Source organism: Rhodococcus sp. NPDC127527 (assembly GCF_042672245.1).
GTDB lineage: Bacteria > Actinomycetota > Actinomycetes > Mycobacteriales > Mycobacteriaceae > Rhodococcus_G.
The window spans coordinates 111,863-156,769 of the sequence record NZ_JBHXVP010000013.1 but is presented as its reverse complement, the minus strand read 5'-3'; the positions used below and the strand labels follow the sequence as shown (position 1 = coordinate 156,769).

At 69.5% G+C, this 44,907-nt stretch carries 42 protein-coding genes and 1 pseudogene (1 of these 43 running past the window's edge); 28 read left to right on the top strand and 15 right to left on the bottom strand.

Going from position 1 to position 44,907, the window contains the following annotated elements; translation table 11 throughout:
* The 3 genes and pseudogenes from ACFVH2_RS20590 to ACFVH2_RS20580 form a co-directional block, all read left to right on the top strand.
* A pseudogene (locus tag ACFVH2_RS20590) lies at positions 1-189 on the top strand (hydroxylase); the annotation flags it as partial.
* A 17-nt stretch (positions 190-206) separates the two neighbouring features.
* A complete protein-coding gene (gene bphC / locus ACFVH2_RS20585) occupies positions 207-1,127 on the top strand; it encodes a biphenyl-2,3-diol 1,2-dioxygenase (protein ID WP_378425013.1) in 921 nt (306 codons plus the stop codon).
* Positions 1,128-1,270: 143 nt separating this feature from the next.
* Positions 1,271-2,002: a flavodoxin family protein gene (locus ACFVH2_RS20580; protein WP_378425015.1), complete on the top strand. Its 732-nt coding sequence runs from the start codon at positions 1,271-1,273 to the stop codon at positions 2,000-2,002.
* A 24-nt stretch (positions 2,003-2,026) separates the two neighbouring features.
* Here the strand turns inward: ACFVH2_RS20580 and ACFVH2_RS20575 are convergent, their stop codons facing one another.
* Positions 2,027-3,184, bottom strand: a complete 1,158-nt coding sequence (locus tag ACFVH2_RS20575; protein WP_378425017.1) for an alpha/beta hydrolase — start codon at positions 3,182-3,184, stop codon at positions 2,027-2,029.
* A gap of 194 nt (positions 3,185-3,378) precedes the next feature.
* On the opposite strand from ACFVH2_RS20575, the gene ACFVH2_RS20570 reads away from it, so the two are divergent.
* Complete coding sequence (locus tag ACFVH2_RS20570) at positions 3,379-3,765, top strand: VOC family protein (RefSeq protein ID WP_378425019.1); 387 nt, start codon at positions 3,379-3,381, stop codon at positions 3,763-3,765.
* Positions 3,766-3,817: 52 nt separating this feature from the next.
* Here the strand turns inward: ACFVH2_RS20570 and ACFVH2_RS20565 are convergent, their stop codons facing one another.
* Positions 3,818-4,609: an SDR family NAD(P)-dependent oxidoreductase gene (locus ACFVH2_RS20565; protein ID WP_378425020.1), complete on the bottom strand. Its 792-nt coding sequence runs from the start codon at positions 4,607-4,609 to the stop codon at positions 3,818-3,820.
* Positions 4,610-4,858: 249 nt separating this feature from the next.
* Positions 4,859-6,019 (bottom strand): Rieske 2Fe-2S domain-containing protein, encoded by a 1,161-nt coding sequence (locus ACFVH2_RS20560; RefSeq protein WP_378425022.1) that lies wholly within the window; start codon positions 6,017-6,019, stop codon positions 4,859-4,861.
* Between the two features lie 176 nt (positions 6,020-6,195).
* Here ACFVH2_RS20560 and hsaA point away from each other — a divergent pair, with 176 nt between their 5' ends.
* Positions 6,196-7,362, top strand: coding sequence for a 3-hydroxy-9,10-secoandrosta-1,3,5(10)-triene-9,17-dione monooxygenase oxygenase subunit (gene hsaA / locus ACFVH2_RS20555; protein ID WP_378425024.1), 1,167 nt, complete (start codon positions 6,196-6,198; stop codon positions 7,360-7,362).
* 22 nt (positions 7,363-7,384) lie between these two features.
* Here the strand turns inward: hsaA and ACFVH2_RS20550 are convergent, their stop codons facing one another.
* Positions 7,385-9,367 carry an acyl-CoA dehydrogenase family protein gene (locus ACFVH2_RS20550; protein WP_378425026.1) on the bottom strand — a complete coding sequence of 661 codons (1,983 nt, stop codon included), beginning with the start codon at positions 9,365-9,367 and terminating at the stop codon, positions 7,385-7,387.
* Between the two features lie 139 nt (positions 9,368-9,506).
* Here ACFVH2_RS20550 and ACFVH2_RS20545 point away from each other — a divergent pair, with 139 nt between their 5' ends.
* Positions 9,507-10,700, top strand: a complete 1,194-nt coding sequence (locus tag ACFVH2_RS20545) for a homogentisate 1,2-dioxygenase (RefSeq protein ID WP_378425027.1) — start codon at positions 9,507-9,509, stop codon at positions 10,698-10,700.
* A gap of 34 nt (positions 10,701-10,734) precedes the next feature.
* Positions 10,735-11,910, top strand: coding sequence for a fumarylacetoacetase (gene fahA / locus ACFVH2_RS20540; RefSeq protein WP_378425029.1), 1,176 nt, complete (start codon positions 10,735-10,737; stop codon positions 11,908-11,910).
* A gap of 59 nt (positions 11,911-11,969) precedes the next feature.
* Here the strand turns inward: fahA and ACFVH2_RS20535 are convergent, their stop codons facing one another.
* On the bottom strand, positions 11,970-13,328 hold the full coding sequence (locus tag ACFVH2_RS20535) for a DUF1214 domain-containing protein (RefSeq protein WP_378425031.1): 1,359 nt from the start codon (positions 13,326-13,328) through the stop codon (positions 11,970-11,972).
* 250 nt (positions 13,329-13,578) lie between these two features.
* On the opposite strand from ACFVH2_RS20535, the gene ACFVH2_RS20530 reads away from it, so the two are divergent.
* The 7 genes from ACFVH2_RS20530 (at position 13,579) to ACFVH2_RS20500 (ending at position 21,378) form a co-directional block, all read left to right on the top strand.
* Positions 13,579-14,196: a TetR family transcriptional regulator gene (locus ACFVH2_RS20530; RefSeq protein ID WP_378425032.1), complete on the top strand. Its 618-nt coding sequence runs from the start codon at positions 13,579-13,581 to the stop codon at positions 14,194-14,196.
* A gap of 131 nt (positions 14,197-14,327) precedes the next feature.
* A complete protein-coding gene (locus tag ACFVH2_RS20525) occupies positions 14,328-15,491 on the top strand; it encodes a steroid 3-ketoacyl-CoA thiolase (RefSeq protein ID WP_378425034.1) in 1,164 nt (387 codons plus the stop codon).
* Between the two features lie 94 nt (positions 15,492-15,585).
* Positions 15,586-17,772, top strand: a complete 2,187-nt coding sequence (locus ACFVH2_RS20520; protein ID WP_378425036.1) for an acyl-CoA dehydrogenase — start codon at positions 15,586-15,588, stop codon at positions 17,770-17,772.
* An 8-nt stretch (positions 17,773-17,780) separates the two neighbouring features.
* Positions 17,781-18,989 (top strand): lipid-transfer protein, encoded by a 1,209-nt coding sequence (locus ACFVH2_RS20515; RefSeq protein ID WP_378425037.1) that lies wholly within the window; start codon positions 17,781-17,783, stop codon positions 18,987-18,989.
* Between the two features lie 3 nt (positions 18,990-18,992).
* Positions 18,993-19,862: a MaoC/PaaZ C-terminal domain-containing protein gene (locus ACFVH2_RS20510; RefSeq protein WP_378425039.1), complete on the top strand. Its 870-nt coding sequence runs from the start codon at positions 18,993-18,995 to the stop codon at positions 19,860-19,862.
* On the top strand, positions 19,859-20,509 hold the full coding sequence (locus ACFVH2_RS20505; protein WP_378425041.1) for a PaaI family thioesterase: 651 nt from the start codon (positions 19,859-19,861) through the stop codon (positions 20,507-20,509). The genes ACFVH2_RS20510 and ACFVH2_RS20505 overlap by 4 nt, the downstream gene beginning before the upstream one ends.
* A gap of 80 nt (positions 20,510-20,589) precedes the next feature.
* Complete coding sequence (locus tag ACFVH2_RS20500) at positions 20,590-21,378, top strand: SDR family NAD(P)-dependent oxidoreductase (protein ID WP_378425043.1); 789 nt, start codon at positions 20,590-20,592, stop codon at positions 21,376-21,378.
* Positions 21,379-21,391: 13 nt separating this feature from the next.
* On the opposite strand, the gene ACFVH2_RS20495 is transcribed toward ACFVH2_RS20500, so the two are convergent.
* The 3 genes from ACFVH2_RS20495 to ACFVH2_RS20485 form a co-directional block, all read right to left on the bottom strand.
* On the bottom strand, positions 21,392-22,588 hold the full coding sequence (locus ACFVH2_RS20495; RefSeq protein WP_378425044.1) for a serine hydrolase domain-containing protein: 1,197 nt from the start codon (positions 22,586-22,588) through the stop codon (positions 21,392-21,394).
* 279 nt (positions 22,589-22,867) lie between these two features.
* Entirely contained in the window at positions 22,868-23,248 is a 381-nt protein-coding gene (locus ACFVH2_RS20490; RefSeq protein ID WP_378425046.1) for an SHOCT domain-containing protein, read from the bottom strand.
* Between the two features lie 98 nt (positions 23,249-23,346).
* The gene (locus tag ACFVH2_RS20485; protein ID WP_378425276.1) at positions 23,347-26,148 is read right to left on the bottom strand and encodes an FAD-binding and (Fe-S)-binding domain-containing protein; all 2,802 of its coding nucleotides are present in this window, start codon (positions 26,146-26,148) and stop codon (positions 23,347-23,349) included.
* A gap of 333 nt (positions 26,149-26,481) precedes the next feature.
* Between ACFVH2_RS20485 and ACFVH2_RS20480 the strand changes: the two genes are divergently transcribed.
* Positions 26,482-26,940 carry a hypothetical protein gene (locus tag ACFVH2_RS20480; protein WP_378425047.1) on the top strand — a complete coding sequence of 153 codons (459 nt, stop codon included), beginning with the start codon at positions 26,482-26,484 and terminating at the stop codon, positions 26,938-26,940.
* 22 nt (positions 26,941-26,962) lie between these two features.
* On the opposite strand, the gene ACFVH2_RS20475 is transcribed toward ACFVH2_RS20480, so the two are convergent.
* From ACFVH2_RS20475 to ACFVH2_RS20465, 3 genes are all read right to left on the bottom strand, one after another.
* Complete coding sequence (locus ACFVH2_RS20475; RefSeq protein WP_378425049.1) at positions 26,963-27,505, bottom strand: nuclear transport factor 2 family protein; 543 nt, start codon at positions 27,503-27,505, stop codon at positions 26,963-26,965.
* Between the two features lie 134 nt (positions 27,506-27,639).
* On the bottom strand, positions 27,640-28,128 hold the full coding sequence (locus ACFVH2_RS20470; protein ID WP_378425051.1) for a nuclear transport factor 2 family protein: 489 nt from the start codon (positions 28,126-28,128) through the stop codon (positions 27,640-27,642).
* Positions 28,129-28,138: 10 nt separating this feature from the next.
* Positions 28,139-29,800 (bottom strand): class I adenylate-forming enzyme family protein, encoded by a 1,662-nt coding sequence (locus tag ACFVH2_RS20465; RefSeq protein ID WP_378425053.1) that lies wholly within the window; start codon positions 29,798-29,800, stop codon positions 28,139-28,141.
* Positions 29,801-30,039: 239 nt separating this feature from the next.
* Between ACFVH2_RS20465 and ACFVH2_RS20460 the strand changes: the two genes are divergently transcribed.
* From ACFVH2_RS20460 to ACFVH2_RS20450, 3 genes are read left to right on the top strand one after another with little or no spacing between them, the layout of a single operon-like run.
* Positions 30,040-31,683, top strand: coding sequence for an AMP-binding protein (locus ACFVH2_RS20460; protein ID WP_378425277.1), 1,644 nt, complete (start codon positions 30,040-30,042; stop codon positions 31,681-31,683).
* A 28-nt stretch (positions 31,684-31,711) separates the two neighbouring features.
* The gene (locus tag ACFVH2_RS20455; protein ID WP_378425055.1) at positions 31,712-32,512 is read left to right on the top strand and encodes an SDR family oxidoreductase; all 801 of its coding nucleotides are present in this window, start codon (positions 31,712-31,714) and stop codon (positions 32,510-32,512) included.
* A 20-nt stretch (positions 32,513-32,532) separates the two neighbouring features.
* Entirely contained in the window at positions 32,533-33,414 is an 882-nt protein-coding gene (locus ACFVH2_RS20450) for an LLM class F420-dependent oxidoreductase (protein ID WP_378425279.1), read from the top strand.
* A 15-nt stretch (positions 33,415-33,429) separates the two neighbouring features.
* Here the strand turns inward: ACFVH2_RS20450 and ACFVH2_RS20445 are convergent, their stop codons facing one another.
* The gene (locus ACFVH2_RS20445; RefSeq protein ID WP_378425057.1) at positions 33,430-33,846 is read right to left on the bottom strand and encodes a DUF1992 domain-containing protein; all 417 of its coding nucleotides are present in this window, start codon (positions 33,844-33,846) and stop codon (positions 33,430-33,432) included.
* Between the two features lie 74 nt (positions 33,847-33,920).
* Positions 33,921-35,321 (bottom strand): MFS transporter, encoded by a 1,401-nt coding sequence (locus ACFVH2_RS20440; RefSeq protein WP_378425059.1) that lies wholly within the window; start codon positions 35,319-35,321, stop codon positions 33,921-33,923.
* A 56-nt stretch (positions 35,322-35,377) separates the two neighbouring features.
* Here ACFVH2_RS20440 and ACFVH2_RS20435 point away from each other — a divergent pair, with 56 nt between their 5' ends.
* Positions 35,378-35,923 carry a winged helix-turn-helix transcriptional regulator gene (locus ACFVH2_RS20435; protein ID WP_378425060.1) on the top strand — a complete coding sequence of 182 codons (546 nt, stop codon included), beginning with the start codon at positions 35,378-35,380 and terminating at the stop codon, positions 35,921-35,923.
* A gap of 14 nt (positions 35,924-35,937) precedes the next feature.
* Here the strand turns inward: ACFVH2_RS20435 and ACFVH2_RS20430 are convergent, their stop codons facing one another.
* Positions 35,938-36,498: a helix-turn-helix domain-containing protein gene (locus ACFVH2_RS20430; RefSeq protein ID WP_378425062.1), complete on the bottom strand. Its 561-nt coding sequence runs from the start codon at positions 36,496-36,498 to the stop codon at positions 35,938-35,940.
* A gap of 68 nt (positions 36,499-36,566) precedes the next feature.
* Here ACFVH2_RS20430 and ACFVH2_RS20425 point away from each other — a divergent pair, with 68 nt between their 5' ends.
* Together ACFVH2_RS20425 and ACFVH2_RS20420 are read left to right on the top strand one after the other, a co-directional pair.
* The gene (locus tag ACFVH2_RS20425; protein ID WP_378425065.1) at positions 36,567-37,277 is read left to right on the top strand and encodes an AzlC family ABC transporter permease; all 711 of its coding nucleotides are present in this window, start codon (positions 36,567-36,569) and stop codon (positions 37,275-37,277) included.
* The gene (locus tag ACFVH2_RS20420; RefSeq protein ID WP_378425067.1) at positions 37,274-37,597 is read left to right on the top strand and encodes an AzlD domain-containing protein; all 324 of its coding nucleotides are present in this window, start codon (positions 37,274-37,276) and stop codon (positions 37,595-37,597) included. Before ACFVH2_RS20425 ends, ACFVH2_RS20420 begins: the two co-directional genes overlap by 4 nt.
* A 23-nt stretch (positions 37,598-37,620) precedes the next feature.
* Here ACFVH2_RS20420 and ACFVH2_RS20415 read toward each other — a convergent pair whose 3' ends face one another.
* A complete protein-coding gene (locus ACFVH2_RS20415; RefSeq protein WP_378425069.1) occupies positions 37,621-38,058 on the bottom strand; it encodes a nuclear transport factor 2 family protein in 438 nt (145 codons plus the stop codon).
* A 130-nt stretch (positions 38,059-38,188) separates the two neighbouring features.
* Between ACFVH2_RS20415 and ACFVH2_RS20410 the strand changes: the two genes are divergently transcribed.
* The 7 genes in view from ACFVH2_RS20410 to ACFVH2_RS20380 are tightly spaced (at most 42 nt apart) and all read left to right on the top strand, a layout consistent with a single transcriptional unit that may run on beyond the window.
* Positions 38,189-39,703, top strand: coding sequence for an MFS transporter (locus tag ACFVH2_RS20410; RefSeq protein ID WP_378425071.1), 1,515 nt, complete (start codon positions 38,189-38,191; stop codon positions 39,701-39,703).
* A gap of 42 nt (positions 39,704-39,745) precedes the next feature.
* Complete coding sequence (locus tag ACFVH2_RS20405) at positions 39,746-40,912, top strand: acyl-CoA dehydrogenase family protein (protein ID WP_378425074.1); 1,167 nt, start codon at positions 39,746-39,748, stop codon at positions 40,910-40,912.
* Entirely contained in the window at positions 40,909-41,847 is a 939-nt protein-coding gene (locus ACFVH2_RS20400; RefSeq protein ID WP_378425076.1) for a bifunctional MaoC family dehydratase N-terminal/OB-fold nucleic acid binding domain-containing protein, read from the top strand. Before ACFVH2_RS20405 ends, ACFVH2_RS20400 begins: the two co-directional genes overlap by 4 nt.
* Positions 41,847-42,959, top strand: coding sequence for an acyl-CoA dehydrogenase family protein (locus tag ACFVH2_RS20395; protein WP_378425078.1), 1,113 nt, complete (start codon positions 41,847-41,849; stop codon positions 42,957-42,959). The genes ACFVH2_RS20400 and ACFVH2_RS20395 overlap by 1 nt, the downstream gene beginning before the upstream one ends.
* Positions 42,956-43,402, top strand: coding sequence for a MaoC family dehydratase (locus ACFVH2_RS20390; protein WP_378425080.1), 447 nt, complete (start codon positions 42,956-42,958; stop codon positions 43,400-43,402). Before ACFVH2_RS20395 ends, ACFVH2_RS20390 begins: the two co-directional genes overlap by 4 nt.
* Entirely contained in the window at positions 43,402-44,580 is a 1,179-nt protein-coding gene (locus tag ACFVH2_RS20385; protein WP_378425082.1) for a lipid-transfer protein, read from the top strand. The genes ACFVH2_RS20390 and ACFVH2_RS20385 overlap by 1 nt, the downstream gene beginning before the upstream one ends.
* 27 nt (positions 44,581-44,607) lie before the next feature.
* Positions 44,608-44,907, top strand: the start of a protein-coding gene (locus ACFVH2_RS20380) for a MaoC/PaaZ C-terminal domain-containing protein (protein WP_378425084.1). Its footprint extends 513 nt past the window's final position; only the first 300 of its 813 coding nucleotides appear in the window; its start codon is at positions 44,608-44,610; its stop codon lies off the right edge, out of view.

Below are 44,907 nucleotides of genomic sequence, written 5' to 3'. Positions count from 1 at the left end.
GCGGTGGACGAGATCTTCGCCCGGTCCGGTGGCGGGGCCCTGCACTACAAGTTCCCGATGCAGCGTTTCTTCCGCGACGCGCACGCCGGCATCGCGCATGCCATCCACGTGCCCGGGTCGATCTTCCACTCGTCGGCACTGACGCAGCTCGGTGGTGAGCCGCAGGGCATCCACCGCTCGATGATCTAAAGGGGTTGATGGAGAACATGTCTGACATCCGGTCACTCGGATACCTCGAGGTCCAGACGCAGGACGTCGCGCGCTGGCGCGAGCTGGTGGTCGACGGTCTCGGAATGGCGGTCGGCTCCGGTCCGGAGGCGGACGGCCTGTACCTGCGGATCGACGAGCGACGCTCGCGGCTGAAGGTCCTGCCGGGTCCGGTGGACAAGGTGCTGGCCGTCGGCTGGGAGGTGCGTGACCAGTTCGGGCTGCGGGCCGTGCGCGAGCAGCTCGAGAAGGCAGGCGTCGAGGTCCGTGAGCTCTCTCCGGAGGAGGCGGACCACCGCAGCGTCGAGCGGGCGATCACGTTCGTCGATCCCGCCGGCACGACCGTCGAGGTGTTCTTCGGGCCGGTGCTCGACCACAGTCCGGTGGTGACCCCGCACGGCGGTCGATTCGTCACCGGTGGATCGGGTCTCGGGCACGTGGTGCTGCCGACACCGTTCTTCCAGGAGACCTACGACTTCTACACCGAGGTGCTCGGATTCCTGCCCCGCGGTGCGATCCGACTCGGCGGACCGGACGCGCCGGGCCCCGCCCGCCGAGTGCGGTTCCTCGGCGTCAACCAGCGGCACCACAGCCTGGCGATCTGCCCGGCGCCGCCCACCGAGGCACCCGGCATGGTGCACCTGATGATGGAGGTCGACACCCTCGACGCCGTCGGTCAGGCGCTCGACCGGGTGAACAAGCTCGGGTTCTCGATCTCCTCGACCCTGGGCCGGCACACGAACGACAAGATGGTCTCGTTCTACGTCCGCGCACCCGGCGGCTGGGACCTCGAGTTCGGCACCGACGGCATGCTCGTCGACGAGAGCCACTTCACCGCGGAGGAGATCACCGCGGACAGCTACTGGGGCCACGACTGGTCCGGCAGCGAGCCGCTCGCGGCCTTCACCCCGAAGGCGTAGCCCCGCCGGGATCGAGCACACTGCCGAACGCGGCGGTCGCACACGATGCGGCCGCCGCGTTTCGCATTTTCGGCGAGGCCTACTCACGTGGGGCCCGCTCGCATATCGTGGACTGTCAGGATCCACCTTTCGGGAGGAGTCTGATGCCCAGTCCGTCGATGCCGGACGAGGAGCCACGTTTCGACGGGCTGCTCGCGGTGTATGTGAACTGCACGCTCAAACGCTCGCCGGAACGCAGCAATACGCAGGGGCTGATCGACCGCAGCGTCGGGCTGATGCGCGAGGCCGGGGTGGCGGTCGACCAGATCCGCGCCGTCGATCACGACATCGCGACCGGGGTGTACCCGGACATGACCGAGCACGGTTGGCCGACCGACGAGTGGCCGAGACTGTTCGAGCGCATCCTCGCGGCCGACATCCTGGTGCTGGCGGGCCCGATCTGGCTCGGTGACAACAGTTCCGTGATGAAACGGGTGATCGAGCGGCTCTACGGTTGCTCGTCGATCCTCAACGACAAGGGGCAGTACGCCTTCTACGGGCGGGTCGGGGGATGCCTGATCACCGGCAACGAAGACGGCGTCAAGCACTGCGCGATGAACGTGCTCTACAGCCTGCAACACCTGGGGTACACCATCCCGCCGCAGGCCGACGCCGGCTGGATCGGCGAGGCGGGCCCGGGCCCGTCCTATCTGGACGAGGGGTCCGGCGGGCCGGAGAACGACTTCACCAACCGCAACACCACCTTCATGACCTACAACCTCATGCACGTGGCGTCGATGATCAAGCGCGCCGGGGGAATTCCGGCATTCGCCAACCAGCGATCGCTGTGGGACGCGGGGTGTCGCCCCGACTTCGCGAATCCCGACTACCGGTAGCCCACCGACCGACGGTCCGGTGCGTCAGGCGAGCCCGAGCGAGCGCTCCAACGTCGGCCAGGCGTTGGGCAGCTGGTCCACCCAGTACGCCCAGGCGTGGGTGCCTCTCGACTCGAAATCGAAGGTCGCGGGGATGCCCAGGTCCCCGAGCCTGGACTGGAATCGTTGGGTGCAGGCGTTCGCGGCCGCCTCGATGGATCCACCGACCAGCACCCGCTCGGCGTAGCCGGACATGCCCGGTGTCTCGTAGCGGCCGGGAAGCCCCGACGCCACCGAGACGTAGATGTCCTTGCCGCGCAGCGCTTCCGCGTTGCGCACCGAGTCGTGTGCCGCCCAGCCGGGCCCGCCGACCGCACCCCAGAGGTTCCCCGGGTCGCCGCCCCTCGACGACACCGTCGACTGCACGCTGATGCGCCCGAGGTCGTCCGTCGTCGAGTAGCAACCGCTGAACACGGCGATGCCCCGGAACATCTCGGGGTGCCGGTGCGCGAGCATCATCGCCCCCTGCGCTCCCATGGACGCGCCCAACAGCGACTTGACGCCGTTGGTCTTCAGGCGGGCGTCCAGCAGGGGCGGCAGCTCCCGGGTGACGAACGTTTCCCACTTGTGCAGGCCGACATTCGGATCGATCCGGTCCCAGTCGGTGTACATGCCGGACACGCCGCCGTTGACCATCACGACGTTGACGTTCTTGTCCGCGAAGAACTTCGGTACGCCGCCGATGGTCACCCAGCCACTGGTGTCCTCGCGCGCATCGACACCCTCGAGCGCGTAGATCGACGGCCTGGGCACGGAGTTGTCCCGGGGCAGGGCGACCTCCACGCCGACGATGCGGCGCAACGCGGGCGAGGCCACCGTGAAGCGGACGAGCTGCTCGGACTTGCGTTCCTCTCCGACGATCGCCGCGGTGGTGATGTCGTCGCGGAGTGGGGGCAGCGGCGGATGCGTGTTCTGGAGCGGACCCGGGATGGTCGATCCGGCGCTGACGCTGCCGCCGTCGGAACTGGCGCCTCCGCTGCCGGTGACCAGACTCCCGCTTGCACTGCCGGAGCTGCCGGCGTCGGGTGCAGCCGTCGCCGCGCCGCCGGTCGGCAGGGTGATGAGCGAGGCGAGCGCAAGGCCGACGACGCCGACCCGGAAGCCGCGCGGCCGCGCCGGCCGTCGCGAACAGGCATCGTGCATCGATCGGTCCCCCAATTTAGTGAACGGAGCGAACCGAAAATACACCGGAACCGGACATCGGGGTGGGTAACGGGCACGGCGGCGGGAGGCAGCCTCTTGCGGACCCGGCCGCGAAACGGTAGTTCTGGGAACAGCGTCGCGTGCCGGTGACGGGCTGCGTCAGGCATGGAGGCGTCGAACCGCAAGGGGTTTCCTTGACCATCTCGTTCAACCACACCATCGTCGCTGCGAGGGACAAGCAGCATTCGGCGTACTTCTTCACCCGGCTTTTCGGACTCCCGGACCCGATCCCGGCCGGCCACTTCCTCGCCGTCCAGCTCGACAACGGAGTCACCCTGGACTTCGCCGAGCCCCCACCGCACCTCGAGGTCCAACCGCAGCATTACGCGTTCCTGGTCTCCGAGGACGACTTCGACAGCATCTACGGGCGGATCCGCGACATCGGCATGGAGCACTGGGCCGATCCGCGCCAGTCGGCGCACGGCATCAACACCAACGACGGGGGCCGGGGAACCTACTTCCTCGACCCTGCCGGGCACTATCTCGAGATCATCACCCGGCCGTACGGCTCGGGTCGATAGCGGCGCGGCCGTGGTCGTAGCCCGACTCGGTTGCGACCACGGCCGTACGCACCTACGCGCGGCCCATGAGCTTCCGGAGTCCGTCCGCGGCGGCCTGGACCAGCTTGTCCCGCGGGAACCCGGCACGCTTGACGACGGCGGGGTAGTTGCCGCCCGCCACCCACACCGGACCCTCCGCGAGATGCTCGAGGCCCTCGCGTGCGACGTCCTCCGGCTCCGCGACCAGCATGCCCGGAACGTCGAAGTTCAGTCCGGCGCGGGCCATCGCGGGGGTGCGGGTGACGCCGAGCACCAGCTCGAGCACGTGGACGCCGAACGGCTTCAGCTCGAGCCACAGTCCCTCGGCGAACACGCGGCTGAAGGCCTTCGACGCCGAGTAGATGCTCTGCTGCTCGGCGCCCATGTAGCCGGACATCGAGCCGAGCAGCATGATGCCGCCCCGGCCGCGCTCCCTCATCTTCGCGCCGAAGTGGTGCGACAGGTGCAGCTGCGAGGTGACGTTCAGGTCGATCACGCCCTGCACCTTCTCCAGGTCGCTCGTCACGAACTCGTGCCCGTAGGAGTTGGCGCCGGCGTTGAAGATGAGCAGGCCGACCTCGACGTCGGCGGTGACCCGGCGGATCCGGTCGAGGGCGTCGGGCGCGAGCAGGTCGAGCGAGAGGGTCCGGACCTCGACGCCGCGGGCACGGACCTTCTCGGCGGTCTCCTCGAGCGGTCCGGGCTTGCGTGCGATCAGCACGAGGTTCAGTCCGGCGGCGGCAAGCTCGTCCGCGAAGGCGGCTCCGACGCCCTCGGATCCGCCCGCGATGACGGCCCAGGGTCCGTACTGGTCCTTGTCGATCATTGTTCTCCTTGACGGGTCTGTTGGTTGTCGGGGACGTCGAGACGCCCCTCGATCACGGCCTGGTTGATCGAATCCTGCAGCACGCCACAGACTCTCACCTTCACGGTACGGGCCCGGGAAGGTCTGCCCTCCCGGAACTCGGCACACGAGGTCTCGGAGTCGGACGTCCACTGGATCGAGGTGTGGTGATAGCTGTTCTTCTCCACCAGGACCCGGTTCCCGCACCGGGCGCAGTCGATGGGCTGCACGTCAGACCGGCTGTGCGGCAGCGGCGGCGGCTTTCGAGGCGATGTTCGCGTCGACCTCCCGGCGCCACGCCTCGTTGGCCTTGGTGGTGTCCATCTCGAACTCGAACCGTTCGGTCATCGCCGGGTCGATGTCCGCGACGTCCACGTAGAACTGCTCGTACCAGCGGCGGAGCTGGTAGACCGGCCCGTCCTCCTCGCAGAGCAGCGGGTTCTCGATCCTGGTCTTGTTCCGCCAGATCGCCACGTCCTGCTCGAAACCGGTGGCGATGAAGTGGGTCATCCCCTTGGCCATGGACTCCGCCTCGCCCGCGGGCAGCTGGTCGGTCTTCTTGACCATCACGCCGTACATCAGCACGAACTTGTCGGGAGAGATCGGGTAGTGGCAGTTGATCAGGATCGACTCGACGTCGAAGGTGTCGTAGCGGTAGATCAGCTCGTCGATCATGAAGGACGGGCCGTGGTACGCGGCGGTGGAGTGGCTGCCCAGAAGTTTCGGCTGGGTCGGGTCGTTCGACGGGGGCCGCACGTCCTCACGGGCCAGACCCTCGAAGTACTGGATGGCGGTGTGGCCCTCGAAGATGTTCTTGAACCGGGTCGGGAAGGAGAAGTGCACGTAGAAGAAGTGCGCCATGTCGACCACGTTGTCCACGATCTCGCGGCAGTTGGTGTCGATGACGATGGAGTTCCAGACCCAGTCGGTCCACTCCGTGCCCGGCTCGTGCATCAGCGGAATCGTGACGTCGGCCGGCGGGGGGTTGCCCTCGGGGTCGTTCCACACGAACAGCAGGCCGTCCTGCTCCATGGTCGTCCAGGCGCGGGTACGGGCCAGCGGGGGGACGCGCCGCGCGTACGGGATCGCGGTGCACTTGCCCTTGCCGCCCCAGCGCCAGTCGTGGAACGGGCACGCGACCGAGTCGCCCTTGACGGTGCCCTGGCTCAGATCGCCGCCCATGTGCCGGCAGTACGAGTCGAGGGTGTTCAGCCGGCCCTCGCTGTCCTCGAACACCACCAGCTTCGTGCCGAACGCCTCGATGCCGTGGGGCTTGCCGTCGCGGAAGTCCTCGGCGAGGCCGAGGCAGTGCCACCCCCGCGCGAACCTCTCCGGTGCGGCGCCGGCATCGATCACGCGAACTTCTTCGGCTGCGGACTGCGTGCTGGTCACGGTTCATCCATCCCTTCGAACGATGCCACCCGCGGCGGCGACGGCTCTGATGATCAGTTCTCCCGAAGCTAGTGAGCCCGATTCGCCCGCAACCTCGTCGATCTCACTGGCCGGGACCGGCTGACCAGCCACATCCGTCGTCGACCGGCCACCGCGCCGCAACTAGCATCGGACGCATGGAGAACCAGGATCTCGAGCGGGTGTTGGAGCTGCTCCCCGTCGTTGCGAAGCGGGCACGGGACACCGAGGAGGCCCGCCGGGTACCCCGGGAGACGATCCGGGCGTTGACCGACGCCGGTGTCTTCCGGATGCTCCAGCCCGCGCGCTACGGCGGCACCGAATCGGACCCGGTCCGCTTCTACGAGGCCGTGCGGGCGATCTCCGGGGCCTGCGGGTCCACCGGGTGGGTCACGTCGGTGCTGGGCGTACACCCCTGGCACGTCGCCCTCTTCGACGATCGTGCACAGGCGGAGGTGTGGGGCCCCGATCCCGACACGCTGATCAGTTCGTCGTACGCGCCCGTCGGGACGATGACCCGCGTCCAGGGTGGATACGAGGTCTCGGGGGCGTGGCGGTACTCGTCCGGCGTCGACCACGCCGGATGGGCTCTGCTCGGCGGCATGCTCGTGGCCGACGACGGGAAACGGCTCGACACCACCACCATGCTCGTGCCCCGTTCGGACTTCGAGATCCGCGACGTCTGGGACTCCGTCGGCCTGCGCGGCACCGGAAGCAACGAGATCGCCGTCGAACGCGCCTTCGTGCCCGACCACCGAGTCATGCGCAACTTCGAGTTCTCGCAGCTGCGCGGCCCGGGTCAGGCCGTGAACACCGGTCCGCTGTACCGGATTCCGTTCGCGACGGTGTTCACGTTCGCGATCGCGGCGCCGGTGCTCGGCGTCGTGTCCGGCTGCTACGAGACGTACCTGGCCACCATGCGGGACCGCGTCCGGCTGAGTCTGGGCGGCGGCAGATTCGCCGACGACCAGTTCGCGCAGGTGACGGTCGGGCGGGCGTCGTCGGAGATCGACGCGTCCATCCTGCAGATGGATCGCAACCTGCGCGCCCTCATGACCGCGGCGGCGTCGGGCCGGGAGATTCCGATGCAGCTTCGTTTGCGGGCGCGCCGCGATCAGGTACTCGGGACCGAACGCGCGCTCGACGCCATCGACAAGCTGTTCAAGACCGCGGGCGGCCAGTCCCTCGAGCGCGGCAACCCGATCGAGCGGGCCTGGCGGGACGCGCACGCCGGTGGGGTGCACGTCGCCAACGAGACCGAGCGAGCCCTCGCCCTGTACGGGCGCGGGGCATTCGGCCTGCCGGTCGAGGACAACATGGTCTGACGAGGCGCCGGTTCGGCGGGCGTCAGGTCGGCGGGCCCACCTCCGTGGCGTCTGCGGTCGGCGCGGGTGCGAACCTGCGCGCCACGTTCTCCTCCGTGGATGCACCCGGCGACCACTGCGCGATCCACGGCCCGGTGCCCTCGCTCGGGTCGATCACCCCGGCCTCGAGCCAGGTGTACCGACCGTCGAGCACCGCCTCGGTGAGGGTGTGGTCGACCTCGTCCGAGTTGTCCCACAGTGCCGCGAAAAGCCGGTCGATCCGCAGCCGCGACTGGACACAGAAGGCATCGGCCAGCTCGCCCGCGGCGGCGCCCGTGCCCGCAGGCGCGTCTCCGGAGGCCTCCTCTGCGCGCTGCATCTCCGCGCGCACGCAACTGGCCGACATCGCGAACAGCTCGGCGCCGATGTCCACGATCCGGCCGAGGAACACCTGGTGCTTCTCCATGCCGGCCTGCCAGCGGGCCATGCCGTAGAACGTGGACCGGGCGAGCTTGCGGGAGTTGCGTTCGACGAAACGCAGATGTGTTGCGAGCGGACCGAACTCGTCGAACGAGTGCGGGAGCTGCCCCTTGCCGGCGACGAGGTGCGGCAGCCACTTGGCGTAGAAGCCGCTGGCGCCGAGGGCGGCCTTCGCCTTGTGCTGCAGGTCCGACTTGGGGTCGGCCAGGTCGCCGGCCGCGGCCAGGTGCGCGTCGACCGCCTCGCGGGCCACGAGCAGTCGCATGATCTCGCTGGACCCCTCGAAGATCCGGTTGATCCGCAGGTCCCGCAGCAGCTGCTCGACCGGCACCGCCCGTTCACCGCGCGCGGCGAGGGACGCGGCGGTCTCGTAGCCGCGGCCGCCGCGGATCTGGACCAGCTCGTCCGCGATCTGGCAGGCCATCTCGCTGGCCCACAGCTTCGCGAGCGCCGCCTCGATGCGAATGTCGTTGCGGCCCTCGTCGGCCATCTGCCCCGACAGTTCCAGCACCGACTCCAACGCGAACGTCGTCGCGGCGACGAACGAGATCTTCGCGGCGACCGCGCCGTGATGTCCGACCGGCCTGCCCCACTGGACGCGCTCGGCGGACCACTCGCGGGCGATCTTCAGCGCCCACTTGCCCGCGGCCGTGCACATCGCGGGAATCGCGAGACGTCCGGCATTGAGGGTGGTCAGGGCGATCTTGAGACCGTCGCCCTCGCGGCCGATCAGGTTCTCGGCCGGCACCCGGACCCGATGCATCCGAGTGACGCCGTTCTCGATTCCGCGCAGGCCCATGAAGCTGTTGCGGCGTTCGACGGTGATACCGGGGGAGTCCGCCTCCACCACGAAGGCGGAGATCCCGCCGTGGTGCCCCTCGCTGCGTGGCACGCGCGCCATCACCACCAGCAGTTCGGCGACGACGCCGTTGGTGGTCCACAGCTTGACGCCGTCGAGTTGGTAGGCGGCGCCGTCCTCGACGGGTACCGCGGTCGAGGCCATTCGCGCCGGGTCCGAACCGACGTCCGGCTCGGTGAGCAGAAACGCCGAGATGGCGCCCTTGGCGCAGCGCGGCAGGAACTTCTCCTTCTGGTCGGGCGTGCCCGCCAGCTTGAGGGGTTCCGGTACCCCGATCGACTGGTGCGCGGACAGCAGCGCGCCGACACTCGGATGCACCGACGACACCAGCATCAGCGCGCGGTTGTACGTGACCTGGGACAGCCCCAGCCCGCCGTACTGCGTCGGCACCTTGAGTCCGAAGCAGCCGAGTTCGGTCAATCCCGCGACGTACTCGTCCGGGATGCGGGAGTCCCGCTCGATCACCGCGCCGTCCAGGCTCGCGCAGTACCGCTCCAGCTTCGCCAGGAACGCGGCGGTTCTGTCCGCCTCGTCCGGCGCAGGCCGGGGGAAGGGGTGGACCAGGTCGAGCCGGAATCGGCCGAGGAAGAGCTCCTTGGCGAAGGAGGGCTTGTCCCAGCCGCTCTCGCGGGCCTCTTCGGCGACCGCTCGCGCCTGTTCCTCCGTGACCTGGGCCGGTGCAACCATGATCCGCCTCCTGGAAGGACGATCGAAGAACCTACTGGCGAGTATTCCCCTCGGTGGGGGTTTCCGAAACCCCGCCGGGCTTCCCGACACGCCGCGAACCGGCGTTCAATGAGGGCAGCACCGACACCGGAGGTGGGTGATGACCTTCTATCGGCGAGTGGGCAGCGTCCCGCCGAAACGGCACACGCAGCACCGCGACGAGGACGGCCGGCTCTACTACGAGGAGCTGATGGGCGAGGAGGGGTTCAGTTCCGACTCGTCGCTGCTCTACCACCGGCACATTCCGACCGCGATCGTGGACGCGGCGGAGTGGGACCTGCCGGACCAGACGCTCGCCCCAAACCATCCGCTGGTTCCGCGGCACCTGCGCCTGCACGACCTCCCGCACGACGACGTCCGGACGGATGCGGTCACCGGTCGCAGGCTGCTGCTCGGCAACGCCGACGTGCGACTGTCCTATGTGGTCGCCGCGGAGGAATCGCCGCTGTACCGCAACGCGATCGGAGACGAGCTGGTCTATCTCGAGTCGGGTGAGGCCCGGATCGAAACCGTCTTCGGCCCGCTCGAGGCGAGGGCGGGGGACTACGTGCTGATCCCGCGGTCCACCACCCACCTGTGGATCCCGGCCGGTTCGGAACCGTTGCGCGCATTCGTGATCGAGGCCACCGGACACATCGCTCCGCCGAAACGGTACCTGTCCCGGTACGGGCAGTTGCTCGAGCATGCCCCCTACTGCGAGCGAGATCTGCACGGCCCCGACGACCTCCTCGCGGCCGCCGAACCCGAGGTGGAGGTCCTGGTGCGGCACCGCACCGACGCCGGGGTCGTCGGCACCCGAATGGTGTACCAGCAGCACCCCTTCGACGTCGTCGGCTGGGACGGCTGCCTGTATCCGTACACCTTCAACATCGCCGACTTCGAGCCGATCACCGGTCGCGTGCATCAGCCGCCACCGGCACACCAGGTGTTCGAGGGCGCCGGCTTCGTGGTCTGCAACTTCGTTCCACGCAAGGTGGACTACCACCCGTTGTCGATCCCGGTCCCGTACTACCACTCCAACGTCGACTCGGACGAGGTCATCTTCTACGTCGCCGGCGACTACGAGGCCCGCAAGGGATCCGGTATCGGCCCCGGTTCGGTGTCGGTCCACCCCGGCGGCTGCGCGCACGGCCCCCAGCCGGGCGCCTACGAGCGCAGCATCGGTGTCGAGTTCTTCGACGAACTCGCCGTCATGGTCGACACCTTCCGGCCGCTCGGCCTCGGCGAAGGCGCGCTGGCCTGCGAGGATCGCGGTTACGCCTGGACCTGGTCGGGCAGGGGGCCGGCGCGGTGAACGGTGTGCCGCCGTTGCGCCTCGGGAGGCGACCGTGACGACCCTGCCGATCGCGGCGGACTCCCTGTTCGGTGTCGGCAACCTCCCCTACGGCGTGTTCTCCACTGCCGGAAGGGATCCGCGGGTCGGCGTGCGGGTCGGTGAGTACGTTCTCGACCTCACCCGACTACTCGGTGACGACGTCTTCGCGCAGCCGACCCTGAATGCCTTCATGACCCTGGGCAGGCGGCGGTGGTCGGCGGTGCGGGCGCAGATCGCCGGGCTGGTTGGCGGCGAGGTTGCCGACGACGCCGTGTTCCCGGTCGACGACGTGACGATGCACCTGCCCATCGCGGTGGCGGACTATGTCGACTTCTATGCCTCCGAACACCACGCCACCAATCTCGGCCGGTTGTTCCGCCCCGATTCCGAGCCGCTGACCCCGAACTGGAAGCACCTCCCGGTCGGCTACCACGGCAGGTCGAGCACCGTGGTCGTCTCCGGGACCGACATCGTGCGTCCGTGTGGTCAGCGCAAGGTCGCCGCGGATGCCGCGCCGACCTTCGGCCCGACGTGCCGCCTCGACATCGAGGCCGAGCTGGGCTTCGTCGTGGGGGTCGGGTCGCCGATGGGCACCTCGATCGGCACGGACGACTTCGCGGAGCACTGCTTCGGTGTGGTGATCCTCAACGACTGGTCGGCCCGGGACATCCAGGCATGGGAGTACGTGCCGTTGGGTCCGAATCTGGGCAAGAGCTTCGCGACGTCGATCTCGCCGTGGGTGGTGCCGTTGGTCGCCCTCGAGGCCGCGCGCATCGACACCCCGGTGCAGGACCCGACGCCGCTGCCGTACTTGCGGGGCGGCGAGAAGTGGGGCCTGGACGTCGATCTCGAGATCGAGTGGAACGGGCACGTGGTGTCCCGTCCGTCGTACAGTCGGATGTACTGGTCGCCGGCTCAGATGCTGGCGCACGTCACGGTCAACGGCGCCGCCGCGCGCACGGGCGACCTGTTCGGTTCCGGCACCGTGTCGGGCCCGGAGAAGTCTCAGCGCGGCGCGTTCGTCGAATTGACCTGGGGTGGTGCCGAACCAGTCGTGGTCGGGCGCGATCAGCGCACGTTCCTGGAGGACGGTGACGAGGTCGCCATCTCGGCGACCGCGCCGGGGCCGAACGGAACCCGCATCGGGTTCGGCGAGGTCCGCGCCCGCATCCTGCCCGCGACACGGTGAGACCTGCGGTGAACCGTATCGCCGCCACCGAGGTCAACGCGTTCCGATCACCAGTTGGTTCAACCCCTCACCACTGCCGGAGGCTCCCAGGTCCCGTCGAGAATCACCTGTTCAGGCCAGTAGGCGCGCAGGAAGAGCGTGAAGTCGGCGTCGGGGGCCGGCAGCCAGTTCGTCAGCAGTTTCGGGTCGGTGGGTGCCGGTCCGCCGACCGTCAGGGTCAGCGATCCGTCGTCGCCGTAGATGAGGTTGTGGTTCTTCGTGCCGAGTGAGTACCGGTCGAGGTCGTTGGGGTGGAAGAAGTGGTGCCGGTTGTACACGGTCAGCGACCAGAACCCGCGAACCGGTGGGACCTGTCCGGCCGCGAAGCTCACCGTGTAGGTGTTCGACCCGTGCAGGCGGGCGCCGGTGTCGTCGAGATCCTGGTAGTAGTAGACAGTTTCGTTCGGCGTGTTGACGAAGATGTTCGACTTGCCGATCGCGGTGCGCGAGAGGTAGTCGGTCCCGAACGCGGCGCCGTTGCGCTGGGTGGTCCAGTTGTGTACGACGGGGATGCCGATGTTGCGGAACTCGAACAGCTCACGCACGACGGCGTCGGTGTCGATCGCCGACCGACGGAGCGCGTCTGCGATCGCCGGGTCCCGGTCGGCGGCGTCGAGGACTGAGCGGAACCAGCCGTACAGCGCCTCCTCGCCCGGCGGTGGCGGTACCTCGTCGAGCACCTCCCCGAACACTTCGAAGAACGCCTCCGGGTCGACCCACTGGGTTTCCGTCTGACCGCTGGTGGCATCGCCGCCGCCGAACGACGCGACGTTCGACCAGTCCCGGATCTTGACCCCGCCGTCGAACTCCGACAGCGGGTACATGCTGATCCGGCTGACCAGCGGCGCGATCGCCGCGCGATCCTCCGCGGTGTCGTCCATGAACACCCGCGGGATCACCACCCCGACGCGGGTGCCGTAGCGGAACACGCCGGTGATGCCGTCCGGAACTGCGCCGTCCCACGACGTGTGCGCCAGCAGGTAGAACCCCGGTGCCGTCCCGTACATCTGGCCGAGCTCGACGAACGAGTCGGTGCGCTGGTCGACGACCTGATACACCCAGAACCGGTCGCCGAAGTCCGGAACCTGGATGATCGAGGGTCCGCGCGCGGCATCCAGAACGCCGAAGCCGTAGGCGACGTCCTGGTTCGGACACGCGACGACCCGTTCCTCCGGCCGGATGTAATCGTGCAGCATTCCGATGGTCCCCGGCGGCCCGGCGGGAACGATGCCGGCCAGCAGGCCCGGTTCCGGTAGTTGCTCCATCAGGGTCCGCCGGTTGTGCATGTTCACCAGCGCCCAACCAAACAGATACGCCGCGCTGCCCACCGCCCGCGCATACTCGACCGTCATCTTCGAACCGCTCAGACCACCAGACATCCCCGCTCCACCTTCACCATCGCGCGCGATCGAACACAGGACGAACACCAGCGACGCTAGGAGCAACCGAGCCCGATCGATTCACCCACCACAGGTGAACACCGCCAACGAGAAGCCGCGTCCAGCACCGAAGGCGATGGTGGGGGTCGACGATTCCCTCTCACTGACCGGAACTGGTCTCCGGCGGACCTCTGCAGATGCCAGAATTTAGGGTCAGTTCGATCGAAGTAAACGAAGTGGGGGACCGAAGATGCCGAGACTTGCCGAGGTACGCGACGCGGCCGAGCCGAGTTCGGTGGAACAGCGGGCGCGCTACGGCCGGATCTTGAAGGTCGCCGCACACCTGGGCGCGGAGAAGGAACTCGAGCGGGTCCAGATGCAGGAAGTCGCGAAGCTCGCGGGCGTCGCCATCGGAACCCTGTACCGCTACTTCCCGTCGAAGTCGCACCTGTTCGTCGCGGTCATGGTCAGCCAGATCGAGCGCATGGGTGACCAGCTGTCCCGGCGGTCGCGTGCGTCGATGTCGCCGGCGGACGCCGTGTACGACGCATTGCTGCAGGCAACCAGGGCGCTTCTGCGTACGCCGCTGCTGGCGAACTCGATGATCCAGTCCTCCGCGACCTCCAACGCAGCGACGATCCCCGACGTCGCGAAGATCGACCAGCAGTTCGACAAGCTGCTGCTGGACGCGGCCGGCATCGAGGAGCCGACGATCGGCGACGTCACCGTGCTGCGGCTGGTGGTGGTGTTGTGGTTCGGACTGATCCAGTCCGCGCTCAACAGCCGCGCGTCGGTCCCGGAGGTCGAGTCCGACCTGCGCATCGCCTGCGATCTGCTGCTCGGAGACCTGTCGGGCACGCCGGTCTGACCGAGGCTGCCCTCGGCAGTCTGCTCCACCTTCCTGATCTCGCTGCTCCCGCTGGGTGGGACCGTCGGCACCCCGCGCCCTCGAGAAAAATAGAATACATTTCAGAAACTGTTGTCGTCAGGGGAGTGAGCATGAGCAACGTCGTCATCGTCGAGGCCGCACGGACGCCCATCGGCCGTCGCCGCGGCCAGCTGGCCGGGGTGCACCCCGCGGTCTTGCTCGGCGCCGCGCAGAAGGCCGTCCTCGACCGCACCGGGCTGCCCGCCGACCGGGTCGGCCAGCTGGTCGGCGGCGCCGTCACCCAGGCCGGCGAGCAGTCCAACAACGTCACCCGTCAGGCCTGGCTGCACGCCGGCCTGCCGTACTCGACCGCCGCGACGACCATCGACTGCGCGTGCGGTTCCTCGCAGCAGGCCGTGCACATGGTCGCCGGGCTGATCGCGTCCGGGCAGATCGACGCCGGCATCGGCTGCGGCGTCGAGGTGATGAGCAGGGTGTTCCTCGGTCAGGCCAACGCGCCCGGCACCGGAAACCCGTACCCCGACGACTGGACCATCGACATGGGCGACCAGTTCACCTCCGCCGAGCGGATCGCCGCCAGGCGCGGCATCAAGCGCGGCGACGTCGACGCCCTCGGCCTCGAGTCGCAGCGCCGGGCCGCGCAGGCCTGGGCCGAGGGACGCTTCGATCGCGAGATCGTCCCGGTCCAGGCTCCGGTCGTCACGAAGGAGGGCGAGCCCACCGGGGAGGTCGCGACCGTGACCCGCGACGGAGGCCTGCGCGAGACCACCGTCGAGGGCCTGGCGGGCCTGAAGCCGGTCGTCGAGGGCGGCATCCACACCGCGGGCAACTCCTCGCAGGTCAGCGACGGCGCCGCCGCGGTGCTCCTGACGAGCGAGGAGAAGGCACGGGAGGCCGGCCTGCGTCCACGCGCCCGCATCCTCGCGTCCACCCTGGTCGGATCCGACCCGTACTACCACCTCGACGGCCCGATCGAGTCCACCCGGGCCGTGCTCGACCGCACCGGCATGTCGCTGTCGGACATCGACATCGTCGAGATCAACGAGGCGTTCGCCTCGGTCGTGCTGTCGTGGGCGCAGGTGCACGAGGCGGACATGAGCAAGGTCAACGTCAACGGTGGCGCGATCGCGCTCGGCCACCCGGTCGGGTCCACCGGCGCCCGGCTGATCACCAGCGCGCTGCACGAGCTCGAGCGCTCCGACCGCTCGACCGCGCTGATCACCATGTGCGCCGGTGGCGCGCTCTCGACCGCCACGATCATCGAGCGGATTTAGGCGCCTCCGGCGCCCGTGCGCGGTTAGCGAGTCCCGACGCTCACCAACCGCGCACGGGCGCGTAGCGCCTCCCTTCTACTTCTGAGGATCCTTCATGACAATCGGATTGAGTGACGAGGACCGCGAGCTCCGCGACTCCGTGCGCGGCTGGGCCGCCCGGCACGCCACCCCGGCCGCGATCCGCGCGGCCGTTGAGTCCAAGGCCGAGGTGCGCCCGACCTACTGGGGCTCGCTCGCCGAGCTCGGGATGCTGGGCCTGCACCTTCCCGAGGAGGTCGGAGGCGCCGGCTACGGCATCGTCGAGCTGGCCATCGTCGCCGAGGAGCTCGGACGTTCGATGGTTCCCGGACCGTTCCTGCCGACCGCCGTCGTCTCGACCGTCCTCCGCGCGGCCGGTCGCACCGGTGAGCTCGTGGGGCTCGCCGACGGCACCGTGCTCGGCGCGGTCGCGTTGCAGCCGGGTGATCTGAAGATCGTCCGCGGCGGCGGCAAGGTCACGCTCTCGGGCACGTCCAGCCACGTCCTCGGCGGCCAGGTGGGCGACGTGTTCGTGCTCGCGGCGGACGACGCCGGTGCGCTCGCGTTCGTCGTGGTGGAGCGCGATCGCCTCGACGTCACCGCGTTGCCGAGCCACGACGTGGTCCGCCGCAATGCCGAGGTGACCGCCGACGGGCTCGAGCTGGCGGACGGCGATGTGCTGGAGCTGGATCCGCAGCGCGTCCTCGACATCGCCGCGACGCTGTTCGCGGCCGAGGCCGCCGGTCTCGCGGACTGGGCCACCACCACCGCGGCGGACTACGCGCGGGTGCGTCAGCAGTTCGGCCGGGTCATCGGCCAGTTCCAGGGCGTCAAGCACAAGGCCGCCCGCATGTTCAGCCTCACCGAGCAGGCGCGCGTCACCGCGTGGGACGCGGCCCGTGCGATGGGCGCCGACGTGACCGCGGACGAGGCCTCCCTCGCGGCCGCGGTGGCCGGGTCGGTGGCACTCGAATCGGCGTTCCAGGCGACCAAGGACTGCATCCAGGTTCTCGGCGGCATCGGTTTCACCTGGGAGCACGACGCCCATCTCTACCTGCGCCGCGCCCAGTCGCTGCGGATCCTGCTCGGCTCCACCTCGTCCTGGAAGCGTCGGGTCGCCAGCCTCACGCTCGGGGGCGCCCGCCGTGTCCTGAGCATCGACCTGCCGCCGGAGGCGGAGCGGATCCGCGCCGATGTGCGCGCCGAACTGGCCCCTGCCGCGTCGATGACGGTCGCTGAGCGGAACGCGTACCTGGCCGAAAAGGGTTACACCTCACCGCATCTGCCCGCACCGTGGGGCAAGGGCGCGGATGCCGTCACCCAGCTGGTCATCGCCGAGGAACTGCGGGCGTCGAAGATCGAGCCGCACGACATGATCATCGGCAACTGGGTGGTCCCCACCCTCATCGCGCACGGCAACGCCGAGCAGATCGAACGGTTCGTCCCGCAGTCGTTGCGCGGCGACTTCGTCTGGTGCCAGCTGTTCTCCGAGCCCGGTGCCGGCTCCGACCTCGCGGGCCTGTCCACCAAGGCCACCAAGGTCGAGGGCGGCTGGAAGCTGAACGGCCAGAAGGTGTGGACCTCGATGGCGCGGGAGGCGGACTGGGGCATCTGCCTGGCTCGGACCGACGGCGACGCGCCCAAGCACAAGGGCCTGTCGTACTTCCTGATCGACATCGCGAACAGTGGCCTCGACATCCGTCCGCTGCGCGAGATCACCGGCGAGGCGCTGTTCAACGAGGTGTTCCTCGACGACGTCTTCGTGCCGGACGAGTGCCTGGTCGGCGAGCCCGGTGACGGCTGGAAGCTGGCCCGCACCACGCTCGCCAACGAGCGCGTCTCGCTCTCGCACGACTCGTCCCTCGGCTCCGGCGGCGAAGCCCTGCTCGACCTGGCCTCCGAGATCCCGGGCGGTCTGGACGACGAGCAGCTCACGGTTCTGGGAAAGGTGTTGTGCGACGCGCAGTCCGGGGGCCTGATGGGCCTGCGCACGACGCTGCGTTCGCTCACCGGTGCGCAGCCCGGCGCCGAGTCCTCGATCGCCAAGCTCCTCGGAGTCGAGCACATCCAGCAGGTGTGGGAGGTGGCCATGGACTGGGCAGGTCCGCGCGCACTGCTCGGTGAGCAGGACCGCCGGTCGGCCACGCAAATGTTCCTGAACTCGCAGTGCATGTCGATTGCAGGTGGTACCACCAATGTGCAGTTGAACATCATCGGCGAGCGGATCCTCGGTCTGCCGCGCGATCCTGAACCCGGAAAGTGACCTCTCACATGAGCAATCGCACCTTCGTCGTCGGCGTGGGCATGACCAAGTTCGAGAAGATCGAGTCCCGCGACTGGGAGTACCCCGACATGGTGTCCGAGGCGGTGAGCGCCGCCCTCGCCGACGCCGGGATCTCCTACGACCAGGTGCAGCGCGCCGCGGTCGGATACGTCTTCCAGCCGTCCGCGGCCGGCCAGCGTGCACTGTACGAGACCGGCTTGACCGGCATCCCGATCGTCAACGTCAACAACAACTGCGCCACCGGGTCGTCGGCGCTGATGATGGCCCGCGAGTGGGTGCAGGGCGGCATCGTCGACGTCGCACTGGCGGTCGGCTTCGAGAAGATGACCAAGACGGCCCTCACCGGCACCGGTGAGATGCCCAAGGTCTCCACGCTCGACGACCACCTGAAGGTCATGACGGCCAAGCACGACTGGGGCCGCGGCCCCATGACGGCGCAGCTGTTCGGCAACGCCGCGCTCGAGCACATGGACCGTTACGGCACCACCGCCGAGCAGATCGCGGCCGTCGCGGTCAAGAACCACAAGCACTCGGTGAACAACCCGTACGCGCAGTTCCGCGACGAGTACACGCTGGCGCAGGTGTTGGACGACAAGATGATCCACGCCCCGCTCACCCGGTCGCAGTGCTCGCCCACCTCGGACGGTGCGGGCGCCGCGGTGGTCGTCAGCGAGCGCTTCGTGCGCGAGCACGGCCTCGAGGACCAGGCGATCGAGATCGTCGCGCAGGCGCTCACCACGGACACCGAGGAGGCGTTCGCGGACAAGTCGATGATCGACGTCGTCGGTGCCCCGATGACGCGGGCCGCGGCCGAGCGGGTGTTCGCCGAGTCCGGCCTCACCATCGAGGACGTCGACGTGATCGAGTTGCACGACTGCTTCGCGATCAACGAGATCATCACGTACGAGGGCCTGGGCCTGTGCGAACCGGGCGGGGGCGGCAAGCTCGTCGAGTCCGGCGCCACCACGTACGGCGGTCAGTGGGTCGTCAACCCGTCCGGGGGCCTGATCTCGAAGGGCCACCCGCTCGGTGCCACCGGTCTGGCGCAGTGCGCCGAGCTGACCTGGCAGCTGCGCGGCCAGGCCGACGCCCGCCAGGTCGACGGAGCCCGGGTCGGCCTCCAGCACAATCTCGGTCTGGGTGGCGCATGCGTCGTCACGCTCTACCAGGCCGGCACCCTTTCCCAGGAGTCGTAACCGATGATCGATGTCAATGCCGCGCTGTCGGCCGAACCGACCGTGCGCGAGGCCAATTGGACCGAGCGTGACGTCCTGCTGTACCACCTGGGCCTCGGGGCGGGGGTGAACTCGCTGGATCCGGCCGAGCTCGGCTGGGTGTACGAGAAGGGCCTGCGGGTGCTGCCGACGTTCGCGATGGTCGCGGGCCAGGGGGTGTCGGCGGGCGCCCTGAAGCCGGCGGCAATGAACATGCCCGGCATTGACATCGATCTGCGGAGGATTCTGCACGGTGGGCAGTCGCTGACCCTGCACGCGCCCATCCCGTCGACGGGTTCGGCGCGGATCTCCTCGCGCGTCGCCGACGTGTGGGACAAGGGCAAGGCCGCGGTCATCGTGCTCGAGCAGTCCGCGACGGACTTCGACGGAAATCCGTTGTGGACCACCGGCATGCAGATCTGGGCGCGGGGCGAGGGCGGCTTCGGCGGCGACGCCGGACCGGAAGCTTCCAGCTCCGTTCCCGGGCGGGAAGCCGACCGGGTCCTGGTCTCGCCGACCGGGACGCAGCAGGCGCTCGTGTACCGCCTCAGCGGCGACATGAACCCGCTGCACGCGGACCCCTCGTTCGCGCAGGCGGCCGGGTTCGATCGGCCGATCCTGCACGGCCTGGCGTCGTACGGAGTGGTGTGCAAGGCCGTCGTCGACGGCATGCTCGGCGGTGACCCGACGCGGGTACGCAGCTATTCGGTGCGGTTCTCGGGGTCGATCCACCCGGGTGAGACGATCGAGACCTCCGTCTGGCAGGACGGGGACCGGTTGACGCTGCGCGCGACGTGTCCCGAGCGTGACGGTCAGCCGGTGTTGACCCACGCGAGCATGGAGGTTCGCTCTTGAAACTCGGTGACCACCCGACTGCCCACACCCATCCGCACCGCACGGTGTTGACGTCCGCGCCGCAGGACGCGCCGGTGGACCGCGCAACCGCCGCGGCCCGCCGGGTGATCGACGCGATGCTGCGGACCGATCGCGGCAACGCGAACCTCGACCGTGTGGCCGAGGAACTGAACAGCATCGCCGACCATCTCGAGGAGCACGCGCCCGAGGTGGCCGAGCGGATGATCGACATGTGGAGCGGTGAGGGCGTCACCCGACACGACCCGATCACCGGTCCGGAGAATGCGATTGCGCCGCCGCTCGTCCTCGAGGGGCTCGAGGACGGCTCGGTCCAGGGCGTGGTCACCCTGACCCTGCCGTACCAGGGGCCGCCCGGGTGCGTGCACGGCGGCGTCTCGTCGCTGCTCCTCGATCACGTGCTCGGGGTCGCGAACGCGTGGGGTGGCAAGGCCGGCATGACCGCACAGCTCAACGTTCGGTACCACAAGCCGACCCCGCTGTTCGAACCGTTGACGATCACCGGCAAGCAGATGTCGGTGGAGGGCCGCAAGATTCACACCGTAGGCGACATCAGGAACGCCGCCGGAGAGGTCTGCGTGTCGGTGGAGGGGCTGTTCATCGACGCGGCGGTGCCACGGCCGCGGTAGGCGGCTCCGCCGCCCGTGAGTCCTTTCGGCCCGCTGGGGGCCGAAAGGACTCACGGCACCAACGAAGGAGCGTGTGTTTCATGGGCAAGCTGGACGGCCGAGTCGCGATCGTCACCGGTGCCGGGATGGGGATCGGACGAGGTATTGCCGGTGCTCTCGCGCGTGAGGGCGCGAACGTTCTCGTCGCCGAGATCGACGAGGCCGCCGGGGTCGAGACCGCGGGGTGGCTGACCGAGACCTGGGGCGTGCGCGCGACGTTCGTGCGCACGGACGTCACCGATCGGGTGCAGGTCGAGGCGATGGTGGACGCCGCCGTCGCTGAGTTCGACCGATTGGACATTCTCGTCAACAATGCTTGGCGCACAGTGGGTTTCGCTCGACTCGAGAAGACCGACCCGGACGCCATGACGGCGGGCTTCGACATGGCCGTGATGGCGGCGTTCTGGGCCATGCAGCGGGCCTTTCCGGAGTTGGCGAGGCGAGGTACCGGTCGTGTGGTCAACCTGGCGAGCCTCAACGGCGTCAACGCCCACATGTACTCGGTCGCGTACAACGCGGCCAAGGAAGCGCTGCGTGCGTTGACCCGCACCGCGGCACGTGAGTGGGCTCCGAAACAGGTGTGCTGCAACGTGATCTGTCCCGGTGCGCAGAGCGCCGCTTACCAGCGGGTGGCGGAGGCCAACCCGCAGATGGCGGCGTCGATGGCCTCGGCGAACCCGATGGGGCGCGTCGGTGATCCACTCGACGACATCGGACCCGTCGCCGCATTCCTGGCGAGCGACGATGCTCGTTACCTGACCGGCAACACCCTGTTCGTCGATGGCGGTGGACACATCAACGGCGTGCAGTGGGCGCCGGAAGTGGACTGAGCCGGAAGGTGGTTCAGCCCGGGATCGGACTGTCCGGCGCCAGGGCCTTGCTCAGTGTCGACAGGATCGCCGCTCCGGCGTCCTCGACGTTGCCCTCGTTGTCGAACCCCGCCGGCTGATAGCTGGTGACGACCGCGATCGCGAGCTTGCTCGAGGGCAGATACCCGACGATCGCCCCGCTGCCGGCGTACATCTTGTTCCCGGTGATCCACGGACCCTGCAGCAGGACCGCCAGTCCGAACGAGTGCTCGGTCGTGTTCGCGGCGCACGCGGCGCAGCCGGGTGCCGGGTGGCCGAAGCCGACCAGGTTCGGGTCGACCTGCGCGCGATGCGATTCCGGGGAGAGCAGCGTGCCCTCCCCGACCGCCTGGATCGAGGCGGTGAGGTCGGCGACGTCGGTCGTCTGGGAGGCGCCCTCGGGGGTGGTCCAGGACGGATTCCAGAAGGTCGACTCCTCGTAGAACGGCTTGTCCGGTGGGACGCCGAGCGTGGTGCGGCGTTCGGAGCTGAACGTGTGCAGCACCGGTTCGGGAATCTGCGGGGTGTCGGAGCCCTGGGTGTGCTTCAGTCCCATCGGCCCGAAGATGTACTCGGTCATCAACTCGCCGAGCGGCTTGCCGCCGACCTTCGTCAGGACCTTGCCGAGGATCGCGTAGTTGGTGTGGGCGTACGCCCAGTTGGTGCCGGGCGGGAAGGTCGGCGGGGCCGACGTGCCGATGGTGATCAGTTCGTCGGTCGTCCACTGGCGGAACGGGTTCAGGTAGATGCCGTCGGTGACCGCAGGTTGGTACACGTAGTCGGCGTACCCGGAGGTGGAGTTGGCGAGCATCTCGATCGTCACGTCGCTCGCCCGGGGGAGGTCCGGCAGGTACTTCGAGAGCGGGTCGTCCATGGCGATCTTCTTCTGGTCGACGAACTCGAGCAACATCGTCGTGAGGTAGGTGTACGCGACGAAACCATTGCGTACCTGCATATCCGTCGTTGCGGGGACGCCGGTCATCGATTCGCCCAGCGCGCCGGTGTAGGTGTCCCGCCCGTCGGTGGTCACCCGCACGATCAGCGACTTCAGGTTGTACTTCGCCATCGCGTCGCGGGCAATGGTCTCGATCTGTTGGTGCTCAGGCCCCGCGGCGGTCGACGAACCAACCGCATCGCTGGTGGTCGCCGCCGAACACGCGGCGACGGTCGTGGCGAGAGCGGTGGCGAGCACGACCGGGAGCGACTGGCGGCGACGCCGGCGGTGGCGAGTTGGGCCGCGCAAGCCTGCCCTGCGTCCGATCAGCACGATCCGTCCTCCATACCCGGCGAGCCGCAGTGGAGTGATCACTCTCGATCGACGCTAACAGCGCCGACGGCGGGCCGGACCCGAACTGGGGTCCGACCCGCCGCGGTAGGTCCGAGAGAGTCGGTCGCGATCGGCGCGACCAACGCCCACGACGGCGCAAGTTATGTTCCGGCTACTGCACCGCCGAACCGTGGCACAGCCCGATCAGGCCAGCGCCTTCGCCTTGAGCTGGTCGAACTCGGCCTGGGAGATCGTGCCGGCGTCCAGCAATGCCTTCGCGTCCGCGATCTGGCCGGCACCGGACTGTCCCGCCACCTCGCGGATGTAGGTGTCGGCGGCGCGCTTCGCTTCGAGGTTGGATGCGCGGTTGCGTTCGGCGATCCCGCGGCCACGGGTGAGCAGGTAGACGAATGCCGTCACGTACGGCAACAGGATCAGGCCGATGATCCACAGGATGCGGGCGACGGCCGACATCGCGTGGTCGCGGAACAGGTCGGTGAGGATCTGGAAGAGGATCAGCAGGTATGCGACGAATGCGAAGACGACGAGCGTGTACCACAACAGATCCCAGATCGAATCCAACACGGAGGCTTCCCCTTGCTCTCGGCGTCCCGGGTTCGGGACGTGTCCTCAGACAATAGCCAGCAATCCCGCTCGTACGTCGATCGGCGGCCCTGGCGCGACTATCCGTTCGCGAGCAGTTGCGCCAGATGCACGCTGTCGCGGCCCGCGAGCTGTGCCGCCTGGGTGCGACAGGAGAAGCCGTCGGCCAGCAGGACCGCCCCCGGGGGAGCCTGCGCGAGCCCGGGCAGCAGCCCGGTTTCGGCGACCGCCACCGAGATCTCGTAGTGGCCGCGCTCCATGCCGAAATTACCTGCGAGACCGCAGCATCCGGCGAGTTGACGTACTCGTGCGCCGGCACGCTCGAGCAGGGCCCGATCCGCCGCGAAGCCCATCACCGCGTGCTGATGGCAGTGCGGCTGGACCACCAGATCCACCCCGTCCAGCCGGGGTGGAGACCACGGAGTGCCGTCGGGGCCGACTGTCGCGGTGAGGAATTCGGCCAGGGTGTGGGTGGAGGTGGCGGTGAGGGTGGACCGCGGATCGTCGGGCAGTAGCTCGAGCAGATCCGAACGCAGGACCGCCGTGCACGACGGTTCGAGTCCCACGATCGGCCGGCCGGCCTCCAGGTGTGGTTGCAACTGATCGAGAGTGGCGGTGAGTTGTTTTCGGGCGCCATCCAATTGGCCGGTGCTGATCCAGGTCAGACCGCAGCAGGCGCGTCGCTCGGTCACCAGAACCCGGTATCCGGCCCTCTCGAGGACGGTCACGGCCGCACGGGCCACCTCGGGTGAGAAGGCGTCGGTGAAGGTGTCGATCCACAGCAGCACCTCGGACCTTCCGGACGCGGCGGTTGCCGGGCGTTGCCGCCACCACCGCCGGAACCCCTGCGTCGCAACGGCGGGAACGTCACGTCGGGGGTCCAGTCCGGCCAGGCGCAGGCCGGACCGACGGAGCGGGCCGAAGGCGCTCGCGGCGTTGGTGAACCGGGGTGCGAGCTCGGCCAGCCGCACCCACCGGGGCAGCCGGCCGAGCGTGTAGTGGCTCGGCGGGCGGATGCGCCCGCGATACCTCCGGTACAGCGCCTCCGACTTGTAGGTCGCCACGTCGACCCCGGCCGGGCAGTCCGAGGCGCAGGCCTTGCAGGACAGGCACAGGTCCAGCGACTCGGCCAGTTCCGACGAGCGGAACCCGTCGGTGATCAGCGAACCGTTGACCACCTCCTGGAGCACCCGGGCGCGGCCGCGGGTGACGTCCTTCTCGTCCCGGGTCGCCAGATAGGACGGACACATGAAGCCGCCCGCGGCCGAGGTGTCGGCGCGGCACTTGCCGATGCCGACGCACCGGTGCACGGCCACCGAGAGGTCGCCGCCGTCGCGGCTGAGCGCGTGACCGCCCGCCTGTGGGACCGGGCGCGCGGCGGGAACCCGCAGGTTCGCGTCCAGCGGAGCCGGATCGACGACGATTCCGGGGTTGAGGGTGCCGTCCGGGTCGAAGAGCGCCTTGAAGCCGGCGAAACACGACAGTGCGTCGGGGGAGTACATCAGCGGCAGCAGCTCCGAGCGGGCGCGACCGTCGCCGTGCTCACCCGACATCGAGCCGCCGTGGCTCGCCACGAGGGTGGCGGCGTCCACCAGGAAGGCGCGGAAGCGTTGCGGGGCACGGTCGAACGGAAAGTCGAGGCGCACGTGCACACAGCCGTCGCCGAAGTGCCCGTACAGCAGCCCGTCGACGTCGTGCTCGCGGGTGAGGTCCTCGAACTCTCGCAGGTAGCTCCCGAGCCGGTGCTGGGGGACGGCGGCGTCCTCCCAGCCAGGCCAGGCGGGTCGGCCGCCGCGCGTTCGCCCGGACAACCCCACCCCGTCTGCCCGGATGCGCCAGAGGGCGGCCGATTCGGGGCCGGTGGGCACGACCCGGAAGTCCACGGCGCCAGAGCGTCGGCACAGTGCGGTCGCGGCCGCAGCGGCCTCGGCCGGCGTGTCTCCCGGCAGCTCGACGAACAGCCAGCCTCCGCCGCGCGGCAGGTCCGGTACGGCGCCCGCGCCCTTGTGCCGACGCACCACGTCCACCAGTCGCGCGTCGATGCCCTCGACGGCGAGCGGGGCCACGGCCATCAGTGCGGGCACGTCGTCGGCGGCGGTCGGCATGTCCGGGTAGCCGAGGACGGCGAGGGCCGTCGCGGCCGGGATCGGGACGAGATCGACGGTCGCGTCCAGGATCAACCCGCAGGAACCCTCGGTGCCGACGAACGCCTTCGCCAGGTGCCCGCCGCGCTCGGGAAGCAGGTGTTCGAGCGCGAAGCCCGAGGCCTGGCGGTCGAAACGGCCGAGTTCGGTGCGCAGGGTGGCGAGGTTCGCGGTGACGAACGCGTCGAGTCCGGGCACCACGTCGAGTCCGGTGGCCAGGGTACGTTCGGTGCCCGAGCCGTCGAGGATTCGGACCTCGCGCACGTTGTCCGCGGTGCGCCCCCAGGCCACGGCGCGGGGCCCGCAGGCGTTGTTGCCGATCATGCCTCCGAGGGTGCAACGGTCCTGGGTGGACGGGTCGGGGCCGAAGCGCAGCCCGTGGGGGCCTGCCGCCCGCTGCAGGGACCCCAGCACGACGCCGGGTTGGACGCGTGCCGTGCGGGCATCGGGGTCGAGCGCGACGATCCGGCTCATGTGCCGGCCGAAGTCGAGCACCAGGCCTGGACCGATTGCGTTGCCCGCCACGGAGGTTCCGGCCCCCCGCGCGGTGACCGGTAGCCCGTGCTCGCGGCCGAGGTCGAGAGTGGTGGCGACGTCCTCCGCGGAGCGTGGGAAGACCACCGCGGTGGGGACCACCCGGTAGTTCGAGGCGTCGGACGAGTACTCGGCTCGGCGCCTCGTGCCGGCGTCGACCTCGCCGGCGATGCGCGCGCGCAATGCAGTCAGGGCGGACGGCATGGCCTGGGAGCTGGGCACTCGCTGATACTACGGCCGTTGTGCGGTAGTGAACACTGTGTGTGAGGCGGTTCGGGAACCGTTGTCGAACAGGGAAGGTCGGTGCTCGGGGAGGAGGCCGGCAGGTATCTGAGGTCCTTCTTCCCCGGCAGCTGATGCGTCCCCGACGGGGTCGCCCGGTAGTCACCCAACCGTACTGTTAGACAGAATGATTGGACGGAACGGACCAGATTTCGCGAAGGCCGGATGGTGTGGCTCGAGCCATGCATGATGTCCCCTGGCTTGCGCGTCCGCACGCCATCGGAACGAACACCATCCTCGAGAAATGGACACGCCGTGTTGAAATCCCGTAAGAGCATTGCCCGCCTGGGCGCCGTCGCAGGCTTCGCCGCACTGGCCCTGATCACGCACCCTGCCGTCGGCTCAGCCGCCGTGACCGGTACCGCCACCGTGACGACCAACGACAACGTGATCGTCGTCAAGCTCGCCGGCGTGGCGTCGCCGACCCTGACCGGCTGTGCGGTGCAGGTGACGGAGGCCGGAGGAAACGGGGTTGCAGGCGGCTTCGTGCTCCCGACCGGGAACCCCGGCGACGGTGTCTACGCCACGCAGCGGCTCGCGAACGGAACGTACACCGTCTACGCCTTCTGCCTTGACGGCGGCGGGTCGACGTTCCTCACCCCCGCCGCCGGGCAGTCGGTCACGCTGGACGCGGACCGGGCGAGCGGGGGCGGCAGCAGCATCGGCAGCGTGACATTCCAGGGCGGCAGCGTGGACCGGATCTTCGGTAGCTGATCGTCACCAGGGCTGCACGCGACTACCGCGCGGTCAGCCGCGACTGCAGTTCGACCAGGGGGTCGGTGCGGTCGCGGTGGCCGCGCGGACCGGCGGCCTCCGGCGCGATCATCCGACCTTCGTCCGAGCGGGTCCACTCGCGCACGGCCCAGCGTTCCGCGATGGCCCATCGACCCTCGCGCCGCTCCATCAAGTCGACGTAACGCGACCCGCTGGTGAAGTCTCCGAAGTCGGGATGGCCCCAATGCGTCGCCGCGAAGTAGCACTCGCTGATCGCGCGGTCGCCGTGCAACTCGACCAGATGGTTCCCGAGGGTGTGCATGGTGCCGCCGAGCCCCTCGAGTTTGGGGCGTACCCAGTCGATGAACTCCTCGACGTTGCCGTCGAAACCGGTGTGGTGGTCGACGCCGTCGGGGTGATAGGCGTCCCGCACCAGGTCGAAGTCGAGCCGGTCGATGCCGCGGCAGTACCGCATCACCACCTCGTAGATGGCCTGCTTGTCGAGCAACTCGGCGAGTGCGTTCGGATCGATGTCCGGGCCGGTCGGCTCCTGTCCGCTCGTCATCTGTGGCCTTCCACTTCGGTTGCGTCGGCTTGCTGGTCGTGGTCTGCCGGGATTGCCACCGGCGTCGTCAGTCCTACCACCGAGTCGACTGGATGCGGGAGGTCCGTTGCCGCCGGGTGGAACACGGCCTGACGTCAGGCGAGGGCTCTCCGGGCGTGCTCGGAGAGGTTTCCCACGTGGTCGATGCAGCACAGTCGTTCGGTGAACCGCCATTGCCGGTCGAGGAGCGCGAAGCGGTCGAAGTACCGTCCGGTGAGGATCGGCTGCAGCGGCAGTTCGCCGGTGCCCTGCAGCACCGTGACGTATGCGAGCGAGCTCGCCTCGATATTGTTGTCCGCCACTGTGACACGCACGTTCGTGGTCAGGTGTTTGGTACGGGGAGACGGCGGGTCGCCGTGCATTCGGATGAAGGACTCGTTGGCGCGCAGCACCGCGGCCGGGTCCCGGTCGATGAGAACGCCGACCGGGACCCCGTCCCCGTCACACTGGCCGTACCGGGCGTCGGCGAAGAGCTCCGCCACCTCGGCGAGTTCGCCGCGGTCGATGAGGTGCGAGTAGCGGTACACCAGGTCGCGGATCGACTCGGCCGCCGACAGGCGCTCGATGGTGTGGCGCAGGTCCATGGCGTACTTCCTACAGTGAGATCTGGCCGCGCGCCATCTTGCCGGTCGCGTTGCGCGGCAACGGCTCGGTGGTCAGGCGCCAGCGCGAGGGAACCTTGAAGTACGACAGTCGCTCGGCGGCGTACTGGCGCAGGTCCTCCTCGTTCACGGTGGAGCCGTTGGCGACCACCACGATTGCGGCGACCTCCTGGCCGAGGTCGTCGTGCGGCTCCCCGACGACCGCGCACTCGACCACGTCGGGATGCTCGTCGAGGCACTGCTCGATCTCGGTGGGGTAGATGTTCTCGCCGCCGCGCAGGATCAGGTCCGACCGTCGTCCGGTCAGCCTGAGCCGACCGTCCTCGAGCTTGCCGAAGTCCCCGGTGTGCAGCCAGCCACCGGGGCGGATCGACGCGGCGGTGGCCTCCGGGTTGTTCCAGTAGCCGAGCATCACGTACGGGCTACGGACGCAGACCTCGCCCTCGACGCCGTCCGGGACCTGTTCGCCGAGCGGGTCGCGGATCTCGAGCGCGACCCCGAAGATCGGCCTGCCCAGGGTGCCGGGGAACTGGTCCACGTCGACCGGGGTGGCCACCGCGATGCCGGTGCTGCATTCGGTGAGCCCGTAGCTGTCGACGAGCGAGTCGTGTGCGAACGGCACCTCCTCGCGCAGGCGCGCCTTGAATGCGATCGAGGACGGCGCCGAAGCCAACGAGAACGCGGTGAGCGACGAGGTGTCGTACTTGCGGACGTTGCCGTGCTCGATCAGCCGCGACGCCATCGTCGGTACCGCACCCCAGTTGGTGACCTTCTCGCGCTCGATCAACGCGAGTACCCGATCCGCGTCGAAGCCGCCCTGGTACATGATGATCGCGCTGCCGGTCGCCAGTCGCGGTACCACCAGGTTGTGCAGGCTGGCGATGTGGAACAGCGGCGAGGTCAGCAGGTAGCGCCGGTCGCTCGGAACAGACGGGTCGTACTCCCTGCCGGCGAAGGCATCGAGGAGTGCGTCGCTGTACCGGTGGTAGTCCGCCACGGCCAGGAGATTACGCTGAGAGTGCAAGGCGCCCTTGGGTTTACCGCTCGTACCGCTGGTGTACAGGATGACCGCCGGGTCGTCCTCGGCGACGTCGGCTGCCCGCAGCGGCGCATCCGGGTGGGCTGCGATCAGACGCGGCAGGTCTTCTTCCATGGTCAGCACCGGGATGTCGGCGTCGATCTCGGCCAGCAGCGCGGCGCGCTTGGCGTCGACGATCAGCACCTTCGGGGTGCTGTGCTGCACGCCGTACTCGATCTCACGCGGCACCCACCAGGCGTTGAGGCCGACGGCGATGGCGCCGAGCGTCTGGGTGGCCCAGAACGCGACCACCCACTCGATCGTGTTCGCGGCGAGGATCCCGACCCGGTCGCCCTTGCCGACGCCGTAGTCACGTTCGAGCGCCTGCGCCAGCGAGGCCACCGCCGCGGCATGTTCGGCGAACGACACCCGGCGGTCCTCGGTGACCAGGTAGTCGCGGTCGCCGTACGCCAGCGAGGCGGCGAGCAGCTCGTGGACGCCCGTGCGGCGATGGCGCATGACCGGCATCCGTGCGCCGAGCACGTCCTCCTCGACGAGCTCGAACGGGGCGTCCGGTCCCGTCAGCCGAGATATCACGGCAGCCAGGTAGGCCTGCGGGTCGGCAGAAGTCGTCATGCGGTTGGCCTTTCTCACGTGCTCGAATTGCACAGGAACATCTCATGCACGACGAGAGACGCGGACGGGTTTTCCACTGACCGAGACTAGGCGCGTTCGCGGCACAACGGCGCCGATAGCGTCGGGTTCTCGCGCGGGATCCGCGAGGACGAGGGCACCATGTCGCTGTGTCGTCACTGCGACAGAGCGACAAGGTAACGAGTACAGGAGTCGAGTTGGAACGCGCCACCATTGCCGAGATGCTGCTGGACCGTCTGGGCGACGAGCACCTGGGAACCCGGACGACGGAGCGGGACTGGACCTGGGACGAGACCGTCCGGGAGAGCGCTGCCCGCGGCGCCCTGGCGACATCGCTCCGAGTCGAGGGGCCCTTCCACATCGGCGTCCTCCTCGACAACACCCCCGAGTTCCTGTTCTGGCTCGGCGGCGCAGCCCTGGCCGGGGCCACGATCGTGGGCATCAACCCGACCCGCCGCGGGGCGGAACTCGAGGCCGAGATCCGCTACGTGGACTGCCAGCTCATCGTCACCGACGCCGAGGGCATGGCGAAGCTCGCCGGCCTGGACCTCGGGCTGACCCCGGACCGGTTCGTCCTCGTCGACGACCCGGCGTACGCGGACACCGTCGCCGCGCACCGCGTCGAGGAGCCCGCCGCGGATCCGTCCGTGGACGAGTCGAGCCTGTTCCTGCTGCTGTTCACCTCCGGCACCACCGGGATGTCGAAGGCTGTCCGGTGCAGCCAAGGCCGCCTTGCGAGGCTGGCGCACGCGAACACGAAGAAGTACGGGCACGTCCGCGAGGACGTCGACTACTGCTGCATGCCGCTGTTCCACGGCAACGCCCTGATGGCGTTGTGGGCACCGGCGCTGGCCAACGGCGCGACCGTGTGCCTGCCGCGGGCGCGGAAGTTCTCCGCGTCCGGGTTCATGCCCGACGTGAAGTTCTTCGGTGCAACGTTCTTCACGTATGTCGGCAAGGCGCTGTCCTACCTGATGGCCACGCCCGAGCGGGCCGACGACATCGACAACGCCCTCGTCCGCGGATTCGGCACCGAGGCCTCCCCCGAGGACAGGACCGAGTTCGTGCGCCGGTTCGGGGCCGAGCTGTTCGAGGGCTACGGCTCGTCGGAGGGCGCCGGTTCGGTGAAGCTCGACCCGGAGGCGCCCGAGGGCGCGCTGGGGCGGCCGGCGCACGACGAGATCGCCGTCGTCGACCCGGACACCCGCGTCGAGTGTGCGCGCGCGAGGCTCGACGAGCACGGCCGCGTCCTCAATCCGGACGAGGCGATCGGCGAGATGATCGACAAGGGCGGCGCCAAGCGCTTCGAGGGCTACTACAAGAACGAGCAGGCGATCGCCGACCGGATCAAGCACGGCTGGTACTGGACCGGCGACCTCGGCTACATCGACGAGGCGGGATTCATCTACTTCGCCGGGCGCAAGGGCGACTGGATCCGCGTCGACGGTGAGAACACCTCCGCGCTCATGATCGAGCGGGTCCTGCGCCGGCACCCGAAGGTCATCGCGACCGGCGTGTACGCGGTCCCGGACCCCCGCTCGGGCGACCAGGTGATGGCGGCGATCGAGGTCGCCGACCACACCGATTTCGACCCGGAGGAGTTCGCCGCGTTCCTCGGCACCCAGGACGACCTGGGCACCAAGTCGGCGCCGCGATTCGTGCGGGTGTCGACGAACCTACCGGTGACGGGGTCGAACAAGGTGCTCAAGCGCGAACTGCAGGCGCAGTTGTGGCGCACCGACGAGCCCGTGTTCAGGTGGGAGGGGCGCGGCGGTCCGAACTACCGCCCGATGTCCGACGACGACAAGCGACGGTTGGAGTCCGACTTCCAGACATCCGGGCGGGAGCGGTTCCTCGGTGTCTGATTCGACGACGAATCGTCGCGTAGCCCTCGTGACCGGCGCGAGCCGGGGGATCGGGCGGGAGACCGCTCTGGCCTTCGCTCGCGCGGGGTTCGACGTTGCCTTCACGGCGCGCACCGTGCGGGAGGGTGACGGTCGGGTCGCCCCGCGCACGCACGGCGACTCGATCCCGGTTCCGGGCAGCCTCGCGACCACCGCCGTTGAGCTCGAGGCCCTCGGGGTGCGGGCCCTTCCGGTGCCGATGGACCTGCTCGACCGGCACTCGGTGACGGCCGCGGCCGATCGGGTGCTGGAGGAATGGGGCGGGGTCGACGTGCTGGTCAACAACGCGTACGCGCAGACCGCGGGCAACATGGACCGGATCCTCGACATCGACGCGGCCGACGCCGAGACGATGGTGCGCGGCAACTTCCTGCACCAACTCGCGCTCGTCCAGCGGGTGCTGCCGCAGATGGTGGCGCGTGGATCGGGAGTGGTGATCGATCTGGTGTCGGGTTCGGCAAGCATGGACCCGCCCGCGGCACCCGGCGAGGGTGGCTGGGGATTGTCGTACGCGGCGTCGAAGGCCGCCTTCGGCCGACTCGCGGGCGCGGTGAACGCGGAGTATCGCGACAGCGGGATCCGCGCGTTCAACCTCAGCCCCGGGTTCGTGGTGACCGAGTCCGGACGGGCCCGGGGCGGCACCGATGCGATCGTCGACAGCGGCTTCGATGCCGTTCCCGCAACGGTTCCCGCCCGCGCCGCGGTATGGCTGGCCACAGATCCCGGGGCGGACAGATTTCTGGGCAAGGTGGTGTGGGCGCCGAAACTGGTCGACGCCATCATGGACTGATGACGACGGAAGGGCGTGACGTGAAGCTCGGTGTGGTTTTCCCGGTGGAACTGGGAATGGCAGGCGATCCGGAGAAGGTGCTCGAGTTCGCCAGGGCGGCAGAGTCTCTCGGATTCGACGAGATCTCCGCGGTGGAGCACTCGGTGGTGATCGCGAACACGGGAAGCGAGTACCCGTACTCACCGACCGGCAAGTCGCATCTGCCGGACGACTGCCCGCTGCCCGATCCGCTCGAGCTGCTCTCGTTCGTGGCCGGCGCCACCACGCGGCTCGGCCTGGCGACCGGGGTGCTGGTGCTGCCCAACCACAATCCGGTGGTGCTGGCCAAGCGGCTGGCCACCCTCGACCGGCTCTCCGGGGGGCGGGCCCGGATCTGCTTGGGGCTGGGCTGGATGCGCGAGGAGATCGAGGCCTGCGGCGGCGATTTCGATCGCCGCGGCAAGGTCGCCGACGAGGCCGTCGCGGTGATGCGCGCGCTGTGGGCGGGTGGTTCGGACGGCGTCGACTTCGCCGGCGACTACTACCGGTTCTCCGGCGCGTACTCGTTCCCGAAGCCGGCCCGTGAGTCCGGGGTGCCGCTCTACATCGGCGGGCACAGCAAGGCCGCGGCGCGGCGGGCGGGACGGCTGGGCAACGGTTTCCAGCCGCTCGGCCTCGGCGGCGAGGAGCTGGACGGGGCGATTGCGTTGATGCGTTCGTCGGCGGCCGAGGCCGGGCGCGACCCGTCCGAGGTGGCGCTGGTGCTGGGGCACGTCCTGCCGCGGATGGACGAGTCGAAGGTCGAGTGGGCGCGTTCGCTCGGCTCCGATCGGATCCTGCTCTCGGCGTCCCGGCGCGCCACCACCCTCGACGCGGTGCTCGAGGAGATGGCCGAGTGCTCGGCGAGGATGGGGCTGGCCTGAACGGTCGACTCCGGGTCACCCGTTCGGCGGGTGACCCCTGCGGGCGCGCCAGGCGGTGACAACCGCGTCGGCGTCCACCCGGTGTACCGGCACCACCGGCGCGCTCGGCGCCCGCAGGTAGTCGGCGATGCGGCGGTTCAGGTCCGCGACCACGTCGCGGACCGACTGCTCGCTCGGCAGGTCGGCGATCTCGTCGGGCAGTCGCTGGACCTCCCGTCGCAGTTGCAGCGAGGGTGGCAGCAGTGCCTCGGTCGACAGGCCCTCGGCCCGCAGCTTGTTCTTGACCCACCACAGTTCGTCGTCGTCGCCCAGGTGCGGGATCGGCTTTCCGGCACCGGGCAGATCGTCGAACTCGCCTCGTTCCTGTGCGAGGCGGATCTGTCGCTCGATCCACGACTCGAACGGCACGTCCCACGGCTTGCGTTCGGTCATGTCGACCATTGTCCTCCGGCAACCTCGGCAGGCTCGGCCCCGGATTCCGGGGCCGAGCCTGCCGAAATGCGTGGCTACCGGCGGTTCATCCCGACGGCGACGACGGCTGCGCCGGCGGCCACCGCCGCGATCACCCACCAGGTGTGCTCGAACGCGGCCGACGTCGGCGCCTCGTCGGCCGGCCGGACGAGGGTGAGCACGGCGACCACCATGCTGACGCCGAGCACCGCGCCGATCTGCCGGGTCATGTTCACGACCGCGCTGCCGGTGGCGGACCGGTCGGCGGGCAGATCGGCGGTGGCGGCGGACAGGATGGTCGGCAGGGCCAGCCCGACCCCGGCCCCCGCGAGCAGCCACCCGGGGAGCATCTGCGTCGCATAGCTCGGCTCCGGGCCGACGGAGACGAGGACCGCGACGGTGCCGAGGGCCCACAGGGCGCATCCCGCCGCCGTGATGGTCCCGGGCGGCAGCCGTCGGGACAGCGCCTGACCGACCGCGGCGAACGCCGGGACGAGCAGCGGTCCGGGCGCGATGGCCAGCCCGGTGAGCATCGCCGAGTACCCCCAAACCTGCTGCAGCCACAGGATGTTCGCCAGCAAGCCGGCCGCGAAAGCTGCGCTGAACAGGAGGGCCGCGGCGTTCGACCAGGCGAAGGTGCGCACCCGCAGCAGGGCCGGTTCCAGCAGCGGGTCGCGGTGCCGGGAGTTTCGTCGCCAGAACGCCGCGGCGGCCGCGACGGCGACGGCGAAGGCGGCGAGGACCGGCGCGTCCGACCAGCCCCAGTCGGGACCCTGCACGAGGCCGAGGGCCAGCGCGCCGATCCCGATCGTCAGCAGTGCGGCGCCGAGCAGGTCGAGGCCGGTGCGGTCGGCGGCGGGTCGAACGTCGGGGACGACCCGTCCCGCCGCGGCCAGGAAGGCGAGGCCGATCGGGATGTTGATCAGGAACACCCACCGCCAGGATGCCTCGACGAGAAGTCCGCCGATCACCGGACCGAGCGCCGCGGCCGCCGCACCGGTTGCGGCCCAGATGCGCACGGCGCCGGCGCGGGCGGCCTCGGGGACGGCACTGATCACGAGCCCGAGGCTGGCCGGGGTGAGGGCCGCGGCTCCGACCGCCTGCAGTAGGCGGCAGACGACGAGCAGCCACAGCGTGGGACTGACGGCGCAGGCCGCGCTCGCGGCGGTGAACAGGGCGAGACCGGCGACGAATCCTCGTTTGCGCCCGATGCGGTCCGACCAGCGTCCGAGCGGGACGAGCAGGGCGGCGTACACGATCGCGTAGCCGTTGAGCACCCAGCTGAGCTGGCCGAGGGTGTGTCCCGGGTAGCTCGCGGCCATGTCGGCGAAGGCGACGTTGACGACGAAGAGGTCGAGGCTCGCGAGGAAGGACGCTCCGGACAGGACCGCGAGCAGCGGGCCGACCCGAGGGCTCTCCGGGGTGCGGCGCTCGGACATCTGACTATTGATTGCCATAGTCAGCAAGTTAGACACTGGCTCTGCTTTTGGCAAGCCAGGGGTAGTCTGGTCGTATGGATGCGGCACGACTTGACGGATTCCTCGCCGACCGCGAGGCGTGGCAGGCCACGCACTGCTCGATCGGCAGGGCGATGGAGGTGGTCGGCACCCGCTCCGCGATGCTGATCCTGCGCGAGGCCTACTACGGCACAACACGATTCGATGATTTCGCTCGTCGCGTCGGGATCACCGAGGCGGTCGCGGCGTCCCGGTTGCGGGAACTGACCGCGGAGGGATTGTTCGAGCGGACGCCGTACAAGGAGCCGGGTCAGCGGACCCGCTACGAGTACGTGCTCACCGAGAAGGGGCGCGACCTGCTGCCTGCGGTCCTGGCCCTGATGCAGTGGGGTGACAAGTACCTGCAAGATGGGCGCGGTGGTCCGCTGGGGCTGAGCGACGACACGACCGGCGATCCGGTTCGGGTCGAGGTCCGCAGCGAGTCCGGTCGCGAGGTGCCACTGTCGGAGTTGCGGGTGAGCCCCAACGTCACCGAGGGGCAGGCCAGGCGGTCGGTCGAATCGTCCCGCGGCGGCGGAGGCCGGCGGGCGCGCCAGCGGTAGCGCCTCCGAAACCGCTAGGGGTGCTCGGAGATCAGGACCGCCCGGGTTCCGGGTTCGAGCGCCTGGAACACGTGCGCGACGTCGCCCGGATACGAGATGTAGTCGCCCGGGCCGAGCTCGACGGGATCCTCGATGACGCCGACCAGGGCGCGGCCCGCGCTGATCACGACGTGCTCGACGACCCCCGGCAGGTGCGGATCGGACTCGCGTGCGGGGCCCGGCTCCACGGCGAGCCGGTAGACGTCGCGCCGGGCGTTCGGTGGGCACGAGGACACCAGGGTGGCCTGATAGTCGGTCCGTTCGGAGCGCAGCACCGGACCCTCGTCGGCCCGGATCACCTGGACGCGCGGCCTCGGCGGGTCGATGAGCTGGGCGAACTGGATGTCCAGCGCGACACTGAGCGCCCACAACGTCTCGACGCTCGGGTTGCCGGTGCCCGATTCGAGCTGGGACAGAGTGGACTTGGCGACCCCGGCGCGGCGTGCGACCTCGGTGAGTGAGAGGCCTGCCCGTTCGCGCTCGCGGCGTAGTGAGGACGCGATGACGTCCAGGGGCGCTTTCCCGTCCGATGCCATGCCGTTCACTATATCGACCTCAATGTTCGACTTGACGAACAGCCTGTCCGGTGTTCACCATAAAGTCCATGCGTTCGATATGGCGAACACTCGACACCGCGCTGCGGCGCGACATCGCCCTGGTGTGCCTCGCCGACGGTTTCGTCGGGGTGTCGTACGGCGCGCTCGCTGTCGGTCTGGGTTTCGCGCCGTGGGTACCGGTGCTCATGTCGGTGGTCGTGCTCGCCGGGGCCTCGGAGTTCCTGTTCGTGGGCATCGTCGCCACCGGTGGCAGCCTGCTCGCCGCGCTGGCCGGCGGTCTGCTGGTCAACGCACGGCACCTGCCGTTCGGCCTGGCGGTCGGCGACGTGACCGGCCGGGGGTGGCGTCGGCTCGTCGGTGGCCACCTCCTCAACGACGAGAGCACGGTGTTCGCGCTGGCGCAGTCCGACCCCGCCCGGCGGAGGGCCGCCTACTGGCTGTGCGCGATCGGAATCGGCCTCTGCTGGCCGCTCGGCGCCCTGATCGGCGCGACCGCCGGCAGCTTCATCGACGACGTCAACGCGTTCGGTCTCGACGCGATGTTCCCGACTGTTCTTCTCGCGCTGGTGTTTCCGGCACTTCGAGACCGCACCACCGCGTCGGTCGCAGTCCTCGGTGCAGTGATCGCGGTGGCCGCGACCCCGTTCCTGCCGGCCGGAATTCCCGTCCTGCTGGCGCCGGCCGCTCTCGCGGCGCTGATCTGGATGAAGCCACGCCCGACTGCCGTCCAGGCATCGGACGAGGCGGCCACGGTATGAGCGGGAGCCCGGTGTTGGTGGTGGCGGTGCTGGTACTCGGCGCCGGCACCCTCGCGTTCCGGTTGGCGGGACCGGCGCTGCGCTCGCGTGGCGTGGTCCCCGACCGGCTCGAGACGTTGCTCTCCACCGGCGCGGTCGTGCTCCTCGTCGCGGTCGCGGCGACCGGCGCGCTGACCGAGGGCGGCGGTGTGGCGGGCATCGCGCGACCGTCCGGTGTGCTGGTCGGCGGCATACTCGCCTGGCGCAAGGCGCCTTTCGTCGTCTCAGTGATCGCGGCCGCCGGGACGGCGGCGGGTCTGCGGTTGCTCGGGGTGCCCTGACCCCGACGTACCCCGCGGAATTCTCAGGCGCCCGGGATCGTCACCTCGCGGTCCTCGGCGAAGTCGACGACCAGTTCGCGCCGCGCGATCGCCCAGCGCCCGTCCACCACGCGGTAGCTGTCCTGGTAGCGGATCGCGATCGCGTTGTCGCGCAGCTCGCCTCGACGATTCCGGTACAGATGGTGGGCGAGGCAGTACACCTGCCCGGTCGCGGTATCCCCGTCGGTGTCGAGGACCTGCTGGTGCACGGCGTGGTGCGTCGAGTGCAGATGGGCGGTGCCGCCGAGGATCGCAGCGGCGATGGAGTCGCCGCCGACGGTCACCACGGCCTCCCCGCGGGTCACCGCCGGTGGTTGCACGAACTCGGCGTCGGGGGTGAACAGTGCGGCGAGCGCGGCCGCGTCGCGGGTGTCCACGGCGACCGCGTAGCGCCCGGGCAGGTCGGATGGGAGATCGCTCATGCGTCGAGTATGCGGTGCGGAGTTCGGCGGTGGCGGCACCCATCCGCTGAGCGGGAACGCGGGGAGCTGGCCCGCGAACTGCGTGAGACGATGCGGACACGCGGACTAACACATGAAACGGGGAAGAGCAGTGCCCACACCAGTGCACGCCGGTCGGGCGCCGTCATCCGCCCGAGTCGTGGTCGTCGCGCTGGCCCTCGGCGGGATCGTCGTGTCGCTGATGCAGACGATCGTGGTGCCACTCCTGCCCGAGTTCCCGCGGCTGCTGCACACCAGCCACTCCGCGGCCGCATGGCTCGTCACCGCGAACCTCATCGCCGGCGCCGTCTGCGCGCCGGTGCTCGGCCGACTCGGCGACATGTTCGGCAAACGCCGCCTGCTGCTCGTCGCGTTGGCGTTGATGGTCGCGGGGAGCCTGCTCGGCGCGGTCTCCGACGTGTTCGGCGTCGTGCTCGTGGCCCGCGCGCTGCAGGGCGCCGCAATGGGGGTGGTCCCACTCGGCATCAGCATCATGCGCGACGAGTTGCCCCCCGAGCGGGTAGGTTCGGGCATCGCGCTGATGAGCTCGACGCTCGGGGCGGGTGGCGCCATCGGTCTGCCCATGACCGGTGTCATCGCCGAACACTTCAGCTGGCACTGGCTCTTCGGCGGGGCCGCCGTGCTGGGTCTGGTCGAGCTGGTCGCGGTGTGGCGGCTCGTCCCCGAGTCGCCGGTCCGATCCGGTGGCCGGTTCGACTTCGGCGGCGCGGTCGGACTGTCGGTCGCGCTGGTCTGCCTGCTGCTCGCCGTCACCCAGGGCAATGCGTGGGGCTGGGGGAGCGGTCCGGTGCTCGGCCTGTTCGGCGCCTCGGCGCTGCTGTTCCTCGCCTGGGGAGCGTACGAGTTGCGGATCGGCAGGGCAGGCGTCGCGGACGCCGCCCGCCAGCCCCTGGTGGACCTGCGGGTCTCCGCTCGCCGTCAGGTGCTGTTGACGAACATCGCGTCCGTGCTCGTCGGATTCGCGATGTTCACCTCGTTCATGGTCAGCGCCCAGATCTTCCAGGCGCCGCGGGACACGGGCTACGGCTACGGGATGTCCCTGACCCTCAGCGGGCTCGCCCTCCTGCCCGGCGGGCTGATGATGATCGCCTTCTCGCCGGTGACCGCCCTCCTGTCCCGGCGCCGCGGGCCACGGTTCAGCTTCCTGGTCGGAACCGCGATTCTGATGGTCGCCAACCTCGTTCGCGTCGCGGCCCCGCACCAGCTCGTCGTCGTCATCCTCGCGACCGCGGTGACCTCGATCGGCGCCGCGTTCGCCTACGGATCGATCCCGGCGATGATCATGCAGGCCGTGCCGGTGACCGAGACCGCGGCCGCGAACAGCCTCAACACCCTCGCCCGCTCGATCGGCACCTCGGTGTGCAGCGCGGTCGTCGCCGCCGTCACGACCGCGTCCGTGATGTACGTCGCCGGGGTCGAGTTCCCCACCGCGGACGCGTACGCCGCGGTCTTCGCGATAGCGGCGGGCGCGGCGCTGCTGGCCCTCGTCGTCGGTGCGTTCGTCCCGCGCGCGGGCACCCCGGAAGGCGGGACTGACATCGATGTCGGGACAGCCGCTCTACCGCTGAGTGAGACTGATCGGGACCGCATCCGGATCACCCCGTAGCGTCCGAATTTCGCGGGACAGCGGGATTGAGGAGAGCCAACGATGGAGTTGAGGGAGTCGGCCGCGCAGCTCGAGCTGCGCCGGGAACTGCGCGCGTACTTCGCGGCGTTGTTGCCTGCCGAGAAGCGCCGCGCAGCCGGCGAGCAGGGCGTGGGCGGCGAGTACTTCCGCGAGGTCGTCAAACTGCTCGGGCAGGACGGCTGGCTCGGCATCGGCTGGCCCACGGAGTACGGCGGGCAGGGCCGCTCCATCGAGGAACAGTTCGTCTTCTTCGACGAGGTGCAGCGCGCGGGTCTCCCGTTCCCGTTCGTCACCGTCAACACCGTCGGCCCGACGCTGATGAAGTACGGCACCGAGGAGCAGAAGGAACGCTTCCTGCCGGGCATCCTCGCGGGCGACATCGTCTTCGCCATCGGCTACACCGAGCCCGAGGCCGGCACCGACCTCGCGTCGCTCAAGACCCGCGCCGTCCTCGACGGCGAGGAATGGGTGGTCGACGGGAACAAGATCTTCACCTCCGGCGCCAACACCGCCGACTTCGTGTGGCTCGCGTGCCGCACCGACCCGGATGCCCCCAAGCACAAGGGCATCTCGATCCTGGTCGTCCCCACGGACGATCCCGGCTTCTCGTGGTCGCCGATCAACACCGTCGGTGGCCTGATGGTCACCTCGACGTACTACAGCGGTATCCGCGTCCCGCACAAGGACGTGATCGGTGACGTCAACGGCGGCTGGCAGCTGATCGCCGCGCAGCTCAACCACGAGCGCATCGGTCTGGCCGCGATCGGTGGCCGCACCTACGGGCTGTGGCACCAGGTGCTCGCCTGGGCCAAGGAGAACGGCACCATCGAGATTCCTTGGGTGCAGCAGGAATTCGCACGCACGCACGCGAAGCTCGAGGCGATGCGCCTGCTGAACTGGAAGATGACGGCCGCCGTCGCCGCGGACACCCTGTCCGGTGCGGACGCCGGCGCCACCAAGGCATACGGCACCGAGACCCACATCGACGTCTACCGCACGCTGCTCGGCATCCTCGGCGCCGCGGGCCGCATCCGCCCCGAGTCGCCGGGCGCGCTGCTCGCAGGTCAGATCGAGCAGATCTCCCGTCAGGGCATGGTCAACACGTTCGGCGGCGGCGTCAACGAGGTCCTGCGCGACATGGTCGGCACGATGGGCCTCGGCCTGGTGCGTGAGAAGAGGGTCAAGTGAGCGAATTCCTCACCGCACTCGAAGCATTCGAGGGGCAGACCCTCACGCCCACCACGTGGGGACCGGACGAGGTCAACACCCCGATGATCCGGCACTGGGTCGAGACGATGGGCGACACCAGCCCGATCTACCTCGACGACGAGGCCGCCCGGGCCACCGGCCGGGACGGTGCCGTCGCACCCGCACTCATGGCGCAGGTCTGGACCATGCGCACGTTCACCGACAAGATGACGAACAACGATCCGTCTCGGGTGTGGACCGATCTGATCGCCGCGTTCGACGACGCGGGCTTCACGTCCGTCGTGGCGACCGACTCGGACTTCGAGTTCTTCGTGGAACTGCGCCCCGGCGACCGGGTTTCGCTCACCGAGGTGATCGAGGACATCTCCGCGGAGAAGAAGACCGGACTGGGCGTCGGTCACTTCGTCACGACGCTCAAGACGTACCGCAACGGTGACGACCAGGTGGTCGCGACCCAGCGTTGGCGCACGCTGCGCTTCCGGCCCGAGGCAGCCGAGAAGCCCGCGGGCCTACGGCCGCGCCCGGCGCTCAACGCCGACAACGCCTTCTGGTTCGAGGCCGCCAAGGAGCACCGCCTGGTGATCCAGCGCTGCACCGCCTGCGGCACGCTTCGGCACCCCACCGGGCCGATGTGCGGGCAGTGCCGTTCGCTCGACTGGGACACCGTCGACGCCTCGGGCCGCGGCACCGTCTACAGCTTTGTCGTCAACCACCACCCACAGATCCCCGGATTCGAGTACCCGCTCGTCGTGGCGACCGTCGAACTCGAAGAGGGCACCCGACTGGTCGCGAACATGACCGGCGTCGCGCCGGACGACGTCGAGATCGACATGCCGGTGGAACTGGACTGGATCGACGCCGACCCGGATCTGACGCTGCCCGCGTTCCGGCCGGCCGCACGGGAGGAGCACTGATGGACTTCAACTTCAGCGAAGAGCAAGAGGCGATCCGCACCCTCGCCGACGAGGTCTTCACCAGCAAGGCCGGCATCGACCGCGTCAAGCAGGTCGAGCTGAGCGACGAGCGCATCGACCGCGAACTGTGGCGCGAACTCGCGAACACGGGCCTGCTCGGCATCGCGCTGCCCGAGGACCTCGGCGGCGGCGGGCTGGGTCTGTCCGAGCTGTACGTTCTCCTCGAGCAGCAGGGCCGCCACGTCGCGCCCGTGCCGATCTGGCAGTCGGCCCTCGCGGCGCTCGCGGTCGCCGAGTTCGGCACCGACGAGCAGCGGACCGCGCTCGTCCCCGGTGTCGCCGAGGGCACCACCTTCCTGACGATCGGTCTCGAGGAGTTCGGCCCGTACGTCGAAGGCGACCCGGAGACCGTCGCGACCGAGGCCGGCGGCCGGTGGACCCTGACCGGCGCGAAGGCCGTCGTCCCGATCACGCACGTCGCGGACCGCGCGATCGTCTCGGCGACCACGCCGACCGGTGCGGCGCTGTTCGTCGTCGACCTGGCCGCGGACGGCGTCTCGGTGGAGCAGACGCAGTCGACCAACTGGGAGATCTGCGGCAACGTCACGTTCGAGTCGGCGCCGGCCGAACTGCTCGGCCCCGCCGACGGGGGCGCCGCCCGGTGGCTACTCGACCGTGTCGAGCTCGCGCTCGCCGCGATTCAACTCGGTGTCGGCTCCGGCGCCGTGCGGCAGGCCGTCACATACCTCAACGGCCGCACGCAATTCGGGCGCCCACTCGCGACGTTCCAGGCCGTGAACCACCAGCTGGCGGACTGCTACATCGACCTCGAGGCCATGCGTGTGACGCTGTGGCAGGCCGCGTGGCTGCTCACCCAGGGCGAGGAGCCCGGTACGTCGGTGCTCGTCGCGAAGTGGTGGGCCACCGACGCCGGCCAGCGCGTGGTGCACCGCACCACGCACGTCCACGGCGGCATGGGGGTTGACACCGATTACCCGGTGCACCGGCACCTGTTGTGGGGCAAGCAGATCGGCGCCACCCTCGGTGGTTCCGCGTCCGACCTCGCTCGCCTGGGCGCGCAGCTCGCGGCGGGCGTCGAGGTGGTCGCATGACCACCACCGCACCCGCGCTCACCGGGCGCGGCTACCACGACATCGCGGTCGGCGAGGTGCTGCCCGAGGTGGCGATCCCGTTGACCCGCACGCTCATCGTGGCCACCGCCATCGCGACGCGGGACTTCCAGGACGTGCACCACGATCCGGAGTTGGCACGGGAGCGTGGCTCGAAGGACGTGTTCATGAACATCCTCACCAGCAACGGCCTGGCCGGACGGTTCGTGACGGACTGGGCGGGACCCTTCGCGACGGTGCGCCGCGTGAAGATCCGCCTCGGTGCCCCGAACTACCCGGGCGACACCATGACGATGACCGGTGCGGTCGTGTCCAAGGACAACGGGCTCGTCGAGGTGAAGGTCCAGGGTGCGAACAGCCTCGGCAACCACCTCTCCGGAACCGTCACCGTGTCGTACCCCGCCGGTGAAGGGAAGGGCGCCTGATGGCCGTCAGCCCGCTCTCGGGTGCCGCCGCGATCGTCGGCATCGGTGCCACCGAGTTCTCGAAGAGGTCCGGCCGCTCCGAGCTGCAGCTCGCCTGCGAGGCCGTCACCGCCGCGCTCGCCGACGCCGGGATCGACCCGTCCGAGGTCGACGGCCTGGCCACGTACACGATGGAGACCAACGGCGAGATCCTCGTGGCCCGCAACTGCGGTCTGGGGGAGCTGAAGTTCTTCTCCCGGATCGGCTACGGCGGCGGCGCGGCGTGCGCCACGGTGCAGCAGGCGGCGATGGCCGTCGCGACCGGCGTCGCCGACGTGGTGGTCTGCTACCGCGCGTTCAACGAGCGCTCCGGTGTCCGCTTCGGTCTCGGCCAGCACGACCGCCCGATGGACAGCAGCGCCGACCGGGCCGCGTACGCGTGGCTGACCCCGCAGGGCCTGGCGACTCCCGCCCAGTGGGTCGCGATGTTCGCCCGGCGGTACATGCACCAGTACGGTGCGACGAGTGAGGATTACGGCCGGGTTGCAGTCGTGGCACGCAAGCATGCCGCGAACAACCCCGCCGCGTGGTTCTACGGCAAGCCGATCACGCTCGAGGACCACCAGAACTCCCGGTGGATCGCCGAGCCCCTGCACCTGCTCGACTGCTGCCAGGAGACCGACGGCGGCCAGGCCCTCGTCATCGTCTCGGCCGAGCGGGCCAAGGACCTGCGCCACAAGCCCGCGATCATCAAGGGCGCGGCGCAGGGCAGCGGCAAGGACCAGCACATGATGACGAGCTACTACCGCCCCGACATCACCGGTATCCCGGAGATGGGTCTGGTCGGCCGTCAGCTCTACGGGCAGAGCGGTCTGACGCCGGACGACATCAACGCGGCAATCCTCTACGACCACTTCACTCCTCTGGTGCTCCCGCAGCTCGAGGAACTCGGCTTCTGCCGCCCCGGCGAGGCCAAGGACTTCATCCGCGAGGGCAATCTGGAGATCGGTGGACGGTTGCCGAGCAACACGCACGGCGGCCAGGTCGGTGAGGCGTACCTGCACGGCGTCAACGGCATCGCCGAGGCGGTCCGGTTGCTGCGCGGCACGTCGACCAATCAACCCGAGGATGTCGAGAACGTGATCGTGACGGCGGGAACCGCGGTTCCCACGAGCGGCCTGATTCTCGGCGCCGCCTGACTCGAAACATCTGGAAGGGACCGAAGAATGACGGCAGTGGAGCAGAAGCCGGCCGGTGCGTGGCGTGGGGTCGACCTCGGCACCCGCACGGTGAGCTACACCGAACGCGACGCGATCATGTACGCGCTCGCGGTGGGGGCTCAGGCCACCGAGTTGGATCTGGTGTTCGAGGACCGGCTGCGCGTGCTGCCGACCTTCGCGCTGACCCTGGCGCAGTGGGCACCCGACGAGCTGGGCTCGCGGGGTGCGTTCGACACCAAGACCGCGCTGCACGGCTCCCAGGAGCTGAAGGTGCTGCGCCCGCTGCCGCGCAGCGGGGAACTCGAG

Excerpts from the sequence above, each read along its gene's own strand:
- ACFVH2_RS20575 (WP_378425017.1), bottom strand. The coding sequence starts at position 3,184 with ATGCACGATGCCTGTTCGCGACGGCCGGCGCGGCCGCGCGGCTTCCGG.
- ACFVH2_RS20510 (WP_378425039.1), top strand. The coding sequence starts at position 18,993 with ATGATCGATGTCAATGCCGCGCTGTCGGCCGAACCGACCGTGCGCGAG.
- ACFVH2_RS20475 (WP_378425049.1), bottom strand. The coding sequence starts at position 27,505 with ATGACGAGCGGACAGGAGCCGACCGGCCCGGACATCGATCCGAACGCA.
- ACFVH2_RS20485 (WP_378425276.1), bottom strand. The coding sequence starts at position 26,148 with ATGCCGTCCGCCCTGACTGCATTGCGCGCGCGCATCGCCGGCGAGGTC.
- ACFVH2_RS20465 (WP_378425053.1), bottom strand. The coding sequence starts at position 29,800 with ATGACGACTTCTGCCGACCCGCAGGCCTACCTGGCTGCCGTGATATCT.
- ACFVH2_RS20545 (WP_378425027.1), top strand. The coding sequence starts at position 9,507 with ATGACCTTCTATCGGCGAGTGGGCAGCGTCCCGCCGAAACGGCACACG.
- bphC (WP_378425013.1), top strand. The coding sequence starts at position 207 with ATGTCTGACATCCGGTCACTCGGATACCTCGAGGTCCAGACGCAGGAC.
- ACFVH2_RS20390 (WP_378425080.1), top strand. The coding sequence starts at position 42,956 with ATGACCACCACCGCACCCGCGCTCACCGGGCGCGGCTACCACGACATC.
- ACFVH2_RS20500 (WP_378425043.1), top strand. The coding sequence starts at position 20,590 with ATGGGCAAGCTGGACGGCCGAGTCGCGATCGTCACCGGTGCCGGGATG.
- hsaA (WP_378425024.1), top strand. The coding sequence starts at position 6,196 with ATGGAGAACCAGGATCTCGAGCGGGTGTTGGAGCTGCTCCCCGTCGTT.
- ACFVH2_RS20580 (WP_378425015.1), top strand. The coding sequence starts at position 1,271 with ATGCCCAGTCCGTCGATGCCGGACGAGGAGCCACGTTTCGACGGGCTG.
- ACFVH2_RS20425 (WP_378425065.1), top strand. The coding sequence starts at position 36,567 with ATGCGTTCGATATGGCGAACACTCGACACCGCGCTGCGGCGCGACATC.
- ACFVH2_RS20440 (WP_378425059.1), bottom strand. The coding sequence starts at position 35,321 with ATGGCAATCAATAGTCAGATGTCCGAGCGCCGCACCCCGGAGAGCCCT.
- ACFVH2_RS20420 (WP_378425067.1), top strand. The coding sequence starts at position 37,274 with ATGAGCGGGAGCCCGGTGTTGGTGGTGGCGGTGCTGGTACTCGGCGCC.
- ACFVH2_RS20565 (WP_378425020.1), bottom strand. The coding sequence starts at position 4,609 with ATGATCGACAAGGACCAGTACGGACCCTGGGCCGTCATCGCGGGCGGA.
- ACFVH2_RS20470 (WP_378425051.1), bottom strand. The coding sequence starts at position 28,128 with ATGGACCTGCGCCACACCATCGAGCGCCTGTCGGCGGCCGAGTCGATC.
- ACFVH2_RS20460 (WP_378425277.1), top strand. The coding sequence starts at position 30,040 with ATGCTGCTGGACCGTCTGGGCGACGAGCACCTGGGAACCCGGACGACG.
- ACFVH2_RS20530 (WP_378425032.1), top strand. The coding sequence starts at position 13,579 with ATGCCGAGACTTGCCGAGGTACGCGACGCGGCCGAGCCGAGTTCGGTG.
- ACFVH2_RS20525 (WP_378425034.1), top strand. The coding sequence starts at position 14,328 with ATGAGCAACGTCGTCATCGTCGAGGCCGCACGGACGCCCATCGGCCGT.
- ACFVH2_RS20385 (WP_378425082.1), top strand. The coding sequence starts at position 43,402 with ATGGCCGTCAGCCCGCTCTCGGGTGCCGCCGCGATCGTCGGCATCGGT.
- ACFVH2_RS20395 (WP_378425078.1), top strand. The coding sequence starts at position 41,847 with ATGGACTTCAACTTCAGCGAAGAGCAAGAGGCGATCCGCACCCTCGCC.
- ACFVH2_RS20535 (WP_378425031.1), bottom strand. The coding sequence starts at position 13,328 with ATGTCTGGTGGTCTGAGCGGTTCGAAGATGACGGTCGAGTATGCGCGG.
- ACFVH2_RS20430 (WP_378425062.1), bottom strand. The coding sequence starts at position 36,498 with ATGGCATCGGACGGGAAAGCGCCCCTGGACGTCATCGCGTCCTCACTA.
- ACFVH2_RS20405 (WP_378425074.1), top strand. The coding sequence starts at position 39,746 with ATGGAGTTGAGGGAGTCGGCCGCGCAGCTCGAGCTGCGCCGGGAACTG.
- ACFVH2_RS20415 (WP_378425069.1), bottom strand. The coding sequence starts at position 38,058 with ATGAGCGATCTCCCATCCGACCTGCCCGGGCGCTACGCGGTCGCCGTG.
- ACFVH2_RS20515 (WP_378425037.1), top strand. The coding sequence starts at position 17,781 with ATGAGCAATCGCACCTTCGTCGTCGGCGTGGGCATGACCAAGTTCGAG.
- ACFVH2_RS20550 (WP_378425026.1), bottom strand. The coding sequence starts at position 9,367 with ATGGTTGCACCGGCCCAGGTCACGGAGGAACAGGCGCGAGCGGTCGCC.
- ACFVH2_RS20435 (WP_378425060.1), top strand. The coding sequence starts at position 35,378 with ATGGATGCGGCACGACTTGACGGATTCCTCGCCGACCGCGAGGCGTGG.
- ACFVH2_RS20520 (WP_378425036.1), top strand. The coding sequence starts at position 15,586 with ATGACAATCGGATTGAGTGACGAGGACCGCGAGCTCCGCGACTCCGTG.
- ACFVH2_RS20445 (WP_378425057.1), bottom strand. The coding sequence starts at position 33,846 with ATGACCGAACGCAAGCCGTGGGACGTGCCGTTCGAGTCGTGGATCGAG.